A 55,331-nucleotide genomic window follows, 5' to 3' on the forward strand; every position below is an offset into this window, starting at 1 on the left:
TGATGCCGGCGCCGGTGCCGAAGCGCAGTACGCCTTCGGCCCGGTCGATCCAGAAGGTACGGATACCGACGGCCAGCTCCCCGACCCGCCGGTCGGCGTCCACCCAGCCGATCCCGCCGCAGTACGGCCCTCTGGGCGCCGTCTCCAGCGCGTCGATGATCCGCAGGGCGCTCGACTTGGGCGCACCGGTGACCGAACCGGGCGGAAAGGCGGCGCCGAGCAGTTCGGCCCAGCCGGCCCCCTCCCCCAGCTCTCCGCGGACCGTCGAGACGAGATGGACCAGCCCGGGATGCTTCTCGACGGCACACAGATCGGGCACCGTCACACTGCCCGTGGCGCAGACCCGCCCGATGTCGTTGCGGACGAGGTCCACGATCATCACGTTCTCGGCGTAGTCCTTCTCCAGCAGGTCCGCCTCGGTGCGGCCGGTGCCCTTGATGGGTCCGGACTCGACGACCCGCCCGTCGCGCCGCAGGAACAATTCGGGTGACGCGGTGGCGATCTCCACACCGTGACCGGGCAAGCGGATCGTTCCTGCATACGGCGCCGGGTTGCCGCGGGCCAGCAGCGCGGTGAGGGCGTCCACGTCCGCGCCGGGCGCGACCGGCGCCGACAGCACCCGGCACAGATTCGCCTGGTAGACCTCGCCGGCCGCGATGTGCTCGCGGATCCGCCGTACGGCTGCCGTGTACGCGGCGTGGTCGAGCGAGGACGTCCAGCCATCCGCCGCCGGCGCACACCACGCGCCGGGCACCGGGGCGGGCACGGGCCGCTCCCGTACGTCCCTGAAGCGGGCGCAGGTCAGACGGCCCTCGAAGTCGGCGCAGACGGCCCAGAAACCGCTGGATTCCAGGGCTTCGGGATCGTCGGTGACGTCGAGGAGCCCGGTGGCGACGCGGTCGCCGAAGCGGGCCAGAGGAGGGAGCTCGGACACGCAGTCGAGTCTATGGCGGTGTCCCGGGGGTGACCGGGGGATGTCCCTTCCGGAGGCTCCGCGACATCCCTGAGCAGGGGAAGCGCAGCACGCTGCACAAACGCGTTTTTGTGCTGGCCCCGGAATCCGCTAGAGTTCAACACGTCGCCGGGCCGCGAGAGCGAGCCGGAAACGACAAGCGGACGTAGCTCAGTTGGTAGAGCGCAACCTTGCCAAGGTTGAGGTCGCCAGTTCGAACCTGGTCGTCCGCTCGCAGGAACAGGGGACTTCCCGGCCCCCTGCACTCCTGGTGGAGTGGCCGAGAGGCGAGGCAACGGCCTGCAAAGCCGTCTACACGGGTTCAAATCCCGTCTCCACCTCCAAGGACGATTAGCTCAGCGGGAGAGCGCTTCCCTGACACGGAAGAGGTCACTGGTTCAATCCCAGTATCGTCCACTGGATCTGCTCGAAGATCCGAACCCGCGCGATTAGCTCAGCGGGAGAGCGCTTCCCTGACACGGAAGAGGTCACTGGTTCAATCCCAGTATCGCGCACGCAGTGCCCATGATCCGCTGCACCGAGTGGTCATGGTCCCGAGGACGATTAGCTCAGCGGGAGAGCGCTTCCCTGACACGGAAGAGGTCACTGGTTCAATCCCAGTATCGTCCACACCACACCGGAGCCCCCGGCCGTTCGCGGCCGGGGGCTCTTGTCGTGTCGCGACCCGTGTCACGACTCGCGTCACGACGAGAACAGCATGTGTCCGAAGCCCTTGTTGCGGTGGTGACCGTGATGGCCGTGGCCGCCGTGGTGACCGTGGCCGCCGTGCGGGGCGCCCCAGGCGGGGGCCGGAGGGGCGGGGTAGGCCTGCGGGGCGGGCGGGGGCGGCGGCGCGCCCTGGGACCACTGGGACTCCAGTCGGGTCAGCGACTCCAGTTCGCCGTAGTCGAGAAAGATCCCGCGGCAGCCGCTGCACTGCTCGATCTGGACACCGTTGCGGTTGTACGTGTGCATGGGCGCGTGGCACTTCGGACACTGCATGGTGGTTCAACTCCTCGCCGGTCGGTCCTGCTTCGTGTCTCGCCAGGACAGACTCTGTCCCGCTGTGGTCGGTTGCACCCTACTTCGCGTGCTCCTGCGCCAACTGCGGCGGGAGGGTAGCCATTCGGTCACAGGCGTCCACGACGGACTGCTCGACCTCGTCCAGGTCGCGGCCGGCCGCGGCCGCCTTGGCGACGGCCCGGGCCGCGGTCTGCGCGGTGAGGGCGCGAGCGGGGACGTCGAGAGCGGGCCAGGGGTCACCGTCGGCGGGTACGGCCGGGCCGCCGGCCTCCCGGTAGGCGGCGAGGAACCTGGCCCATTCCTCGGGCAGGAGCAGTCCGCAGGCGTACCAGGCGGCGGGGCGGGCGAGATCCCAGGCCGGGACGCCGACACCGAGGTCGTCGACGTCTATCAGCAGCCAGGGGCCTTCCGGGGCGGGGTGGCGTATGAGCTGGCCGAGGTGGAGGTCGCCATGGCAGAGGGTGCGGGTGCGCGGCATCGGGGCCTCGGCTCGGGCCCAGGCGGGGAGGGTGTCCCAGGCCCGCAGGACGGAGGCGGCGGCGGGATGCGGGCCGGCGTTCCGGAGCTTGGCGATGGCCCGGGCCGCCTTGGCGGGGCCTCGCATGGTGGGGAGGGTGTCGGGGGCGGGGGTGCGGTGGAGCCGGGCGAGGAGTGCGGCGGCGGCTTCCCAGGGCGCGGCGTCCGGGTCGTCCGGGTCCACGGGCGTTCCGTACGGCCAGAACGTCACGAGTCGGCCGTGCAGGTCGGCCGGGGTCGGGGCGAGAGGGGGCAGGAGGATCTCGGGGTTGCGGGTGGCGACCGTGAGCCGGCTGGTCAGTTCGGTGGGGTCGGATTCCGGGGGGTGGGCCTTCGCGACGATGTCCGCGTGCCGGACGACGATCCCGTCGGGGCGGTCCGCGAGAGTGGCGGCTCCGCAGGGGCAGGACGACGAGCGGGCGTGGGCGGCTGCTCGGGCCTTGGCGGTCAGGTCGGCCAGGAGCGGGGCGAGGGTCACGGGGCGAGGGTACGGGCAGGTGGGGGCCGGGCCGCAGGGGGCTGTCGGCCAAGGGTGCTCGGCCTTGGTGCTGGGGCCGGGCGGGTCCGCAGCCCGGCGGTGCGGGGTGCCGCTGCGCCCACCCGTGCCGCCCTTGGCGGCACGATTGCCCATAGGAGCATGTGAGGCGGCGGGCAAAAGCAATGCCGGCGCAGCTCCCCAGCTGCGCCGGCATTTTTTGCCGTCCGCCGCACCCCCGTCCCCACGGGGTTTCATGGGTGGATGTCCCCGCCCGGACCGCTCTTCCGGGCCTGGGGTCGCCGCTCAGCGCCCCAGCATCTCTCCCACGGACGACGCCTGTGTGGCCACTGTCTCCCACCCGTCGAAGACGAGGAGGAGCAGGACCGCCAGGGGAAGGGCCATCAGCGTCGCCACCAGGGGGTGGCGGCGGCCCGTGCGGCGGGGCCGGAGCGCGATGCGCTCCCGCGTGCGGACCAGCGTCCGCGGTGCCGTGTGGGCCATGGTCCCTCTCCTGACCGTTCAGTTGTCGTTTGGCAGCGGCGGGCGTCTGACCTCGGGGGACGAGTGCTACACCCGCCGCTTGACCTCAAATCTAGGCGTCCGGCCCTCCCCGGGCGTCATGCCCTCGTACCGATTGCCGGGCCTCCCGGAGGATGAGCCGCTACCTGCGATGTACTCCCCTGGGTGGAGACGGAGAGCCAGGTCTCAGGGTCTTCCCCGAAGGGATGCCCGGCTCAGCCCACTTTGTCCGAGTTTTCCTCCCGCGGAACGGGCTGTTCCACCAGTGCCAGCACCCGGTTCGCCATGAAGCGGGCTGTACGGACGACTGCCCCACTACGGGTGACTTCGCTCACTTCTACGACACCTCGGCGTACCGCCGTCTCCACCCTGCGGCCCGCCCTGCTCGCCACCACCTCATACGTGCGTGTCGTGTCACCGGCGTCCACGACTATCTCCACACGGTCACCCTTCACGGGTCCAATCCCCCTTCCGTGGCAGGCGGTTGGGGTCGCCCCCCGCGTGAACACGGCCTGTCCGCACGCCCCCTGACCACACTTCAAGTCTCCCACCCACCACTGACAATCCATCGGCCCGAGAGGGCGCGGCCTCTGCGCGTGGGCGGCCGTGGAAACGTAAGCTGTGGCTCGTCACAGGACCGGGCAGCGGGGATGAACATGGCGATGATGCGCCTGAGGCGCGAGGACCCGCGCGTCGTCGGCTCGTTCAGGCTTCACAGACGGCTCGGCGCGGGCGGGATGGGCGTGGTCTACCTGGGCTCCGACAAGAAGGGGCAACGGGTCGCGCTCAAGGTCATCCGCCCCGACCTGGCGGAGGATCAGGAGTTCCGCTCACGCTTCGCGCGTGAGGTCTCGGCGGCGCGGCGGATCCGCGGCGGCTGCACGGCCCGGCTCGTGGCAGCGGACCTCGAGGCGGACCGGCCCTGGTTCGCCACCCAGTACGTACCCGGACCCTCCCTGCACGACAAGATCGCCGCCGAGGGACCGCTCGGCGCCGCCGATGTCGCGGCCGTCGGGGCCGCCCTCTCGGAGGGCCTGGTCGCCGTGCACGAGGCCGGGGTCGTGCACCGGGACCTGAAGCCGTCCAACATCCTGCTGTCCCCGAAGGGGCCGCGGATCATCGACTTCGGTATCGCCTGGGCCACCGGTGCCTCGACTCTCACCCACGTCGGCACCGCGGTCGGCTCGCCGGGCTTCCTCGCACCGGAGCAGGTGCGCGGGGCGGCCGTCACACCGGCCACGGACGTGTTCTCGCTGGGAGCCACGCTCGCGTACTCCTCGATGGGCGACTCACCGTTCGGGCACGGCAGTTCCGAGGTGATGCTGTACCGCGTCGTGCACGAGGAGGCGCAGCTGCACGGCGTGCCCGACGCGCTGGCCCCACTCGTCCGGGCGTGCCTGGCGAAGGACCCCGAGGAGCGGCCCAGCACGCTCCAACTGTCGCTGCGGCTCAAGGAGATCGCGGCCCGGGAGGCGCAGGACCTCGCCGGGGTACGGCCGCCCGCGCCGCGCGGAGCCGAGACCGAGCGGCCCGTCGACACCTACCCCGAGCGGGCCCGGCGGCCGCAGGGACAGCAGGGCTCGGGGGCGGCCGGCGCGCAGCGGGGCCGGGGCACTCCCCCACCGCGGGGCTCCTCCCCGTCCCGGGACGGGGTTCCGTCCGCGGACGGTACGGCTTCCCAGGGCGGAGCGGGTGCCCGGGGCGGAGCCCGGCCTGCGGGAAGCGGGAACCGGTCGGCGGGTGGCGCGAACCGCGGCAGGACTCCGGCGCGCGGCCGTGGCGCACCGGCGCGTTCCGGGGCGCGGCCGACACCCACCGGGCGCAACGGGACCCGGTCGGGCAGCGGCAGCCGCCCCGCCCCGCACAGCGGTACCGGACGTCCGTCCAGAACGGGGACCGGGCTGCGGCCCGCCAATCCGCGGTTGCTGCGGCAGCGGCTGTTCGTGTTCGTCGTGGTCACGCTGCTGGTGGCGATCGGCATCGCCCTGGTGCAGGGCTGTCAGGGCCCGGCGCGGGGACTCGGCGGCGACGGAGGCGGCGTGCGGGAGCAGCAGGTCCACCGGTCGCAGCCGCTGGACGACGTACGCACGCGGCCGGACGGTACGACGCGCGGCTGACGGGCCGGGACGGGGGTGCGGTCGAGGGCCTTGCCGCTGTCCCTAGACCTGAGGTCGGCCGGTGGCCACGGCGTAGAAGGCCACGGCCGCCGCCGCGCCCACGTTGAGGGAGTCGACGCCGTGGGACATGGGGATGCGGACCCATTCGTCGGCGGCGACCAGGGCCTGGGTGGACAGGCCGTCACCCTCGGCGCCGAGCATCAGGGCCACGCGGTCCATGGTGTGCGGGGCGGCCTCGTCGAGGGGGCGGGCCTTCTCGTCCGGGGTGAGGGCGAGCAGGGTGAAGCCCGCCTCGCGGACCGACTCCAGGCCCTTGGGCCAGGTGTCCAGACGGGCGTACGGGACGGAGAAGACCGCGCCCATGGAGACCTTCACGCTGCGGCGGTAGAGGGGGTCGGCGCAGTCCGGGGAGAGCAGGACCGCGTCCATGCCGAGGGCGGCGGCCGAGCGGAAGATCGCGCCGATGTTGGTGTGGTCGTTGACCGACTCCATGATCACGACGCGGCGGGCGGTCCTCAGGAGGTCGGCCGCCGTGGGCAGGGGCTTGCGCTGCATGGAGGCGAGCGCTCCGCGGTGCACGTGGTAGCCGGTGACCTGCTCGGCCAGCTCAGGGCTGACCGCGTAGACCGGGGCCGGGAGCTCGTCGATGACGTCGCGCATGACGTCGACCCACTTGGCGGAGAGCAGCATGGACCGCATCTCGTAGCCCGCTTCCTTGGCCCTTCTGATGACCTTCTCGCCCTCGGCGATGAACAGGCCCTCGGCGGGTTCGCGCTTGCGGCGCAGTTCCACGTCGGTCAGGCCGGTGTAGTCGGAGAGGCGCGGGTCGTCGGGATCCTCGACGGTGATGAGATCGGCCACAGGGTGATACTGCCTTGTCCTGGGTACGGTGCCAACGGCTCGGTACGGTTTGTGTTACCCGGGGTTACTCGCGGGGTGCTCAGGCCGTGGGGCCGACCTTCACGACCTCGCCGATGACGATGACCGCCGGGGGCTTCACGTCCTCGGCCCGTACCCTCTCCGCGACTGTCGCGAGGGTGGCGTCGACCCGGCGCTGAGCGGCCGTCGTGCCTTCCTGGACGAGGGCGACGGGGGTGTCGGCCGGCTTTCCGTGCGCGACGAGCGTCTCGGCGATCTTTCCGATCTTGTCGACGCCCATGAGGATCACCAGCGTGCCGGTCAGCCTGGCCAGGGACGGCCAGTCGACCAGGGAACGCTCGTCGTCGGGCGCGACATGGCCGCTGACCACGGTGAACTCATGGGCGACGCCGCGGTGGGTGACCGGGATACCGGCCGCGCTCGGGACCGAGATGGAGCTGGAGATCCCTGGGACGACCGTGCACGGGATACCGACCTCGGCGAGGGCCTGGAGCTCCTCCATGCCGCGGCCGAAGACGTAGGGGTCGCCGCCCTTCAGGCGGACGACCGACTTGCCTTGCTTCGCGTGCTCGATCAGCGCGCTGTTGATGGCCTCCTGGGCCATGAAGCGACCGTAGGGGATCTTCGCCGCGTCGATCACCTCGACGTGGGGCGGGAGTTCGGCGAGGAGGTCGCGCGGGCCGAGGCGGTCCGCGATGACGACGTCCGCCTCGGCGAGCAGGCGGCGGCCGCGGACCGTGATCAGGTCCGGGTCACCGGGGCCGCCGCCGACCAGGGCGACTCCGGGTGTACGGGTGCGGTGGTGCGGGGCGACGAGTGTGCCGTCGCGCAGGCCCTCCACGACCGCGTCGCGGACGGCGGCGGTGTGGCGGGGGTCGCGGCCCTTGGCGTCCGTGGTCAGGACGGCGACCGTTACGCCCTCGCTGTGGCCGGTGGCCGGAGTCCAGGCCGTCGCCTCGTCGGCGTCGTCGGAACGGACGCACCAGACGCGGCGGCGCTCCGCTTCGGCGGAGGCCCGGGTGTTCGCCTCCGTGTCACCGGTGGCGATGAGGGCGTACCAGGCGTTCTCGAGGTCGCCTTCCTCGTAGCGGCGCCGCTGCCAGGTGATCTCGCCGGCGTCCGCCATGGCTTCGACGGAGGGGGTGGCCGAGGGGGACACGAGGAAGATGTCCGCACCTGCTGCGATCAGCGCCGGGAGGCGGCGCTGCGCGACCTGGCCGCCGCCGAGAACGACCACGCGGCGGCCGGTGAGGCGGAGGCCTACGGGGTAGGCGGGGTGTTCGGCCATGGGGGTGCGGCTCCTGTTAGACGGCGGTGCGGTAGCCCTGACGTGCGGATTTTAATGGGCAGGAGTCAGGACGGCTCCGGTGGTCCAGTGGCTGAGCACCGGAGCCGGCCCTCGGCACCTACTTCTCGGTGACTCCCGCCGAATCGAACGTCGCCACCTCGTGCATCGCCCGGGCCGTGCTCTGCACCAGCGGCAGGGCCAGGAGGGCGCCCGTGCCCTCGCCCAGGCGCAGGTCGAGGTCGACCAGGGGGCGCAGGCCCAGCTTGTTGAGGGCCGCGACATGGCCCGGCTCGGCGCTGCGGTGACCGGCGATGCAGGCGGCCAGGACCTCGGGGGCGATGGCGCGGGCCACCAGGGCGGCGGCGCCGGCGCTGACGCCGTCCAGGATCACCGGCGTACGCAGGGAGGCGCCGCCGAGGAGGAGGCCGACGATGGCGGCGTGTTCGAAGCCGCCGATCGCGGCGAGCACGCCGATCGGGTCGGCCGGGTCCGGCTGGTGGAGCTCCAGCGCGCGGCGGACGACCTCCGTCTTGCGGGCGAGGGTCTCGTCGTTGATGCCGGTGCCCCGGCCCGTGACCTCGGCCGGGTCCGCACCCGTGAAGACGGAGATCAGGGCGGCGGACGCGGTCGTGTTCGCGATGCCCATCTCGCCGGTGAGCAGGGCCTTGTTGCCGGCGGCGACCAGGTCGCGGGCGGTCTCGATGCCGACCTCGATGGCCTGCTTGGCCTCCTCGCGGGTCATCGCGGGCCCGGTGGTCAGGTCGGACGTACCGGCCCGGACCTTGCGGGGCAGCAGTCCCGGGGTGGCCGGGAGGTCGGCGGCGACGCCCACGTCGACGATGCAGACCTCGGCGCCCACCTGGGTGGCGAAGGCGTTGCAGACGGCGCCGCCGCCGAGGAAGTTGGCCACCATCTGGGCCGTGACCTCCTGCGGCCAGGGGGTCACCCCCTGCGCGTGCACGCCGTGGTCGCCGGCGAAGATCGCGACGGCCGCGGGCTCCGGGATGGGCGGCGGGCACTGGCGGGACAGGCCGGACAACTGTGCGGAGATGATCTCCAGCATGCCCAGCGCACCGGCCGGCTTGGTCATGCGCTTCTGGCGCTCCCACGCCTCGCCGAGCGCCTTGGCGTCCAGCGGGCGGATCTGCGCGACGGTCTCGGCGAGCAGGTCGTGCGGTTCCTCTCCGGGCAGTGCGCGGCGGCCGTACGTCTCCTCGTGCACGACCCAGGACAGCGGGCGGCGCTTGGACCAGCCCGCCTGCAACAGCTCGGGCTCGTCCGGGAACTCGTCGACGTAACCGACGCACAGGTAGGCGATGACTTCGAGGTGCTCGGGCAGGCCGAGGGCGCGGACCATCTCGCGCTCGTCGAAGAAGCTGACCCAGCCCACGCCGAGACCTTCGGCGCGGGCGGCGAGCCAGAGGTTCTCCACGGCCAGGGCCGCCGAGTACGGCGCCATCTGGGGCTGGGTGTGACGGCCGAGGGTGTGGCGGCCGCCGCGGGTCGGGTCGGCGGTGACGACGATGTTCACCGGGGTGTCGAGGATGGCCTCGATCTTCAGTTCCTTGAACTGCTTCGCCCGGCCCTTGGGGAGGGACTTCGCGTAGGCGTCGCGCTGGCGCATGGCCAGTTCGTGCATCGCGCGCCGGGTGTCGGCGGAGCGGATGACGACGAAGTCCCAGGGCTGCGAGTGGCCGACGGAGGGCGCGTGGTGGGCGGCCTCCAGGACGCGGAGCAGCACCTCGTGCGGGATCGGGTCGCTGCGAAAGCCGTTGCGGATGTCGCGGCGTTCGCGCATGACCTTCAGTACGGCCTCGCGCTCGGCGGCGTCGTACGCGGGGGCGGCTGGGCCGGTGGACTGTCGTGCCTCTGCCACTGCGGCCGTGCTCTCTTCGTCGTGACGTGCCTGGTCGGCCAAGTCTTCCTGGTCGGCGGCCCGGGTGTCCAGGTCGTCGGCGTTCTGCACGAGTCCGGCGTCGCCGTCGCGGGGTGCGGGGACGGTGGCGACGGGGGCCGGCGGCTCCGGCTCCTCCTCGGGCTGGGCCGGCTGGGGGACTGCGGGCTGTGACTGCTGCGGGCCCTGGACCGGTTGCATGCTCTGCTCGTCCGCCTTCTCTTCCGCCTTCTCGTCCGCGATCGGCTCGGGGAGTACGACGGTGACGTCCTCGGCGGGTGCCGGGGGGACGTCCATGGTCTCGGGCGCGGGGGTCACCGGCTCGGAGGCGGGGCCGGGAGCGACTTCCTCGGCTACGGGGGCGGGCTCGAGTGCCTCGGCCATGGGTGCGGGCTCGGGTGCCTCGACCACGGGGGCAGGCTCGGGAGCGACCTGCTCGGCCACGGGGGCGGGCTCGACTGCCTCGGGTTCCTGGGGCGGTGCGGGAGCCTCGGCGGGCACCTCGGGCACGGGTGTCTCGGTGACCTGGGCAGGGGCCGGTGCCGCGGAGGGCTGAGCCGGTGCGGCTGCTGTCTCCGGTGCGTCGGCGGCCGGGGCAGGGGGCACCGGAGCCGGCGCTTCAGGGGTGGGCGTGGCGGCCTGCGGAACCGTCACCTCGGGGGCAGGGGCGGCTGCCTCGGCGTCGGTTGTCTGAGGAGCGGGGGCGGCCTGCGGGGCGATCGGCTCGGCAACCGGCGCGGGGACCTCGCCGCCGAGGGCGTCCGGCTCCTGCGCGACGGCCTCGGGGGCGGTCGCGTCCAGGCCGGGTGCGGCAGGCTCGGGGCCGACAGCCTCGGCCGGCACCTGTGCAACGGCCTCGGGAGCGACTGCCTCGGGCGCCTCTGCGGGCGCCTCGGGAACACCGACCGCCTCCACGGCACCGGCTTCGGGCGCGGGGGCAGCCTCCGGGAACGGGACCGCTTCGGGGGCCGGCACGGCCTCAGCGACAGGGGCGGAGACCACGTCCTGCTCCGCAGGAGCCGCCGGAACCTGATCCCCGGCATCGGCGAAGTCGCCGACGGCACCCGGTTCGGAAACCTCGGGAGAACCACCGGCAAGCCCCGGCTCACCGTCCTGACCAAAGCCGACCTGACCGGAACCGTCCACGACCGGCACCTCCCCCGGAACCGGCCTGGGCGCGGAAACGGCCCCCGCCTCGGCCTCGGCCACCTGCACGGGGACGTCCTGCACCGGGACGGCCTGCGCGGGCTGCTCGGCAGGGACGCCCTGCTCCGCCTCCGTCGCCACACTGGTCGCCACGGCCGTGGCCACCGGCTGCGGTTCCGGAACAACCGTTTCCGCAGGGGCCGCCCCGGCGCTCACCGGGGCCTGGTGGGTGACCTGCGCGTCCCAGGGCGCCGCCGGGGACGAGGGCATCTCCGGAGCGCGCGGGGCGTCGAGGTACTCGGGTCCTGCCGCCGACGGCGCGGGCTGTCGCAGCGGCGCGTCCGCCGGGCCGCGGTCGGCGAGGGAGCGGACCGGGCTGGCGGAGCTGTCGGGCAGCGGCGGGCCGAGGTGCAGCGGGCGGCGCGGAGTGATGGGCGGGATCGGCGGAGGGTCGGGCAGCCGGACGCCGCCGAGGTCGACCGAGCCGCTGTCGCGGCCGGAGATCTCGTGCGGGCCCGGCTCGTGCACGGTCTCGGCGACCGGCTCCGGCATGGGCGGGGCGACCTCGTTGCCCCAGGCGCCCTGGGCGCCCGGCAACAGCAGCAGGTCGTCGTCCTCGGCGGTGGTCTCGGGTTCGGAGAGGTAGGTGTACGAACCGTGCGCGGGGGCGCCCGGCTGCTCCACCATGCCTGCGTTCTCCGGCAGTCCCTCGCCCGGGACCTGGCCGGTGTCGGTCATGCGTACCCCTCGCCCATCGGTTAGTGCTCCTACGACCAGCTCGCCCGGGACGGCGCACCGACCGCCCCGCTGTGAAGAACGAGCGTGCGTCCCCAGCGGCACGAGCGGCCCGCCCCAAAAAGGCGACAAAGCCATTCACTGGCATTGTCGCGGCCGTGCCACCCTCGCGGCAGCTTGATCCGCGACGGTTCCGCTGTGGACTGCGCCACGTTGCGCGTCCTCCGGTTCTGCCGTACCACACACACCCCAAAACGGGCGGGTTTTCCGGACATTGGCCGACGAAGTGCCGGGCGTCCGCGTGCGGTGCAACGATCGGCCAGCCTACCGCGCGCAGTACGACAACCCGATCACGGGGACGTCGGCGGGATCAGGCGCTGCGCCGCGGCAGCACGCCGCTGAGCAGGAACGCGACGCTCCGTTCCTTCTCCGTCCAGGCCCGGGTGTCGAGTTCGACGGACTGCAGCAGGGCGCACTCGACGCCGTAGCCGTGCTCCGTCAGGTCGCGGCCGATGAGTTCGGCGGCGTCGCGGGTGCCGGCGTGCGTGACGATGCGCTGCGGGCGGCGGTCGGCGACCGCCGAGACGACGGCCGCTCCCCCGGCGCCGACGCGGACGACGTCGGGTTCGGGGAGGTTCTCCAGGATGTGCGGGGCGGTGCCGTGCACGATCTGGAGCTGGACGCCGAGGCGGCGGGCGGTGGCGTCGGTGCGGGCGCAGGCAGCCCGGTCGCTGTCGACGGCGATGACGGCGGCGCCGGCGCGTGCGGCCTCGATGGCGAAGGCGCCGCTGCCGCAGCCGATGTCCCATACGAGGTCGCCGACGCGGGGTCCGAGGCGGGCGAGTTGGGAGGCGCGCAGCGGCTGGGTCTCGCCCTCGCCGAGGGGGGCGCCGTACGCCTCGGCGGGCAGGGACCAGCCGCGGGGCCCGGCGGACGGGTCGCGGCCGGCGATCCAGCCGCCGGCCTCCCCCGCCGTGCCGGGTCCGGCCGGGCCGCCGAGGACGATGACGACGTTGGGGTCGCGCCAGGCGTGGTCGGCGGCCCTTTCGGAGGTGACGATCGTGACACGCTCGCGTTCGGTGCCGAGTTCCTCGCAGATGACGAAGGAGCGGTGGACTCCTTCGAGGAGCAGGCCGAGTTCGGCCGGGCCGGCGCCGGGTGAGGTGAGGACGGCCACCTTGGTGTGGGCGCGGCATACGTTCACCGCGCGGCGCAGGGTGCGGCGGTGTGCGACGACCACCTGTGCGTCGTCCCAGGGCATGCCGGCGCGGGCGAAGGCGGCGGCGACGGAGGAGACGGCGGGGACGACCTCGACCTCGAGGCCGAACTCGGGGGCGCGCAGGGTCCGCACGACGCCGAAGTAGCCGGGGTCGCCGTCGGCCAGCACGACGGCCGTGCCGCGGTGGCCGGCGATGCGGCGGGCGGCGAGGGCGACACTGCCGAGGCGGATGCGCTCGGCGCCGGCGGGTACCTCGGGGAGCGCCAGGTGGTGGGCGGCACCCGCCACGAGCGTGGCGGCACCCAGGGCGGCGCGTGCCGCGTCGGTCAGCGGCGAACCGTCCCAGCCGATCACCGTGACCCGGTCGGCCATGGTCGTCAGTCTCCAGAGGATGTCGCAGGTCGTCTGCGTGTCGTGTCGCGGGCGGCCCGTGGTCGGGCTTGGTGAGAGTACCCGGTGGAGCCGGTGGAGGGGACGGCGGTGCCGTCGCGCGCGGTGGCCGTTCCGGTCAGTTCCAGTCGCCGAAGGACGTGAAGCCGCCGGGCAGCCGGCCGCCGACGCCCTCCAGATCCTCGGGGAGCAGGCTCCAGACGATGAAGTCGGTGCGTACGTCCGTCCACGTGCCGTCCTCGGCACGGCTGCGGGCTATACAGGCGTTGCGCAGCACGCCCTCGCTGATACAGCCGATCTTCTGGGCGACCTGCTGGGAGGCGGTGTTGCCGGCCGCCGTGCGCAGTTCGATGCGTTCGAACTTCTGGTCCGAGAAGAGCCACCGGGCGGTGACGAGGGCGGCCTCGGAGGCGTAGCCCTCGCCTCGGGCCCAGGGGGCGATGATGTACGACAGTTCGGTGGAGCGTACGCGCCAGTTGGTCTTGCCGAGCTGGATGACGCCGACCAGGCGCTGGGTGAGGAACTCGGTGACCGCGAAGTCGAGGCCGCGGCCCTCGGTGCGCTCGGCGGGGGCGTACTCGGTGATCCAGGTGCGGGCGCCGTCCTCCGTGAAGGGCTGGGGGACGGAGGTCCAGGCCGCCACCTGCTCGTCGTTCATCATCGCGGCCAGGGCGGCGACGTCGTCTTCGTCAAGGGGACGCAGCACCAACCGCTCCGTGCTGATGGAGACGTTGGGAAAGGTGCTCGTCATGCGCCGCTCCGTAACCTTCGGTGAACCTTCAGGGCCTGCTGAACTGCCCAGCATGCAGCATGAATGCACTGCTCCGCACCACGGGGTCCTCCCCACCGGGTGAGGGAGGACCCCGTGCCGAGCGGGTGCCCGGCGTGGTCTCAGAAGGAGGCGAGCACGGCGCCGTCGTACTTGTCCTTAATGAACTTCTTCACCTCGGGCGAGGTGAGGAGCTTGGCGAGCTTCTTCACGCGCGGGTCCTTCTCCTCGCCCTTCTTCACGGCGAGGAAGTTGCCGTACGGGTTGTCCTTCGGGGACTCCAGGACGAGGGCGTCCTTCGCCGGCTTGAGGTCGGACTCGAGGGCGTAGTTGCCGTTGACGACGGCGGCGTCCACGTCGTCGAGGGAGCGCGGGGTCTGGGCCGCCTCCAGCTCCTTGAACTTGAGGTTCTTCGGGTTCTTGGTGATGTCCGAAGGGGTCGCCTCGTTGCCGATGCCCGCCTTGAGGGTGATGAGCCCGTTCGCGGCGAGGAGCTTGAGGGCGCGGGCCTCGTTGACGGTGTCGTTGGGGATGGCGACCGTCGCACCGCTCTTCAGGGCGTCGGCCTTCTTGACCTTGTGGGAGTAGAGGCCGAGCGGCTCCAGGTGGACCGTGACGACGGGCACGATGTCGGTGCCGTTCTTCTTGTTGAAGTCGTCGAGGTACGGCTGGTTCTGGAAGTAGTTGGCGCCCACGGAGCCGTCCTGCGTCGCCGTGTTCGGCGTGACGTAGTCGGTGAACTCCTTGACCTGCAGGTCGAGGCCCTCCTTCTTCGCCAGGTTGTCCTTGACGTAGGTGAGGATCTCGGCGTGCGGGGTGGGGCTGGCGGCGACGATCAGCGGTCCGTCGGAGCCGGAGTCGCCGGCGCCGCAGGCGCTGAGCCCGAGGGTGAGGGCTCCCGCGGCGAGGACGGCGGTGGTGATCTTGGCGGTGTTACGCACGAAAAGTGCCTTTCCTTATGGCCTTGAAGGTGGTGCGACCCCGTCGTGGGTGGACGGGGGGTTCAGGAAGCGGCCTTCAGCAGCCGCAGTTTCGGGGCGGGGCCGGAGTGGGCGCCGCGGCGGTGCAGGGAGCGGGCCGCGTAGTCGCCGGCGAACTGGATGACCGAGATGACGACGGCGAGGATCGCGACGGTGATCCACATCAGCTGGGTCTCGAAGCGCTGGTAGCCGTAGCGGATGGCGATGTCGCCGAGGCCGCCCGCGCCGACCGTGCCCGCCATGGCCGAGTAGCCGATGAGGGCGACGATCGTGGTGGTGGTGCTGGAGATCAGCGACGGCAGGGACTCCGGTACCAGGACCTTGCGGACGATGGTCCAGGTGTTGCCGCCCATGGACTGCACGGCCTCGACGAGCCCGTGGTCCACCTCGCGGACGGCCGTCTCGACCAGGCGCGCGAAGAAGGGGATGGCGCCGACGGCGAGCGGCACGATGGCGGCCTCGACGCCGATGGTCGTCCCGGTGATCGAGCGGGTGAAGCCCATCAGCGCGACCATCAGGATGATGAACGGCAGCGAGCGGGCGATGTTCACGACCTGCCCGATGACCTTGTTGGCGGCGAGGTTCTGGAGCAGGCCGCCGCGGTCGGTCAGGACCAGCAGGATCCCGAGCGGCAGTCCGCCGGCCACGGCGATGAGCGTGGACCAGCCGACCATGTAGAGCGTGTCCCAACACGCCTGTTCCAGCAGTGGCTGCATTTCGGACCAGGTCACTTGACACCCTCCTTCACCAGTTCGGACTCGTGGCCCAGGACGTCGATCTGCAGGCCCTGCTCCCGCAGGAACCCGATCGGCACGACGTTGTCCTCGTAGCGGCCGGGCAGTTCGATGCGCATCCGGCCGACCTGGAGGCCGCCGACGGTGTCGATGGCGGCGCCGAGGATCGATATGTCGATGTTGTAGGTGCGTGCCAGCTGCGAGATGACGGGCTGGGTCGCGCTCTCGCCCTGGAAGGTGACGTCGACGACGGTGCGGTCGTCGCCGGAGGCCTCGCCGCCGAGCGGGAACAGCGCGGAGGCCAGTTCGGAGCCGGGGGTCGCGAGCAGTTCGCTGACCGTGCCCGACTCGACGACGCGGCCGTTCTCCATGAGCGCGGCTGAGTCGCAGACCGACTTCACGACGTCCATCTCGTGCGTGATGAGCAGGACGGTCAGGCCGAGCTGCCGGTTCAGGTCGCGCAGCAGCGCCAGGATGGAGCGGGTGGTCTCCGGGTCGAGGGCGCTGGTGGCCTCGTCGGACAGCAGCACCTTGGGGTCGCCGGCGAGGGCGCGGGCGATGCCGACGCGCTGCTTCTGGCCGCCGGAGAGCTGCGCGGGGTAGGCGCCTGCCTTGTCGGCGAGGCCGACCAGGTCGAGCAGCTCCAGCGCCTTGCGGGAGCGTTCCTTGCCGGACTTGCCGAGGATCTCCAGCGGCAGTTCGACGTTGTCCTGGACGGTCCGGGAGGACAGCAGGTTGAAGTGCTGGAAGACCATGCCGATCCGGCTGCGTGCCTCCCGCAGTTCCTTTCCGGCGCGCGGGCCGCGGCCGGCCAGGGCGGTGAGGTCCTGTCCGGCGACGGTCACGGTGCCGGAGGTGGGGCGTTCCAGCAGGTTGACGCAGCGGATGAGCGAGGACTTGCCGGCGCCGGACTGGCCGATGACGCCGTACACCTCGCCTTCGCGGACGTGCAGGTCGACGCCGTCCAGGGCGGTGACCTCGCGGCCGCGTGAACGGTAGACCTTGGTCAGGTCCGTTGTGGTGATCACGTGGGTTTCCGTCACTGTCGAGTGCGCGGGCGTGGGTGTGCCCGGGCACAGATGCATTCGTTCAGGGACGCGACAGGGTTCTCGCTGAGGCGGGGAACCGGGGAGAACATGCGCGCGGGGCGGCGTGGCGTCTCGCACCGCTCAGGGCGTGCGGACCTGCCGCTGTCTCGCTTCGGGGCGCGAGCTCAGGGGGTGGTGCGGGGGCCCTCTAGAAGGCGCACATTCGACACATACAACGAGCACCGGGCGTCATGGTCGCCTCGGTCGCGGGGATGCGGTCGCTCGTCGTGGTCATGTCGCCAGTAAAACACGCGTACGGTCCTGACAGTCACGCCGCTGTCCGAATGCTGGACAGCGGTGAACAGGGGCCGGGACGCGTCAGCCGCGGGGGGAGATTTCCAGCCCCTGCTCGGTGACCAGTGCGGACAGGGCCGCCAGGTTCTCGACGACCAGGTCGGCGTCGAGCTCGTGGGCCTGGTGGGTTGTGGTCAACGCCACGGTGGTCATGCCGGCGGCGCGGCCGGCCGTCAGGCCCGCGGGGGCGTCCTCGAAGACGACGCAGTGGGCCGGGTCGACGCCGAGGGTGCGGGCGGCGAGCAGGTAGGGCTCGGGGTCGGGCTTGCCGCGCGTGATGTCGTCGGCGGCGACGAGCGTCTTGGGAAGGATGCCGACGGCGTCGAGCCGCGCCTCGGCCAGCCGCCGGGTGGCGGAGGTGACGACGGCCCAGCGCTCGGCGGGCAGGGAGTCGAGGAACGCGCGCGTCCCGGGCAGGAGGTGCACACCGCCGTTGGGTACGTCCTCCACCTCCAGGTCCTCGATCCGCGCGACGGCCTGCGGCACGACCTCGGCGGGCAGCAGGTCGGCGGCTATCTCGGCGGCCGGCCGGCCGTGCAGTTCGACCCGCGCGAACTCCTCGGCCGTGATCCCGTACTCCGCGGCCCACCGCGTCCAGCAGCGGTCCACCGAGGCGAGGGAGGAGACCAGGGTTCCGTCGTTGTCGAACAGCAGGGCCTGCGCGTGGATCTTCATGCCCCCGACCCTACGGTGGCGGGCCAGGGCCGGAGGCATCGGGCCTTTTCGGCCGTAATAAGGTCGCAGCATGCTTGCTGCTCTGACGCTGGTGACCGGCGTCGCCGCGCTGCTGCTCGCCGCCTGGTGCGGCTGGGCGGCCTACCGTGACCAGCCGACGAAGGACTGGCACTTCATCGGGATGGCCGTGGTCACCCTGCTGTCGCTGGTCCAGCTTGCGGTGGGGATCGTGCTGCTGACGCAGGGCGAGAAGCCGGAGCAGGGCACGACGATCTTCGTGGCGTACCTGCTGGGGGCGTTCGCGTGCGTCCCGGCGGCGGGGTTCATGTCGCTGGCCGAGCGCACACGGTGGGGCTCGGTGACGGTCGCCGCCGGCGGTGTGGTGCTGGCGGTGCTGGAGGTGCGGCTCTATGACATCTGGGGAGGCTGAGGTGAGCCGGCGACGGCTGATCAGCGGGCCGGGCACGCTGCTGGTGTGGCTGTACGGCGTGATGGTCGTCGGGGCGGTGTCGCGGTCGGCGTATCAGATCGCGACGGAGTTCGACCGGGCGCCGCTCGCGTACTCGCTGTCGGCGGTGGCGGGGCTGGTGTACGGGTTCATCACGTACTCGTTGGTGCGGGGCGGGGAGACGGCCCGGCGGGCGGCGCTGGTGTGTTGTGTCGCGGAGTTGGTGGGTGTGCTGACGGTGGGGACCTGGACGTTGGTCGAGCCGTCGGCGTTTCCTGACGCGACCGTGTGGTCGGACTTCGGGATGGGGTATCTGTTCATCCCGGTTTTGTTGCCGCTGTCTGCCATTTACTGGCTGCGGCGGTCACGTACGCAGTAGAGGGATGGCGGCTTGGGGGCGTCGGCGAGTGCGGGTTGTGTGTGGTTGCTCGCGCAGTTCCCCGCGCCCCTAAAGGCAAGCCCTCAAGCCGTCGCTGCGTATGTTCCCGCCGGCTTCTCCAGGACGATCATGGGGATGCCGTCCGCGCCCTGGGACGTGCCCACCGTTTCGTAGCCCACCTTGCGGTAGAGGCGGAGGTTGCCCTCGTTGCGGTGGCCGGTGTGGAGGCGGAAGCGCTTGGCGCCGTGCTGGCCGGCGAGGGCCGATTCGGCCGCTCGGAGGAGGCGGGCTCCGATGCCGTGGCCCTGGAGGCGCGGGTGGACGCAGAGCTTGCCGATCGCGGCGGCGCCGTCCTCGGTGGCCGAGCCGCGGACCGAGCCGACGACCTCGTCGCCGAGCCGGGCCACGAAGACGCAGTCCCGGGTGACCTCCTCGCGGACCGAGTCGAGGGTTTGGACGAGCGGGTCGATGCGGTAGTTCCCGTACAGCGCCGCCTCCCGCTGGAAGCACAGGTACTGCAGCCTGAAGATCTGCTCCGCGTCCTGCTCGGTCGCCGCAGAGATGGTCACGCTCATGCCCATGTGCGCACGCCTCCCGCTCATCTGATCACCTGTCGTTCCTCACTCCTATCCCCGTCCTCAGCGGGCCGCAACCTCCGGCGCGAGCAATCTGCGCAGACATCCCAGGCATCTGGAACGTTCCGGGCCAAGGCTCCCCTGTGAGATACCCAACTCCCCTGCGATTTCCCGGTATGTCAGGTCCTGCGGGGAGAGCAGGGCCTCCAGCAGTCGGGGGCAGCGGCCCGGGAGGCGGCGTACGGCCTCGCGCAGGGCACGGCCGCGGGCCGCGGCGAGGGCGAGCTGTTCGGGGTCGCGGCCGCCGTCATCGGCCGGTTCGCCGGCGTACGGCCGTTCGAGGCGGCTCGTACGGCGGGTGCGGCGGGCCTCCGAGCGCACGGCGCGGCGGAGCCAGCCCTGGGGGTCGAGCGGCGGATCGTCGGCGTCGAGGCGCTCCAGCAGTCGGAGCCAGACCGCCTGCTCCAGGTCACTCGGCTCGGTTCCCGCGGCATATGCCTCAGCGGAGGCCTCGGCGGTGAGCAGCGGGCCCAGGGCGGTGACCAGGTCGGGTGTCATATGCGGAGCGACGCGGCCGCCCGGGCGGCGGGTTGCCCGGGCGGCCGAAGCCCACTCGACCGGGTGGTGTGAGCTCAGCCGTTGACGAAGTCCTCGCGAGCCAGCAGACCCGTGTCGGGCTGGTCGGTGAAGACGCCGTCGATGCCGGTCGCGAAGTACGCCTTGTACGCGCCGAAGACGTCGCCGTAGGCATCCGCGTCCGTGCCCTTGCGGAAGTTCGCGGGCAGGAAGGGGTTCTCGTTGCGCATCGTCCACGGGTGCAGGATCAGGCCCACCTTGTGCGCGTCCGGGACGAGCGTCGTCGGCTGCGTGAGGTTGCCCTTGGCGTCGCGCGGGATGACCAGGTCGAGGGTCGGGCCGATGCCCTGCGCGTAGGAGGCGATCTCCCGGAGGCCGGCCGGCTTGACCAGGTCGGCGACGGTGCGCGGGTCGCCGGTCTCGACGAAGTCCCAGGGGCGGGTGTCCGCCGACGACAGCAGGACGACCAGGGGGTTGTCGACGAGCTTGTTGAGGCGCTCGATGCTGGTCGGCTCGAAGGACTGGATGATGACCGGGGAGGTGCGCCGGTCCTTGCGGTACTTGCGCAGCACCTTGGCGACCCGCTCTTCCAGCGGCAGACCCTGCTTGCGGAAGTAGGTGGGGTGCTTGAGCTCGGGGTAGATCCAGACCTGCTTGCCGCGCTTGCGGGTCTGCTCGTCCTGCCACTTCAGGACCTCTTCGAAGGTGGGGATCTCCCAGCGGCCGTTGTAGAGGGTGTTGTGCGGGCGGTTGGCCGGGATGCGCTCGATCGCGCGGAGCGTCTTCAGCTCGGCGAGCGTGAAGTCCTCGGTGAACCAGCCGGTGGTGGAGACGCCGTCGAGGAGCTTGGTCTTCTTGCGGTCGGCGAACTCCGGGTGGTCGGCGACGTCGGTGGTGCCGCCGATCTCCGGCTCGTGCCGGCAGACCAGGTGCCCGTCCTTCGTCGGCACCAGGTCGCCCGCCTCGACGATGTCGGCGCCCAGGTCGAGGGCCAGCTGGTACGAGCCCAGGGTGTGCTCCGGGCGGTAGCCGCTGGCCCCGCGGTGGCCGACGATCGTCGGCTTGGGCAGGCTCTTGAGTCCGCCGTGTCCGCCGCCGTGCCGGGAGCCGTCCGCTCGCGCCGTGCCGGTCATGCCGAGGACCGCTCCGCCGGCGGTGAGCACCGCCGCGCCGAGCAGGGCCCGCCGTCCGGTCCCGCTCGTTTCTTCGTTCGACTCCTGCGTTCCCATGTGAGCGCCCTCCCTGCCGTCGACTCGTCAGTGCGGGCTGATCGTAGGGGCGCGTACATGACGGGTGGGAGACCCCGGGCGGAACACGCGGGTGACGCCGGATGTCGTAGTGGCTGGTGGGGACGGTGAACTGACGATTCGTCGTACCCCGTTCGATTCGGTGCCGCGGTTCTGGGAACGCGTCCGGTGCGTCCGAGGCGATGTCCGTCACATCATGGCGGCCGGGTTACACACCGTCGACGACACGCCACCGCAGGTAAACACGCGTCAACAGTGCGTAAGGCCTCGGTTAAGTCGCCGTGCCCGATGTGCGCGATCCCCGGGGCCACGAGTATCGTCCTCACCTGCACATACTCATACAGATTCCCTTGACACCGGAGGGTCCGTTGTCCCGCTTCGCGCTCATCAAGGCAGTGCTCGGTCCGGTCATGCGCCTGATGTTCCGCCCACAGGTGGAAGGTGCGGAGCACATTCCCGGCGACGGTCCGGTCATCCTGGCCGGCAACCACCTGACGTTCATCGACTCGATGATCCTGCCGCTGGTCTGCGACCGGCAGGTCTTCTTCATCGGCAAGGACGAGTACGTGACCGGGAAGGGCTTCAAGGGCCGGCTGATGGCCTGGTTCTTCACCGGCGTCGGCATGATCCCGGTCGACCGCGACGGCGGCCGGGGCGGCGTCGCCGCACTGATGACCGGGCGCCGGGTGCTGGAGGAGGGCCAGGTCTTCGGGATCTACCCGGAGGGCACGCGCTCGCCTGACGGCAGGCTGTACCGGGGGCGTACCGGGATCGCCCGGCTCACGCTGATGACGGGCGCGCCGGTGGTGCCGTTCGCGATGATCGGCACGGACCGGCTTCAGCCGGGCGGGGCGGGTCTCCCCCGGCCGGGGAAGGTCACCGTGCGGTTCGGTGAGGCGATGGAGTTCTCCCGGTACGAGGGGATGGACCGGGACCGCTATGTGCTGCGGGCCGTGACGGACTCGGTGATGAGCGAGGTCATGCGGCTGTCCGGGCAGGAGTACGTGGACATGTACGCCAGCAAGGCCAAGGAAGCGGCGTAGTTCTGCGGGCCGCGGGGGCGTGAGGGCTTGTCGCCCTCACGCCCCCGCGGCCTTTTCAGTGCTCCGCCCCACTCTCCAGCCGCTGCCCCCGCAGCAGGAACCAGGCCGCCACCGCCGCGGCCAGCAGGACCGCCGCGCCGACGCCCGCCGCGAGTGCCAGGCCGTCGACGAAGGACGTGCGGGCCGCGTCCAGCATCACCGCTGAGCTGTGTGCGGGCATGCTCGCGGCCGCCTCGACGGCGCCGCCGAGCGACTCGTGGGCCGCGGCGGGTGTGCCCGCCGGACCGGTGAAGTCGCGGTAGACGCCGGTCACGATGGAGCCGAGCACGGCGATGCCGAGGGCCGCGCCGAGTTCGTACGCCGTCTCGGACACGGCGGAGGCGGAGCCCGCCTGCTCCTTGGGCACGCTGGAGAGGATCACGTCGGCGGTCACGGTGAAGGAGAAACCCGCGCCGACACCGACGACCAGCAGCGCGGTCCCGAGCAGGGGGTAGCCGGTGGACTGGCCGATCACCGTGAGCGCGGCCAGCGCGAGGCCGATCGCCGCGAGGCCCCCGGCGACGACGGCCCGCACCGAGAAGCGGCGGGCCGCGCGCCCCGCGGCCAGACCGGCCACCACGGCGCCGATCGCGGCGGGCAGCTCGGCCAGGCCCGCCTCGAACGGGCGCCTGCCCTGGACGAGCTGCAGGTACTGGGAGAGGAAGAACACCAGCCCGGACAGGCCGAGGATGGTCAGCAGGTCCGCCAGCACGGCCCCGCTGAAGCCGCGGTGGCGGAACAGCCGCATGTCCAGCAGCGGGGCGGGCAGCGTGAGCTGACGGCGTACGAATCCGTACAGGGCGGCCGCGCCCAGCAGGCCGGCGGCCAGGGTGGCCCAGGCGAAGCCGTGGGTGGCGGCCTCCTTGATCGCGTACACGACACCGACCATGCCGACCAGCGACAGCACGACGCTGACCAGGTCCCAGGGTCCGGCGTTCGTGGTCCGCGACTCGGGGAGCAGCTTGATCCCGACGAGGACCAGGACCGCCATCACGGGCAGGTTGATCAGGAAGACCGAGCCCCACCAGAAGTGCTCCAGCAGGAATCCGCCGACGATCGGGCCGACGGCCGTACCGGCGGAGGCGGTGGCGCCCCATATGCCGACGGCGAGACTGCGTTCGCGCGGATCATGGAAGAGGTTGCGGATCAGCGCGAGCGTGGCGGGCATCAGGGTGGCGCCGGCGACGCCCAGCAGGGCCCGCGCGACGATCAGCATCTCAGGGGTGGTGGCATAGGCGTTGAACACGGATATCGCGCCGAACGCCGTGGCACCGATCAGCAGGATCCGCTTGCGGCCGATGCGGTCGCCGAGGCTGCCCATGGAGACGAGCAGACCGGCGATGACGAACGAGTAGACGTCACCGATCCACAGCAGCTGTGTGCCGGAGGGCTTCAGGTCCTCGCTGATGTAGGGGGTCGCGAGACCGAGCACGGTCGCGTCGACAGCCACCAGCAGCACGGCGAGCACGAGGACGCCGAGTGCGAGCCAACGGCCCGGGCGCTTCACCGCCTCGGTCGCTTCCGCCGCCTGCAAGGTGCTGGTCATGATTCCTCTCTCCGTAGTGCGCCGCCGAGCAGCAGCTCGACGATCATGTGCTGGAAGTCCTTGGGGGCACCCTTGCCGCTGTGCACCATCCAGGCGCCGGAGGCCAGCAGGCCGTAGAGCGCCTCGGTGAGCCAGGCCGGTGTGAGGTCGATACGGAACTCGCCGCCGAGCTGACCGCGCCGGAACAGGGCGGAGATCCGGTCGTCTATCAGGGTCCAGCCCGCGTTCAGCTCCTCGCCCTCGAACAACTGGTTCTCGGAGTAGAGGAACGCGAGCAGTCCGGCGACGGGCTCGATCGCCCCGACCAGCCGGCGTACGGCGTCGCTCGCCGTGCCTTCGTCGAGCCGGGCCGCGTCCAGCGCGGCCTCGCACTCCGCGATGCCCAGCGACTCCAGCGCGCGGACGAGGACGTCACGTCCGGCGAAGTGGCGGTGCAGGGTGGCGCGGCTGATCCCGGCGGCCTTGGCGACCTCGTCCATGGTCGCGGTGGATTTACGGGTCAGCAGGGCCGCGGCAGCGCGCAGCACGTGGTCAGGATCGACAGCCATGAGACAAGCATAGCCCAGATGAGACACTGATGTCTCACTCTGGGCATGCGTGACTCACAGCTGGCGGTTTACGGAGAGGTGATCCTCAGTGCTCGCTCAGTGCCAGGGCAGCTGCCCGCGCCGCTCCCAGTACGTGTGCGGTTCCTCGACCAGCGTGGCGAGGCGGGTCAGCTGGTCGTCGTCGAGGTCGACGACCGCGGCGTGCAGGTTCGAGGCGAGCTGGTTGGTGGTGGCCGCGCCGGAGAGCACCACCCCGGCCCAGGGCTGCCGCAGGATGACGGCCAGGGCGACGGCGTCGCAGCCCAGTCCGGCCTCCTCGGCGACCTCCCTCATGGCGTCCGGGGCGTGCGGCCCGGCGAGCCGGCCGTTGGCCATGCCCTCCTTGACGATCACGGTGAGCCCGGCGTCGTGCGCCTCGGCGAGGGCGGGCGCGGCGGAGGTCTCCAGTGCGTTGTACGTGGACTGGACGGTACGGAAGAGGGGTTCGCCGTCGACCGTCACGGCGAGGGCGGCGCGGATCGCGTCCGTCTGGGCCGGACCGCTGGTGGAGAAGCCGATGGTGAGGCCCTGGGCCGCGGCCTCCGCGAGCTTCGCGTGCAGTTCCTTGTCGGTGAGGGCCGGGCTGTCCGGGGTCACCGAGTGGATCTGGTAGAGGTCGAGCCGGTCGCCGAGCAGGGCGTCGCTCTCCGCGCGCTGCCGTTCGTAGGTGGGCAGGGCGTGGTCCTTGACCTCGTGGCGGTCGGCGTCGGTGGACCAGTCGGCGGTGTAGGTGTAGCCCCATTTGCTGCCGACGACGATGTCGTCGAAGGCGGGCCTCGCCTTGAGCCAGTCGGCGAGGAACTCCTCCGAGCGGCCGTAGGAGCGGGCCGCGTCGAAGTAGCGGACGCCTTGGGCGTAGGCGGCGTCGAGGAGTTCATGGGTGCGGTTGCGCAGGGCGTCGACGGTGCGCTCGGCAGGCAGGTCCTGGTCGCGACCCAGATTGATGTAACCGGGGCGTCCGACTGCGGCGAGACCCAGACCGATGTGGCATGTGGGGGTGGTTGCTGTGGCCAGGCGGGCGAAGGGCATCGCGGGCTCCGTTCGGTCGGCTCCGGTTCGGCTTCGACCCAACGTAACCCGCGATGACCTTCGCCTCAGAGCTCGGATCTTGCGGCGTTTTGGCGGGTGCGGGTTGTGCGTGGCTTGTCGCGCAGTTCCCCGCGCCCCTGGGAGGCCTACTGCCGTGCTGTTGCCCATTCGTGCTGGGCCGACACGTCCGCCTTCACCTCTGCCAGCTGGACCGCGACCGCGCTCGGTGCCGTGCCGCCCCTGCCGTTGCGGGACGCCAGGGCGCCGGGGACGTTGAGGACCGTGCGGACCTCGGGGGTCAGGTGGGAGGAGATCTTGGCGAACTGGTCGTCCGTCAGGTCGTCCAGTTCCTTGCCCTCCGCCTCGGCGACCTTCACGCACTCGCCGGCGACCTCGTGGGCGACGCGGAACGGGACGCCCTGCTTGACCAGCCACTCGGCGATGTCCGTGGCGAGGGAGAACCCGGCCGGGGCCAGTTCCGCCATGCGCTCGCGGTGGACCGTGAGCGTGGCCATCATGCCGGTGAAGGCCGGCAGCAGGACCTCCAGCTGGTCGATGGAGTCGAAGACCGGCTCCTTGTCCTCCTGGAGGTCGCGGTTGTACGCGAGGGGAAGGGCCTTGAGCGTGGCCAGCAGGCCCGTCAGGTTGCCGATCAGGCGGCCCGACTTCCCGCGGGCCAGCTCCGCGATGTCCGGGTTCTTCTTCTGCGGCATGATCGACGAGCCCGTCGAGAACGCGTCGTGCAGGGTCACGAAGGAGAACTCCTTCGTGTTCCAGATGATGACCTCCTCGGCGATCCGGGAGAGGTTGACCCCGATCATCGCCGTGATGAAGGCGAACTCGGCGACGAAGTCGCGGGAGGCCGTGCCGTCGATGGAGTTGCCGGCGGAGCCGTGCTCGAATCCGAGGTCCTTCGCCACCGCCTCCGGGTCGAGACCCAGGGAGGAGCCCGCCAGGGCGCCCGAGCCGTAGGGCGACACCGCCGTGCGCGCGTCCCACTGGCGCAGCCGCTCCGCGTCCCGGGAGAGGGACTGGACGTGGGCCAGGACGTGGTGCGCGAACAGGACCGGCTGGGCGTGCTGGAGGTGCGTACGGCCGGGCATCGCCACGTCGGGGTGCGCCTCGGCGAGGCCGATCAGGGCGTCCTGGAGCTCCGCGATCAGGCCGCCGACGACCCGGGCGTGGTCGCGCAGGTACATCCGGAAGAGGGTCGCGACCTGGTCGTTGCGGGAGCGGCCCGCGCGCAGCTTGCCTCCGAGGTCGGGGCCGAGCCGCTCCAGCAGGCCGCGCTCCAGCGCGGTGTGCACGTCCTCGTCGGCGATGGTGCCGACGAAGGAGCCGTCGGCGACGTCCGCTTCGAGCCGGTCCAGGCCTTCGAGCATCCTCGTCAGCTCGTCGTCCGTGAGCAGCCCTGCCTTGTGCAGCACGCGCGCGTGCGCACGCGAACCGGCGATGTCGTACGGCGCGAGCCGCCAGTCGAAGTGGACGGACGCGGACAGCTTCGCCAGGGCCTCGGCGGGACCGTCGGCGAAACGGCCGCCCCAGAGCCGGACGTCACCGCTGTTGCTGCTCACTTGCGTTGCTCCTAGAGGGGTGTGGATGTGACGCAGACCTTTATACGCCCAGGCCAGGTCCCGTGAACGCCTACGCCTGGTCGCGCTTCGCCGCGATCTTCGACGACAGGCTGTAGATGTCGATGAAGCCCTTGGCAGCGGACTGGTCGAAGGTGTCGCCGGTGTCGTAGGTCGCGAGGTTGAAGTCGTACAGCGACTGCTGCGAACGCCGGCCGGTGACGACCGCGCGGCCGCCGTGCAGGGTCATCCGGACGTCCCCGGTGACGTGCTGGTTCGCCTCGTCGACGAAGCCGTCCAGGGCGCGCTTGAGCGGGGAGAACCACTGGCCGTCGTAGACCAGCTCGCTCCAGCGCTGCTCGACGCCGCGCTTGTAGCGGGCGAGTTCACGCTCGACGGTGACGCTCTCCAGCTCCTGGTGTGCGGTGATCAGGGCGATTGCGCCCGGAGCCTCGTACACCTCGCGCGACTTGATGCCGACGAGCCGGTCCTCGACCATGTCGATCCGGCCGATGCCCTGGGCGCCGGCGCGCTCGTTGAGCTGCTGGATCGCCTGGAGGACCGTGACGGGCCTGCCGTCGAGGGCGACCGGGACGCCCGCCTCGAAGGAGATGACCACCTCGTCCGGCTCACGGGCGAGGGCCGGGTTCTGCGTGTACTCGTAGATGTCCTCGATCGGCGCGTTCCAGATGTCCTCGAGGAAGCCGGTCTCGATGGCGCGGCCGAAGACGTTCTGGTCGATGGAGTACGGCGACTTCTTGGAGGTCGCGATCGGCAGGCCCTTGGCCTCGCAGAAGGCGATGGCCTTGTCGCGGGTCATGGCGTAGTCGCGGACCGGGGCGATGCACTTCAGGTCGGGGGCGAGGGCGACGATGCCGGCCTCGAAGCGGACCTGGTCGTTGCCCTTGCCGGTGCAGCCGTGGGCGACGGTGGTGGCGCCGTGCTTCCGGGCGGCGGCCACCAGGTGCTTGACGATCGTCGGCCGGGACAGGGCGGAGACCAGCGGGTAGCGGTCCATGTAGAGGGCGTTGGCCTTGATCGCCGGGAGGCAGTACTCCTCGGCGAACTCGTCCCTGGCGTCCGCCACCTCGGCCTCGACGGCACCGCAGGCGAGCGCACGCTTGCGGATGACGTCCAGGTCCTCGCCGCCCTGGCCGACGTCGACCGCGACCGCGATGACCTCGGCGCCCGTCTCCTCGGCGATCCAGCCGATGGCGACGGAGGTGTCAAGACCGCCGGAGTAGGCGAGTACGACGCGCTCGGTCACGGGTTCTCCTCCTCATACTGCGGTCACTGACATGCATGAGTATGCAGAGCACTGCATGATTCGTCAATCCGCCGTGCGTCCGGGATCACCGCGAGAAGCGGTTTTTGGTCAGGCCGAGAAGAATTTGAAGATCCTTTGAACGCGGGAAACCGCTTACTCGTACCTCTCGCCGAACGCAGGCGCCGCGTTTCGCACACCGAGGACACCCCCCGTCCCCCGACCCCTAGTGAGGCATCCGCATGTCCAGGGCTCTTCCGAAGTACAACAAGCGTCGCGTCGCGTTCATCGGCGGCGCCGCCGCGGTGGCACTGTCCGGCACGGTGATCGCCGGCTTCGCCCTCGCCGGGGAGACGCCCGCGAGCGGTGGGACGAACGCCCGGACGCTGGCGGGTCCCGGCACCATCTCGTGCCCGGACGTCACCGGGCAGCTGCCCGCGGTCCCCGCCTCGGCGCAGGCGGAGGTCGACAGCAACCTCGCCCAGCTGAACACCCAGATCCAGGAGGCCAACAAGCGCCTCGTCGACACCGTCGGCCAGGGCGGACCCAACTTCGTCCAGAACGCCATCCTCGGCCCCCTCGAGGACAAGCGCGTCGCCGCCCTCAACCGCATCGAGACCGCCATCGGCCGCGCCGCCGAGAAGCCCGAGGGCCTCGAGGCCTTCGCCGCCTGCCAGCTCAACGCCGACGGCGGAGCCGGGGCGGGCGAGGCGGCGGAAGGCGAGGCGGGCGCCGGTGCGGAGGCCGGTGCGGGTGCCGAGGCCGGTGCGGAAGCGGGCGCCGAGGCCGGTGCGGAAGCGGGTGCCGAGGCCGGTGCGGAAGCGGGTGCGGGCGCCGAGGCCGGTGCGGGTGCCGGCGAGGACGCGGGCGCGGGTGCGGGCGAGGCGGGGAACGCCGGGGCCGGCGCGATCAGCTGCCCGGACGTCACCGGGGAGCTTCCCGCGATCCCGGCCTCGGCGCAGGCCGAGGTCGACCGCAACCTGGCGCAGCTGGACACCCAGATCCAGGAGGCCAACAAGCGCCTCGTCGACACCGTCGGCCAGGGCGGACCCAACTTCGTCCAGAACGCCATCCTCGGCCCGCTCGAGGACAAGCGCGTCGCCGCCCTCAACCGCATCGAGACCGCCATCGGCCGCGCCGCCGAGAAGCCCGAGGGCCTCGAGGCCTTCGCCGCCTGCCAGCTCAACCAGTGAGGTGACAGGCGCTGTGGCCGCCCCGAGTGAGCGCCGGCCGGGGCGGCCACGGACAGGCGTCTGAGCGCGGGGTCCGGCAGAGGTGACCGGATCCCGCAATTCCTTAGACAGTCGAAATACCTGCGCCCATCATCCCGATCATGGGAAAGACGCATGAGCGCATAGAAGGCCGGCTCCGCTCGTTCATCGAGGCGCAGCCGGTCTTCTTCACCGCCACCGCTCCACTGTCCGCCGACGGCACGGTCAACCTCTCCCCCAAAGGCCTCAAGGGCTCCTCGGTGGTGCTCGACGAGCACACCGTGGCCTACCTCGACTTCGCCGGCTCCAACGCCGAGACCATCGCCCATCTGCGGGAGAACGGGCGGATCACGCGGGGCGAGCCTGTCTTCCGCGACGACCCGCGCTTCCCGGAACTCCTCGCCCGCTTCCCGGACATCGACCCGACGCGGCACGGCCTGCGCGCGATCATCGTCGTGACGGCCGAACTCGTCCGCGACACCTGCGGCTACGCGGTGCCCTTCATGGCGTACGAGACGGACCGCGATCTGCACGGCAAGCGTTTCGCGCGTGAGGACGACGCCTCGCTCGATGCCTACTTCACCAAGAAGGAACACATCGCGACCAGCCTGGACGGACTACCCGGGCTGCCGTTGCCGCTGCCTCCCTCTACGGTCTGAGACATGCGCCCCGGTGCCGTCGCCCTCGCCGTCTCCTCCCTCCTCGCGCTCGGCGCCGGGCCGTCCGCCCCTTCGCCGCCACTGCCGGCCCGGATGGCGGACACGGGCGGCGGTACCCAGCTGATCACCGCGGTGGCCCCGAAACGGGCCTCCACCACGGGCACGGTCACCTGGTGGGACCTCAGGGGCGGACGGTGGGTCAGGACCGGCTCCGCGCCCGCGCGCTTCGGAGCGAACGGACTCGTCGAGGGCGCCGCCCGCGCGCAGGGCACGGACACGACACCCACGGGCCTGTACGGACTGCCGTACGCCTTCGGCATCGAGGCGGCACCGCGCGGGACGGCGTACACCTACCGCCGGGTGCACCGGGACTCCTGGTGGTGCCAGGACAACGACTCCCGCTCCTACAACCGCTGGACCGAGCCCCGCGCGGCCGACTGCCGGGCCGCCGAGTCCGAGCAGCTGATCACCTACCGGGCGCAGTACGCGCACGCGCTCGTCATCGACTTCAACTACGAGCGTCCCGTTCGGGGACGTGGCGCGGGCATCTTCCTGCATGTCAACGGGCGGGGAGCGACGGCCGGCTGCGTCTCCGTGCCGAAGGACGCCATGCGGCGGATCCTCACCTGGGCCGACCCGGCGAAGCGGCCCCACATCGCCGTCGGGACGACGAGCGGGACCACCGCCGTCACGCGCTACTGAAGCGGGGACGCCGCGCGGGCACGCGGCGTGTGTTACCGCCGGTCACTCCCGTCCGCACATGACTCGGTACCCGGCTGAACACTCCCGTGTCCCGGCACGTATCTGTGGGCCAAGGGTCAAGTCCCCACGGAGGAACCGTGACCACCACGCTCGCAGGCGGCCGTGCCGCCCGTCGCCAGACGATGCGCCGCATCCGCCCGCGCCGCTCCCCGGCCGTCCCGCTGCTGATCGCCCTGTGGGCGGGAGCGGCGGCCGTGCTGTGGCTGTGGTGGGACAACACACCGTCCCTCGCGGACACGACGAGCAAGATCCTGGCCGCCGGCCGGATCACCGGCCTGCTCGCCGGCTACCTCATGGCGCTGGTGGTGCTCCAGATGGCCCGGGTGCCCGCGCTGGAGCGACGGGTGGGCACCGACCGGGTCGCACGCTGGCACGCCATGACCGGCCGCTACACGCTCTGCCTGGTCCTCGCCCATGTCTTCCTCACCATGTGGGGCTACGCCCTGCAGGCGGGCAAGACGCTCGGCGACATCGTCCAGCAGACGACCGACTCCATCAACCAGCTGCCGGACATGGGCAAGGCCGCCATCGGCACGGGCCTGCTGTTCCTCATCGGGATCCTCTCGATCGGCGGGGTTCGCCGCCTGATCGGGTACGACACCTGGTACCACGTGCACCTGCTCACCTACGCGTCGGTGTACCTGACGTTCTGGCACCAGATCACGACCGGCAACGAGTTCGCCGTCGAGCCGACCGCGAAGACCTTCTGGTACGGGCTCTACGGCGTGGTGACCGCACTGGTGCTCTGGTACCGGATCATCACCCCGATCCGCCTGAACCTGCGGCACCGTATGCGGGTCGAGGCGGTCATCGAGGAGACCCCGGGGATCGTGTCCGTGCTGATCGGCGGGCGCAAGCTGCACCGGATGGGCGCGGAGGCCGGGCAGTTCTTCCGCTGGCGGTTCAAGGCGCCCGGCATGCGCTTCAGCTCGCACCCGTACTCCCTGTCGGCGGCGCCCCGCCCGGACATGCTGCGGATCACGGTCAAGGCGATCGGCGACCACACCTCCCGGCTGCGCGAGCTCACGCCCGGCACCAAGGTGTGGGCCGAGGGCCCGTACGGCGCGATGACCGCGCAGCGCCGCAGCCGCGGCAAGGTGCTCCTGGTGGCGGGCGGTGTCGGCATCACCCCGATGCGGGCCCTGTTCGAAACGCTGCCGGGCTCGTCCGGCGACATCACGCTCCTCTACCGGGCCAACAGCACCCAGGACCTGGCCCTGTGGGGCGAGCTGGCCAAGATCGCCGACGAGCGGGGCGCGCGGCTGATGTACGCGGTCAACAGCCCCGACGGGGAACGCCCCGACATCTCCGCGGAGTCCCTCCAGCGGAAGATCCCCGACGTCGGCAACCACGACGTCTTCATGTGCGGGCCGCCCGGCTTCGCGCAGTCGGTCTACGAGGCACTGCGCGGCGCGGGAGTCCCCGCCCGCCGTATCCATCACGAGTCGTTCGAGATGTGAGCGACGGGACATCAACGGCCCTTCAGGAGCTTGAGAAACGATGAGGAAGAGTCACCCCGTCCGGCGTGCCGTGCTCGCCGGCGCAGCCACCGTCTCCGGGATCGTGCTGCTGCTGTCCATGAAGCCGGCCTCCGACCCGGGCGGTGCCCAGGCGGCCGGCGGCCAGGTCCCGCCCGCGGCGGCCGGGCAGGCGCCGCAGGGCGGCGTGAACGGCGCCGTCACCGGTGACGCGCAGCAGACGCAGTACGGCCCGGTGCAGGTCCGCCTGACCATGAGCGGCGGAAAGATCACCCAGGCCGAGGCGGTCCAGGCCCCCAAGGGCGGCCGCAGCGACCAGATCACCGCCAGCTCGGTGCCCCGCCTCAACCAGGCGGCGGTCGCCGCGCAGAACGCGGAGATCGACGCCGTCTCCGGGGCGACGTACACCAGCGCCGGCTACAAGAAGTCCCTCCAGTCGGCCCTGGACAAGGCCAAGGCAGCGGGCGGCGCCGCGCAGGGCTCGGGCAACGCCCAGACCCTCACCGGCGATGTCGCGCAGACGCAGTACGGCCCGGTCCAGGTCCGGGTCACCGTCGCCGGCGGGAAGATCACCAAGGCCGAGGCGGTCCAGGCCCCCAAGGGCGGCCGCAGCGACCAGATCACCTCCTCCTCCGTCCCCCGCCTCAACCAGGCGGCGGTCGCGGCGGGGAACGCGCAGATCGACGCCGTCTCGGGCGCCACCTACACGAGCGCGGGCTACAAGAAGTCGCTGCAGTCCGCGCTGGACAAGGCTCCGGCAGGAGGAGGCGGCGCCGCGCAGGGCTCCGGGGCGGGCAGCGCCCAGGCGAAGACGGTCACGGGCACGGCCTCGCAGACCCAGTACGGCCCCGTCCAGGTCCGTATCACCGTCGCGGGCGGGAAGATCACCAAGGCCGAGGCGGTCCAGGCCCCCAAGGGCGGCCGCAGCGACCAGATCACCTCCTCCTCCGTCCCCCGCCTCAACCAGGCCGCCGTGGCGGCCGGGAACGCGCAGATCGACGCGGTCTCCGGAGCCACCTACACCAGCGCGGGCTACAAGAAGTCCCTCCAGTCGGCGCTGGACCAGGCCGGTGGCTGACACGGTGGCCGACCCCGCACAGGCTCCCGCCGCGGTACGTCATGTGGAAGAGACGATGGGGACCGTCTTCTCCCTCGACGTCCGCGGCGGGGAACCGGCCGCCGTGCGCGCGGCCCTGGACGAGGCCGTCGCCGGACTGCACCGCGTCGACGAGGTGTTCAGCACCTACCGCGAGGACAGCCAGATCGCCCGGCTGCAACGCGGGGAACTGACCGTCGCGGAGTGCGATCCCGAGGTCGCCGAGGTCCTGGAGCTGGCGGCCGAGGCGGAGCGGCTGAGCGACGGCTGGTTCAGCACGTCGTACCAGGGCCGTCTCGACCCGACCGGCATCGTCAAGGGCTGGGCGGTCGAGCGGGCGGCCCGGGGGTTGTCGGCGGTGCCGGGGGTGTGCGGGGTGAGCGTCAACGGCGGCGGCGATGTGCAGTTGCTCGGGGCGCCGGGGGCGCAGCGGCCGTGGCGGGTGGGAGTGTCGGACCCGTTGCGGCCGGGGGGTCTCGCGGCTGTCGTCTCGGCGGCCGGGGTGGACGAGTTGTCCGTGGCCACGTCCGGTACGGCGGAGCGGGGCGCGCACATTCTCGACCCGCGTACGGGGCATTCCGCCGTGACCGACCTGGTCGCCGTGACCGTGGTCGGGCCTCGACTGACCTGGGCGGACTGCTGGGCCACGGCGGCCTTCGCGATGGGGTCGCGGGAGGGCTTGGCCTGGCTGGAGTCCCTGCCGGATGTCGAGGCGCTGCTGATCACGGCCGGGGATGAGGTGCGCTGCACTGGGGGTTTGGCGGGGCGGCTGGGGTGAGTGGGGCTGCGCCCACCCGTGGCCGCCCTTAGCGGCACGTATGCCCGCAGCTGGGCCAACCCAGGGGCGCGGGGAACTGCGCGATCAGCCACAGCTCACCCGCACCCGAAGGGCAACCCTCAGTGCCCGTTCTGCGCCAGCCTCAGCAAGTGCTCCGCCAGCGCCTGACCCCCATCAGGCTCCCGGCTGATCAGCAGCAACGTGTCATCACCGGCGATCGTCCCCAGGATGTCGTGCAGCTCGGCCTGGTCGATCGCCGAGGCCAGGAACTGCGCGGCCCCCGGCGGCGTACGCAACACCACGAGATTCGCCGAAGCCTCCGCTGAGATGAGCAGTTCCTGCGACAGCCGCCGCATCCGCTCTTCCTTCGCCGACCCGCCCAGCGGCGCCCGGGGCGTACGGAAGCCGCCCTCACTCGGCACCGCGTAGATCAGGTCACCGTCGGTGTTGCGGATCTTCACCGCGTTCAGCTCGTCCAGGTCCCGGCTGAGCGTCGCCTGCGTGACGCTCAGCCCGTCGTCGGCGAGCAGCTTCGCCAGCTGGCTCTGCGACCGCACCGGCTGCCGGTTGAGGATGTCCACGATCCGGCGGTGGCGTGCGGTGCGGGTCTGCGGCACGGCGGACCCGTTCGCCCCCTGCTCGTGCTCCTGCGCCTGGCTCATCGTCGTCTCATTCTCCGGATCGTCCGTCCCCGCTCACTGCCTGGAGGATGCCGGGCAGCGCCCCGAGGAAGGCGTCCACCTCGTCGTCGCCGAGGTTCAGCGGCGGCATCAGCCTGACGACGTCCGGGGCGGGCACGTTCACCAGGAAACCGGCCTCCTGAGCCGCCTGGCGCACCTGGGGCGCGAGAGGCTCGGTGAGCACGATACCCAGGAGTAGGCCCGCGCCCCGGACAAAATCGATCAACTCGTGGCCGAGGCCTTCGATCCCGTCCCGCAACGTCGCGCTCTGCCGCTTGACGTTCTCCAGCAACCCCTCGTTCTCGATGGTGTCGAGGACGGCGAGCCCGGCCGCGCAGGCGACGGGGTTCCCGCCGAACGTCGTGCCGTGGTGCCCGGGCTGGAGCAGCTCCGCGGCCCGCCCGAAAGCGACGGTCGCGCCGAGCGGCAGCCCGCCGCCGAGCTGCTTGGCGAGGGTGACGATGTCGGGCAGGACACCCTCGTGGGCCTGGTACTCGAACCAGTGCCCGGTACGGCCGATGCCGGTCTGCACCTCGTCGAGGACGAGCAGCGCCCCGGTCGAGGCGGTGATGGCACGGGCGGCCTTGAGGTAGCCGGCGGGCGGGACGACGACGCCGAGCTCGCCCTGGATCGGCTCGATGATGACGAGCGCGGTCTCCTCGGTCACCGCGGCGGCCAGCGCCTGCGCGTCGCCGAAGGGGACGTGGGTGACGTCGCCGGGCAGCGGCAGGAACGGCTCCCGCTTGCCGGGCTGGCCGGTCATCGCCAGGGCGCCCATGGTCCGCCCGTGGAAGGCGCCCTCGGTGGCCACCACATGAGTCCGCCCGGTCAGCCGGCCGATCTTGAAGGCGGCCTCGTTGGCCTCGGCGCCGGAGTTGCAGAAGAAGACCTTGCCGTCCCGGCCGAAGAGGCGGAGCAGCCGCTCGGCGAGGGCGATGGTCGGCTCGGCCATGAAGAAGTTGGAGATGTGGCCGAGGGAGCCGATCTGGCGGCTCACGGCCTCGACGATCGCCGGGTGGGCGTGGCCGAGGGCGTTGGTGGCGATGCCGCCGACGAAGTCGAGGTAGGAGGTGCCGTCGGCGTCCCAGACGCGGGTGCCCTCGCCGCGTGCCAGGGGCAGCAGCGGGGTGCCGTAGTTGTTCATGAGCGCGCCTTGCCACCGCTCGGCGTACTCCTGATGGGCGGTCATGCGGCATCCCCCTCTTGCTCGTCGGGCACGACCATCGTGCCGATGCCCTCGTCGGTGAAGATCTCCAGCAGGATCGAGTGCTGGACCCGGCCGTCGATGACGCGGGCGGTGGTGACGCCGCCCCGTACGGCGTGCAGACAGCCCTCCATCTTCGGCACCATGCCGGAGGACAGGTCCGGCAGGAGCCGCTCCAGCTCGGAGGCGGTGAGGCGGCTGATCACCTCGTCGCTGTTGGGCCAGTCCTCGTAGAGTCCCTCGACGTCCGTGAGGACCATGAGGGTTTCGGCGCCCAGCGCGGCAGCGAGTGCCGCAGCAGCCGTATCAGCATTGACGTTGTAGACATGTCCGTCGTCCTGGGAGCGGGCGATCGAGGAGACGACCGGGATCCGGCCGTCGGCGAGCAGGGCCTCGATGGCGCCCGTGTCGATCGCGGTGATCTCGCCGACCCGGCCGATGTCGACGAGTTCGCCGTCGATCTCGGGCAGGTGCTTGGTGGCGGTGATGGTGTGCGCGTCCTCGCCGGTGAGGCCGACGGCCAGCGGGCCGTGCTCGTTGAGCAGCCCGACCAGCTCCCGCTGGACCTGACCGGCCAGCACCATGCGGACGACGTCCATGGCGTCCTCGGTGGTCACCCTCAGGCCCGCCTTGAACTCGCTGACGATGCCGTGCTGGTCGAGGGCCGCGCTGATCTGCGGGCCGCCGCCGTGCACGACGACGGGCTTGAGGCCGGCGTGGTGCAGGAACACCACGTCCTGGGCGAAGGCGGCCTTCAGGTCCTCGTCGATCATGGCGTTGCCGCCGAACTTGATGACGACCGTCTTGCCGTTGTGCCGGACCAGCCACGGCAGCGCCTCGATGAGGATCTGCGCCTTGGGCAGGGCGGTGTGCTTACGCGTGATGCTCATGACGAGTAGGCGCTGTTCTCGTGGACGTAGTCGGCGGTGAGATCGTTGGTCCAGATGGTGGCCGTCTCGGACCCGGCGGCCAGGTCGGCGACGATGTGCACCTCGCGGTAGCGCATGTCGACCTTGTCGCGGTCCTCGCCGACGCCGCCGTTCTTGCAGACCCAGACACCGTTGATGGCGACGTTGAGCCGGTCGGGCCCGAACGCGGCCTTGGTGGTGCCGATCGCGGAGAGCACGCGGCCCCAGTTGGGGTCCTCACCGTGGATGGCGCACTTGAGGAGGTTGTTGCGGGCGATGGAGCGGCCCACCTCGACGGCGTCGTCCTCGGTCGCGGCGTTGATCACCTCGACCTTGATGTCCTTGCTGGCGCCCTCGGCGTCCCGGATGAGCTGCTGGCCGAGGTCGTCGCAGACCTGCCGTACGGCCTCGGCGAACTCCTCGTATTCGGGGGTGACGCCGGCGGCGCCGGAGGCGAGCAGCAGCACGGTGTCGTTGGTGGACATGCAGCCGTCGGAGTCGACCCGGTCGAAGGTCGTCCGGGTGGCCGCCCGCAGGGCCTTGTCCAGGACCTCGTTGTCCAGGTCCGCGTCGGTGGTGAGGACGACGAGCATGGTGGCGAGGCCGGGGGCGAGCATGCCCGCGCCCTTGGCCATGCCGCCGACAGTCCAGCCTCCCCCAGACTCCGTCCGGGGGGACCCCCAGGTCACAACGGACGTCTTGTGGACGGTGTCGGTGGTCTTGATGGCGATCGCAGCCTTCTCGCCGCCGTGCTCGGAGAGCTGGGCGGCGGCCGTCTCGACGCCCGGGAGCAGCTTGTCCATCGGCAGGAGGAGCCCGATGAGGCCGGTCGAGCAGACGGCGACCTCGATGGCCCCCCGGCCGAGCACCTCGGCCGCCTTCTCGGCCGTGGCGTGCGCGTCCTGGAAGCCCTTGGGACCCGTACAGGCGTTGGCACCACCGGAGTTGAGGACGACGGCGGACACCTGACCGCTCTTCAGCACCTGCTCGGACCACAGGACCGGCGCGGCCTTCACGCGGTTGGCGGTGAAGACGCCGGCGGCGGCGCGGCGGGGGCCGGTGTTGACCACGAGGGCCAGGTCGGGGTTGCCGTTCTCCTTGATCCCGGCGGCGATCCCGGCCGCCGTGAATCCCTGTGCTGCCGTCACACTCACGGCGCAACTCCGATCGTCGTCAGTCCCGTGGTCTCGTCGAGACCGAGGGCGATGTTCATGCTCTGGACGGCACCGCCCGCGGTGCCCTTGGTGAGATTGTCGATGGCGCTGATCACGATGATCCGTCCGGCGGCCGCGTCGTACGCGACCTGCACCTGAACGGCGTTCGAACCGTAGACGGACGCCGTGGCGGGCCACTGCCCCTCGGGGAGCAGGTGCACGAAGGGCTCGTCGGCGTAGGCCTTCTCGTAGGCGGCGCGCACGGACTCGGCCGTGACGCCCTCCTTCGCGGCAGCGCTGCACGTGGCGAGGATGCCGCGCGGCATCGGCGCCAGGGTGGGCGTGAAGGACACGGAGACCGGCTCGCCGGCGGCCGCGCTGAGGTTCTGGGTGATCTCGGGCGTGTGCCGGTGCCCGCCGCCGACGCCGTACGGGGTCATCGACCCCATGACCTCGCTGCCCAGCAGGTGGGGCTTGGGTGCCTTGCCCGCGCCGGACGTGCCGGAGGCGGCGACGATCACGGCCTCGTTCCCGGCGAGTCCGGCGGCGTACGCCGGGAAGAGGGCCAGGGAGACGGCGGTCGGGTAGCAGCCGGGCACCGCGATGCGCTTGGACCCCTCCAGCGCGGCGCGGGCACCCGGCAGTTCGGGAAGGCCGTAGGGCCAGGTTCCGGCGTGCGGCGAGCCGTAGAACTTCTCCCAGGCGGCGGCGTCCGTCAGCCGGAAGTCCGCGCCCATGTCGACCACCAGCACGTCCGGGCCGAGCTGCTCGGCGACGGCGGCGGACTGCCCGTGCGGCAGTGCGAGGAAGACGACGTCGTGACCGGCGAGGACCTCGGGGGTGGTCTCCTGGAGCACTCGCCCGGCCAGGGGCAGCAGGTGCGGCTGGAGCGCACCGAGCTTCTGCCCCGCGTTGGAGTTGCCGGTGAGGGCGCCGATCTCTACTTCGGGGTGGGCCAGCAGCAGACGCAGCAGTTCCCCGCCCGCGTATCCACTCGCTCCGGCCACTGCCGCACGTACCGCCATGGAACCTCCTCCTTAGAGAGCATGACTATACGTTTCGCTGCACGTTTATGCAATCCCGGCTTTGTCCCGTGCATGACTGCGGCTTCGGGGAGATCATGGCAGGCGAGAAGAGGTGCGGGCAGGGCTCGGTGGCTGGAACGCGGCGTATGGGGCCGTACCCGGCGTGGGTATGTTGTGAAGGCCCCCGCGACACGCGTGACGGATGCCGACCATGGGTGGCGAGGCGCCGGGGGGCAACCACGGGGGATGCCCGCGGTGTCCACGGGGATGGCTCGCATGGCCCTGCGCATTCACTTCACCGACGACGACCTCACCCGCATCAGGTTCGCCCAGGCACCCGACCCGATGTGGGAAGCCCTGCAGAGCATGCACATGCTCCAGACCCGGGACGGCTGGGCGGTCTTCGGCCGCTGGCGGGCCCGGGTCCGCCCGGCCCTCGGCGCACCGGAACGCCAGCTGCTGCGCCTGGCGCCGCCGGTCGGCTACTCGCCGGACTTCCTCACGCCCGCCGCCGGCGAGGGAGGTCTGGAGCCGGGGATCGACGCCCTGCTGTCCACGCCCCGCGCGCGATTACGCCACGACCTGCTCGAACTCTCCGCCGACGGGCGCAGGCTCCCGCCGTGGGGCCGAGCCCTGGCGGACGGCGACGGGGCGGCGGTCCACCATCTGGGGCGCACCCTGCGGACCTACGTCAGGGCCGGTCTCGCGCCCTACTGGGATCATGTCCGCGCCCGCTTCGAGGCCGAACGCGCCCTGCGCACCCGGACGCCGGGCGCCGGTGCCGGGAGCCTGCTCGGCGCGCTGCACCCGGAACTCCACTGGCGGCCCCCGGTGCTGACGGTGGGCGGGCTGCGCGTGGAGCGGGACGTGCATCTGCGCGGGCGCGGACTGCTGGTGCTGCCGTCCTACTTCTGCTGGCGCTATCCGACCGTGCTGAAGGATGCCGCACTGCCCCCGGTCGTCGTCTATCCCATGACGCACCAGGGCGCCCTGAACCCGGCCGACCGGTCGGCGGGAGACACCCGGGCACCGTCGCGGTCCCTGGTCGCGCTCCTGGGGCGGACCCGGGCGGAGATCCTCCGCCACGCCTCGGAGAACGGCGCCACGACCACGGAGCTGGCCCACGGCACCGGCGTCTCGGCCGCCACCGCCAGCTACCACGCCTCCGTACTGCGGGACGCGGGCCTGCTCAGCACCCACCGGCTGGGCAACGCCGTCCTGCACACCACCACCCCGCTCGGGGCCGCCCTGCTGGACGGGCGCCACGGCTCGGCCGTTTGACGCCCGCCCCCACGAGGGTGTTTCGAAGGCGCTCTAAAGGCGGTGCGCCGGATCCGCCCCGCTGCCCAGACTCTGCCTCAGCGATGTCGACCGCCGGGCGGACAAAGGGGATGCTGCCATGGAGAAACCGGAACCGCGCTGGGTGCTCGCCTTCGACGGGTCGTGCGCGACCTGCCGCAAGGTCTCCAGCGCCGTCTCCCACGCCTGCGACGGCAAGCTCGAGGTGCTGCCGCTGGACGACACCCGGGTACGGGACTGGCGCGAGCGGGCCTACGGTACGGACGCCCCCTGGGCGCCGACCCTGCTGCGCGCGGGCACCGGCCGGGTGCGGGCCTGGACCGGAGCGGCGATGACGCCGCCGCTCCTGCGGCGGCTCGGCCCGCGCTCCACGCTGCGGGTCCTGCGCGCCCTCGGCGACCTGCGCCGGGCGGACGCCCACCACGCCGCCGACCGTCCGGTGACCGGGCGGACCCTCCGGCGGGCGCAGTTCCTGCGCGCCGGGGCCGGTCTGGTGGTGGCGGCCGGTGTGATCATGCGCGGCAGCACTCCCGCCTTCGCCGAGAACGAGCACGAGGCGGCCCGCCGCTGGGTGCTCGCCCACCGCGGCGCGCTGCCCACCACCTACGACGACGTGGTGGCGCACCCGCTGAGCCACCGGCGGGCGATCCACGAGGCGCTGCCGCCGAAGGCCCGCAGCGGCCTGTGGGCCGAGCATCTGCGGCGCTTCGACGCCGACCACCCGCAGCTGAGCGCGGCGCAGCGGCGGGTCCTGGACCGGGCCCTGGCCGTCGCCTCCGACCCGGCGACCTTCGAGGGCGAGCCGCCCGCCGAGGTCGCGGAGCTCGGCCGGTCGGCCCGCGAGGCCTTCGGCCCGGACGGGGCGCGGGCGATGCTGGCGGTGCTGGGCCCGGCGTCCGAGGCGGCGCCGCCCCCGCCCAACTGCGAGTGCAACCGGATCGACGTGTACTGCGGCTGGGACGGCGACTGCATCGACAACGGCTGCCGCCACACGAGCGCGGGCTGCGGAAGTCTCTACATCTATCCGTGCAACGGACTCTGCTTCAACTGACCACGGCGACCGCGTCGCCGTGCGGCGACGCGGAGGACGGGAGTGTTCTCCATGCGTGATTCCGGGGTGCGCTGGATGCTGGCCTTCGACAGTTCGTGCGGTGCCTGTCGCACCATCTCGTCGATCGTGTACGAGGCGTGCGACGGCAAGCTGGAAGTGGTGCCGCTCGGGCGGCAGGACGTACGCGACCGGCGCGAGCGTGCGCTGGGCCCGGACGCGCCCTGGGTGCCCACGCTGCTGGCCGTGCGCGGTGGCGAGGGTGCCGGACCGGACACGAGGGTGCGGGCCTGGACGGGCGCCGCGCTCGCCGTGCCGCTGGCCCGGCGGCTGGGACCGAGGTCCTCGGTGAAGGTGCTGCGTGCCCTGGGACAGGCGCGTGCCGAGGGCACGACGGGCCGGGGCAGGCTGGGGCGCGCCGAGTTCCTGCGCCTGGGCGGAGGCCTCGCGGTCGCCGCGGCCGTGCTGGTGAAGGGCACGACCCCGGCCTTCGCGCAGGACAAGGGCGCGGCGGCGGCCCAGGAGTGGGTCAGCCGGCACGCCGACCGGCTGCCGACCCGCTACGACGACGTGGCCGCCCTGCCGGTCACCCACCGGCGGGCGGTGTTCCAGGCGCTGCCCGCCGAGGCGCGCAGCGCGCTGTGGGTCGAGCACATCGACCGGTGGCGGTCCGCCCACCCCGACCTGACGCCCGCTCAGGCCAGGGTGGTGGACCGGGCCCGGGCCGCGGCGTCGGAGGTGTCGACGTTCCAGTTCGAGCGGGGCCGCCGGGGCACCGAGGAGATGCGCCGTATCGACGCCGACGCCCGTGCCGCCTTCGAGCCGGCCGCGTCGAACGCGCTGCTGGCCACCCTGGGACCGGTCGAGGCCGCCGCGCTGCCGGACTGCGAGTGCAACACCTACAGCGACAAGTGCTGGGGCAGCTCCTGCATCTGGGTGGAGAACTCGTGCGTGCGCTCCGACAGCGGATGCGGAACGCTGTGGACGTGGTCCTGCAACGGGCTCTGCTACGGATGACGGCCGGGCGTGGGCCGCTGCCCGGGGGACAGCGGCCCACGCCGGCGGGTCCTACCTCTGCTTGATCCTCAGAAACGTGACGGAGTCCGCCGGGAAGGTGTACGTGAACTTCCCTGAGACGCCCCGGAAGGTGGACGTCACGGGCGTGACCGGCGTGTCCGTCTCGGTGTTGACCGCGTCCGGCTCGGCGGCCAGCGTGGTCACCCGGGCGGTGGAGGCGACCTTCGCGCCACCCAGGTCGACGGCCGTACGGGCCTCGGCGGACTGGGCGTTGACGACCTTGACGATCAGGTCACCGGTCTTCGCGTCCTTGGTGACGACCTGGCGGAACGGCTCGGCCGGCTTGTCGTCCTTGAAGCTGCCCCACTCCTTGCCGTCCAGGAACAGGGTGACCTGGCGGCCGCGCACCTTGATGTCGATGTCGTAGGCACGGCCGGTCTCGATCGAGCCCGCCTTCGTCATCAGCGTGCCCTTGCCGCCGTCCACGGCCTGCTCGATGGCGCCCTGGGTGTTGTTCCAGCCGCCCAGGTTCCACCAGTAGTAGTTGCCGGTGTCCTTGACGCCGAAGGCGACCAGGAAGCCCTCCTTGCCGGACTTCTTGGTGGCCTTCACATGCAGGTCGTAGTCCTTCCAGGCCGGGTCGCCCGCCGTGACCATGGTGTTCTCGGTCGCGGCGTCCGTCTGGACGTAACTGCCGTCCTGGATGCTCCAGCTGCCGCGGCCGCTGCCCGTCCACTTCGAGGCGTCACCCGAGAAGTCGTCGCTCAGCAGGGTCGAGCCGTCCGCCGAGGTGACCTTCACGTCGTCGTACGCGGCGCTGGTGGCCCACGTGGACAGGCCGACGGCGCCGGTGATGGGGCCGCTGACGTCCGGGGTGGTGGTGGCCTTCGACGGGACCACGCGGTCACCGACGTTGGTCATGAACAGCTTCTGGACCTCGTAGTTGGCCGAGTTCCAGGAGGCCCGGTTGTTGAACCAGATCATGTCCGGCCGCCACTGGACGTAGTCCTCGTTGGCGAGCAGCGGGGCGTACGAGGCGAGCTTGACGATGTCCGCGTTGCGCTCCAGGCCGGTCATGTACGCGGCTTCGGAGAGGCCGTTCTTCCAGGCGTTGCCCTGCGAGGCGTACTCGCCCAGGAAGACCTTGGGGCCCTTGCGGTCGTAGGAGTCGTAGCGGTCGTTGTTCTGCAGGAACCAGTTCGGGCTGTTGTAGTAGTGCTCGTCGACCATGTCGACCTTGCCCTCGCGGTTGAGCTGCCAGGCGGTGTCGAAGGTCGTGCCGGCGTCGTCCGGGCCCGAGTTGGAGATGACGGTGATGTCCGGGTACTTCGCCTCGATGGCGGCCCGGAACTGCTGGAAGCGGGCGAAGAACTCCTTGGGGAGGTTCTCCTCGTTGCCGACCCCGATGTGGGTGAGGTGGAACGGCTTGGGGTGGCCCATCTTCGCGCGCACCTTGCCCCATGTGGAGGTCGCCGGTCCGTTGGCGAACTCGATGAGGTCGAGGGTGTCCTGGATGTGCCGCTTGAGCAGGGCGTCGTCGTCGGTCGCCTTGTTCTGGCCGCAGCCCGTGACCAGCGCGGGGACGACGGGCAGCGGCATGGCGCCGATGTCCTCGGAGAGGCGGAAGTACTCGTAGTAGCCGAGGCCGTAGCTCTGGTTGTAGCCCCAGAAGTTGGCGTTGGTGGCGCGCTCCTCGACCGGGCCGATGGTGTCCTTCCACTGGTAGCTGCGCTTGCGCTGCCAGTCGGACGCCTCGCTGTAGTCCTCCATGGAGCCGGTGTTGACCAGGCAGCCACCGGGGAAGCGCACGAAGCCCGGCTTGAGGGCGGCGATCTTCTCGGCGAGGTCCTTGCGCAGGCCGTTCGGCTGGTTCTTGTACGTGTCGCGCGGGAACAGCGACACCTCGTCGAGCGCGGCGGCGTTCGTCGAGGCCACGGCGAGGCGGCCGCGGTTGCTGGTGCGGGTCGCGGTGAACGTGGCCTTGTACTTGGCCCAGCCGCCCTTCACGGCGACCTGGCGTGCGGTGGCCAGCGCGCCCGCGGTGTCCTTCAGCGAGACGGTGAGGGTGCCGCCGCTCTCGGCACGGGCCCACACGGAGAAGTCGTACCGCTTGCCCTTGTCGACCCGGATGCCGGTGTTGTAGCCGGCGTTCGTGACGGACGCGCCTGCGCCCAGGGAGAGGTAGTTGCGGTTGCGCGTGTTGAGGCGGCCCGCGTCGTTCACGACCTCGGCGGTGCCGCCGACCGCCCAGGAGGTCAGGGGCGTGTAGGAGCCGTTGTCGGCGGTGGAGTACTCGAAGGATCGGTTCTGCACGAGCTCGGCGTACAGACCGCCGTCGGCGGCCCGGTTGATGTCCTCGAAGAAGACGCCGTACATCGTGTCGTCGATCGCCGCGCCCTGGGCGGACGGGTCGACGGTGATCGCGTAGTCGGTGACGTCCTCGGCGTGCGCGGGGGCCGGTACGAGGGCTGCTGCCGTCAGGAGGGCGGTGGTCGTGAGACCGAGTCTCCATCGGGTGCGGGCGGTGCGTGGCATGGATACTCCGCGGCTCTCTGGTAGAGGAGTGTTCGAAATATCAGACATTGATCAGCACTTCGAACGGCAAGATAGGGAGGGGGCTGTGGCGCGTCAATGGGTCGCGCAGCAACGGCTGGGACGGAGAGCGGGACGGAATGGGCGAGTTCTGGCCAGTGCCGGACGCACTGGCGTATCTGGCCGGGCGCTGGAGCGTGGCACGGTCGGTGCGGGATCTCGCGAGCGGCGCGGAAGGGGAGTTCACCGGAACCACCGAGTTCCGCGCGGAGGAGGACGGCGGCCTGCTGCACCACGAGTCCGGCACCTTCGTCTGGCAGGGCGTCGCCCGGCCCGCCGAGCGGACGCTGCGGTTCCTGCCGGGCCCGGACGGCACCGTGGACGTGCGCTTCGCGGACGGCCGGCCGTTCCACGGCCTGGACCTGACGTCCGGGCGGCATGTCGCCGACCACCCCTGCGCGGCGGACCTCTACCGCGGCGAGTTCACGGTCCGGGACGCGGACCACTGGCGGACGGTGTGGCGGGTGCGCGGTCCGGCCAAGGACCTGGTGCTGCGCACCGGCTACGCGCGCGAGGGCTGAACGGACACCCCGTCGAAGCGCAGGTTCCAGCGTCCGCCCCGGCCTGTCACGGAGGTCGTCGACAGCGGGCGCACGTCGATGTTCCAGTACGTCGAGGGCGGCGCCTTCAGGGCGTAGACCAGGGCGGCGCGGATCACGGACGGCTCGGCCACCGCCACGACCCGGCAGCCGTCGTCGACGGGCCGGGTATCGAGCCAGCCGCCGACGCGGGTGATGAAGTCCATCAGCGACTCACCGCCGTGCGGTGTGGCACGCGGGTCGGCGAGCCAGGCGTCCACGGCCTCCGGCTCCCGGGCCATCGCCTCGCCCAGGGTCAGCCCGCGCCAGCGGCCCATGTCGCAGTCCCGCAGGGCGAGCTGTACGAGCGGCGCGTATCCGAGCCCCTCCCCCGTCGCACGGCTGCGCGGGGTCGGCGAGCAGTAGCGCAGTTCGGCCGCGGCGAGCGGCAGCAGCTCCTGGGCGGCGTGCTCCACCTCACTCCAGCCGGCCTGGTCCAGCGGACGGTCGTCCTCGAATCTCTCGGCGAGCAGCGGGGAGCTGCGCGCTGCGGCGACGAACGTGACCCGAAGTGGCATGCGGCGATCGTGAGTGCCGCAAGTGCGCAGGTCAAGAGGTGTTACCTGGGAGTTACCCAGGGTGCGCCGGCCCTCACTGGCCGAAGACGAGCGCCATCCAGTGCTCGGGGTGCTCCAACTCCGCGAACCCGAGCTTCTCGTAGACGCCGTGCGCGTCGTGCGTGGCGAGCAGGACCCGGCGCAGCCCGTACTGCCGCAGCTCGTCCCGTACGGCCGCCAGGAACGCGGTGCCGACGCCCTTGCCGCGCACCGAGGGGTCGACGTACACATCGCACAGCCACGCGAAGGTCGCCCGGTCCGTGATGACCCGGGCGTACGCCATCTGGTCCCCCGAGACCGTCTCGTACACGCCGAAGTTGAGCGAGCCCTCGATCGCCCGGTCCTGCTTCTCCCGGGGGCGGCCCAGCGCCCAGTACGCGTCGGTGGACAGCCAGCGGTGGACGCGTTCGCGGTCGATACGGCCGGGGTCGGCGGAGATCTCGTAGCCCTCGGGCAGGCTCGGCGTGTCGGTCATGGCGCGATGCTCGCAGGGCGGCGACGGGCGCGTCGAGCCGTTATCCCAGCACCTCCTCGCAGGCCGTACGCAGCCGCCGTACGCCCTCCGCGATCTCCCCGGTCCCCGCGACCGCCGCGAAACTCAGCCGGACGTGCGCGGCCGGCGGCTCGGCACTGAAGTAGGGGCGGCCGGGAGTGATCGCGACACCCGCGCGCAGGGCGGCGGCGGTCAGCGCGGACTCCTCCGCGCCGTCGGGCAGCCGCGGCCACAGGTGGTAGCCGCCGGACGGGACGTGCGGCAGCGCGAAGTCCGGCAGGTGCAGCCCGAGCGCGGTGGTCATCGCGTCCCGGCGCGCCTTCAACTCGGCGGAGACGGACCGCAGATGCCGCGGCCATGCGGGCGAGCCGACGAGTTCGAGCGCGGCCTCCTGAAGGGGCCTGGGCACGAAGAAGGTGTCGACGACCTGGATGGCGCGCAGCCGCTCCAGGACCGGCCCGCGCGCGGCCAGGGCGCTCACCCGGAAGCTCGGCGAGGTCGCCTTGGTCAGCGAGCAGACATGGACGACGACGCCGTCGGGGTCGTCGGCGGCCAGCGGACGCGGCAGCGGCCCGGCGTCCTCGTGCACGAGCCGCCGTACGAAGTCGTCCTCCACGACGAACGCGCCCGCCTGCCGGGCGATGCGCAGCACCTCGCCGCGCCGCTCGGGCGCGAGCACGGCACCGGTGGGGTTCTGGAAGAGCGGCTGGCAGACGAAGGCCGGGGCGCCGCTGGCCCGGAAGGCATCGGCGAGCAGCGCCGGTTTCACTCCGTCGGCGTCCACCGGGACGGGTACCGGGCGCAGGCCCGCGGCACGGGCGATGGCGAGCATGCCCGGGTAGGTCGGCGACTCGACCAGCACGGGGGCGCCGGGCGGGGCGAGGGCGCGCAGGGCGGTGGTGAGCGCGGACTGCCCGCCCGCGGTGATCAGCACCTCGGCGGCGGTGAAGGACCCGCCGATGCCGCGCGCGAACCACTCGCGCAACTCCGGCAGCCCCTCCATGGGCGGGCGCCCCCAGGCACCGGGACGGCGTCCGGCGCGCGACAGGGCGGCGGCCATCGCCCGCTCCGGCTGCAGCGACGGGTGCAGATAGCCGCCGTTGAACTCGATCACGCCGGGCGGCGGGGCGGCCAGCGAGACCAGCACCCCGGAGGCGTCCACCGAGCGCGGTACGAGGTCGGCGGCGCCGTCCGCGCTGAGCGCGACCTCCTGCCAGGAGGTGTCCCCGGCCGGTGCCGGCGCGGTCCTGGTCCGTGCGCGGAACGCGCCCGCGCCCGGCCGGGTGACCACCAGCCCCTCGGCGGCGAGCTGCGCCAGGGCCCGGGACACGGTCACGGGGCTCACCCGGAACCGCTCGACAAGGGCCCGACTCGACGGCAGCTTTCCACCTGGCGAGTAGCGGTCGAGCTCCCTCCGGAGCTGTTCCGCCAGTTCAGCGACACTGCTACGCTCGTGCATGAGAGTACAGAGTAGCGCTACTACCGCACCCCGGATAGCAGTCGCCACGGATCGGGACCGCCCGGGCCTCGGCACCCTCCAGGCCGCCCTCGGCGTCATCGCCTTCTCCCTCACGTTCCCCGCCACCGCCTGGGGGCTCGAGGGCTTCGGGCCCTGGTCGCTGGTCGCCGTCCGGAGCGTCCTGGCCGCGGTGATCGCGGGTGGCTGTCTGCTCGCGCTTCGTGTACCGCTGCCCGCCCGCCGGCACTGGCCGGGCCTCGCGGTCGTCGGGGCCGGGGTGGTGCTCGGCTTCCCGCTGCTGACGACACTGGCGCTGCAGACCTCTACCACCGCGCACGCCGCCGTCGTGGTCGGTCTGCTCCCCCTCACCACCGCGCTCTGCTCCGCCCTGCGCGTCGGCACCCGACCCTCGCGCACCTTCTGGACGGCGTCCCTCGCGGGCGCGGCGGCGGTGCTGGCCTTCACCGTGCAGCAGAGCGGCGGCGCGCTGAGCACAGCCGACCTGTATCTCTTCGCGGCCCTGCTGGTGTGCGCGGCCGGCTACACCGAGGGCGGCCGGCTGGCCCGGGTCATGCCGGGCTGGCACGTCATCGGCTGGGCGCTGGTGCTGTGCCTGCCGCTGACCGTGCCCATGGCCGCGCTCGCCCTGGCGCAGGAACCCGTGCGGCTGACGGCGCACAGCGTGACCGGTCTGCTCTGGGTCGCGGCGGGCTCGCAGTTCGTCGGCCTTGTCGTCTGGTACCGGGGCATGGCCGCCATCGGCATCCCGAAGGCCAGCCAGTTGCAGCTCGCCCAGCCCCTGCTCACACTGGTGTGGTCGGTGCTGCTGCTGGGCGAGCACCTGCCGGTGGCCGCCCCGCTGACGGCAGCGGCGGTGCTGGTCTGCATCGCCGTCACACAGCGGGCGCGCGGCTGAGCGGGGCCGCGCCCGGCCCCCTGCCAAGTCACGCCCCCCACCGTAGACTCGAGGCCACGGACCGCTGCTCCGCACCTCGTGAGGAGGCACCAGATGCGCGCAACCGTGGGCGACCAGCTTGTCCAGCACGGCAGGGTGGTCGGTCAGCACGACAAGGTCGGCGAGATCGTCGAAGTGCTCGGCCAGGAGGGCAACCCCCCGTACCGCGTCCGGTTCGAGGACGGGCACGAGGGAGTGTGCTCACCGGGACCCGACACCGAGATCCGGCACCGGGAGACCACCACCGGGCCGTGATGCGGCGCAGGGCGACGCCGGCTACTCGTAGTGGTCGGCGACCACCCTCGCCATCGCCCCGATCCGATCGGTCGCCACGTCCTTGGCGGCGAAGAAGACGTGCCCGCGCACCTGTGCGTAGTCCTCGGCCAGCGCCAGGTGCCGGGACAGCTCGGCCGGGTTCTGCCAGGCCGCGGGCTGCGCCGGGTCACCGGCCTTGTACAGCGCCTCCCCCACGTAGAGCTGCGTCGAGGTGCCGCGTGCGACCTCCGCCCACCAGGGCACCAGTTTGGCGTAGTCGGCGGCGGCGAAGCCGATGTTCCAGTACAGCTGCGGGACGATGTAGTCGATCCAGCTCTCGCGCACCCATTTACGGGTGTCCGCGTGCAGGTCGTCGTACGTCTGCACGCCTGCCCGGGTGTCCGAGCCGCGCTTGTCCGTGGCGGCGTTGCGCCACACGCCGAAGGGGCTGATGCCGAAGCGGGCGCTCGGCCTGACCTTCTTGATCCGGCCCGCCGTCTCCCGCACCAGCTTGTTGATGTTGTCCCGCCGCCACGCGGCCCGGCTCGGGAAGCCGCCGCCGTGCGCGTCGTAGGCCGCGTCGTCGTCGAAGCTCTGGCCGGCCACCGGATACGGGTAGAAGTAGTCGTCGAAGTGGACGCCGTCCACGGGGTACTTCCGCACCGCGTCGAGCATCGCGTCCTGCACGAAGGCACGGACCTCGGGGAGCCCCGGGTTGTAGTAGAGCTTCCCGCCGTACGTCACCACCCAGTCCGGGTTCCGGCGCGCGGGGTGGGAGGCGGCGAGCCGGGACGGGTCGGCGTGCGTCGCGACCCGGTACGGGTTGAACCAGGCGTGCAGCTGCAGACCGCGGGCGTGGGCCTCCTTGACGGCCGTGCCCAGCGGGTCCCAGCCCGGGTCCTTGCCCTGGGTGCCGGTGAGGTACTGCGACCACGGCTCGTACGGTGACGGCCACAGGGCGTCCGCCGTGGGCCGGACCTGGAAGAACACGGTGTTGAGCCGCCGGCTGACCGCCGTGTCGAGGTGCTTGCGCAGCTCGGCGCGCTGCTTCGACGCGCTCAGCCCCGGCTTGGACGGCCAGTCGCGGTTGGCCACGGTCGCCAGCCATACGCCCCGCATCGCGGAGGCCGCCCTGTCGCCTCCCTTGCCGTCCCTCTCGATGTCCTCCTTGGGTGCCGCCGACGCCGGAGGCACCATCGTGAAAGCCGACAGCGCCGCCACCGCGAACGCCCTGCGTGACACTCGTCCCATCCGCATGCCCCAAAATGCCGCGGATCCGCCCGGTCGCGGATCGCTCCGGGCCCAGAATGCCCGACTCTGGGCCGACCCCCGCGATCGATCATCGATACTTGGGAGTAACGTGCTCGAACGGAGCAGGCACCGGACCACGGAGCACCTGCCCGGACGTGGATCAGCAGCGAAAGGGACGATGTGACGGACATCCCAGCGGGAGACATTGCACGCGTCGGAGTCGTGGGCTGCGGTCAGATGGGCGCGGGAATCGCCGAGGTGTGCGCCCGGGTCGGTCTGGAGGTCATGGTCGCCGAGACCACCGGCGAGGCCCTGGAGATCGGCCGGACCCGGCTGTTCAACTCCCTGGCCAAGGCAGCGGAGCGCGGCAAGATCACCGAGGAGGAGCACGAGGCGGCTCAGGCCCGCCTGAGCTTCACCACGGACCTCGGCGAGTTCGCCGACCGTGATCTGGTGATCGAGGCCGTCGTCGAGAACGAGCACGTCAAGACCGAGATCTTCCAGGTGCTCGACCAGGTCGTGACCCGGCCCGACGCCATCCTGGCCTCCAACACCTCCTCCATCCCGCTGGTGAAGCTGGCGGTCGCGACCTCGCGGCCCGACCGGGTCATCGGCATCCACTTCTTCAACCCGGCCCCGGTGCAGAACCTCGTCGAGCTGATCCCGGCGCTCACCACGTCCGAGGACACCATCGGCCGGGCCGAGCAGTTCACCGAGAAGCTGCTGGGCAAGCACGCGATCCGCGCCCAGGACCGCTCCGGTTTCGTGGTCAACGCGCTGCTGATCCCGTACCTGCTCTCCGCGATCCGCATGTTCGAGACGGGCATCGCGAGCCGCGAGGACATCGACAACGGCATGGAGATGGGCTGCGCCCACCCGATGGGCCCGCTGAAGCTCTCCGACCTCATCGGCCTGGACACGGTCGCGTCGGTGGCCCAGTCGATGTACGAGGAGTACAAGGAGCCCCTGTACGCCGCTCCCCCGCTGCTCCAGCGCATGGTCGACGCGGGCCGCCTGGGCCGCAAGACGGGCTCGGGCTTCTACACGTACGACTGACGGTCCGGCCGACGCCGCCACCTCAACGCCGCCGCTCCTCCGGCCACGGCCGGACCCGGCGGCGTCCCCATTCCGCCGCCTGCTCAGTGAGGCGACGGCGCAGCCAGCCCATCCAGAGGGCGAGCGGAGTGACCACGAGACCGAGCAGCAGCGCCGTGCCCCACCCCTGTCCGCCGGCGGAGAACCGGATCACCACGGCCGACAGCGCGTAGATCGCCAGCGCGTACGCCGCGTTCTTCTGCCACTTCGTCATACGCCACCGAATACCCCCCGAGGCCGATTACGGACGGTCAGATTTCGGCCAAACCGCGGGCCCGGCACCGGAATTGGTGCCGGGCCCACGGTATTCACACACCGTGTGCGCGCCGGGCTCGCATATGCCCCTCGCACACTCTCCCCAGGCGCCCACCAGGCGAGTTGACTCCACATGCGCATGCAAGGGATGTGAAACGACTACGGAAAGGAGCGGACTCGTGGCCGCCGATCCCGAGCATCCCGTCGTTCATGGAGAACTCGCAGAGTTACGACGCCGCCTCGACGTGGCCTACGCCCGCGTCGAAGGCGGGCTGGCTCTGCTCAGCCACCGCACCGAGGAGACCGCCAAGGAAATCGACGAGCTCAACACCCGGATCCACACGCTCGAACACACGCGCTGGCCGCTGCCCGCGGTCGCCGCCCTCACCGCCGTGGGTGCCCTCGTCCTGGCGATCTGGCAGGCGCTGGGACGCTAGGCCCTGGACGACCTAGGGCAACGCGTCCTGTCCGAGCCTGAGATGGTGCAGCAGAAGTAACGCGGCCGCCATGTTGGCGGCCGGGACCTCGCCGCGGGCGACCATGTCGGGGACGAGCTTGAGGGGGACCCATTCCCGGCGGTCCGACTCGAAGTCGTCCACGGGGTGCCCGACGTACTCACCCTCGTCGGCCCAGTACACGTGGTGCCGGGCGTCGGTGAGCCCGTTGGACGGCTCCACGCTCATGAGGTGGTGCAGGGGTCCCGGCCGCCAGCCGGTCTCCTCCTCCAGTTCCCTGGCGGCCGCGCGGGCGATGTCCTCGCCGTCCTCGACGACGCCCGCCGCGAGTTCCCACCCCCAGCTGTCCGTGATGAAACGGTGCCGCCAGAGCAGCAGCACCTCGTTGGCCTCGTTCACCACCGTGGCCACCGCGACAGGCCGCAGCCGTATGAGGAAGTGGTCGAGGTGCCGGCCGTCCGGCAGTTCGACATCCGCGAGATTGACGCTGAACCAGCGGTTTGAGTACACAGTTTGTTCGTTGTGTTTCGTCCACTGCACGGTTCTGCCACCTTCCGTCGAGTAAGTGGCAATATCGCAGCAGGGACGTACTGACAGCAGGCGCACAGGACGTCGCTCGGGATGACGCGGACGCCGCTGCCCTGGATCTACAACGGTACGCGCAGTGCCCCGTCGATGAGTTCGGCGGCCTCGGCCGTGCCCGCGCTACCGCTGCGCACCAGATGCTCGCGCACCGCGCGCAGCCGATCCCGCAGCCGCTGGGACTCCATGCCGCGGGCCTGCTCTGCCATCTGCACGGCGATGGCCACCGCCTTGTCGGCATTGCCCTGCCGCAGTTCGATGGTGCTCAGCATGGCCAGCCGGTGCACCCGGCCGCGGTCGTGCGCCGGGTTGTCGACGGCGGCAGCGGCATGCTCCCCCGCGGCCGCGATCTCCCCGAGACTGAGCAGCGCCTCCGCCACCTGGACGTTGACGAGCCCGGGCTGGACATAGCCGGTCTCGTCGGGCTCGTACCCACGCCGGATGCGCTCGGCGGACTGCTCGGCCCGCCGGATGCAGGACAGGGCACTGGTGCCGTCGCCCAGATGGGCGTACGCCTTGGCCTGCATCGCGTACAGGTCGGAGGAGAGCGCCGGGGTGATCTGCTTGCCGGCGGCCCGCAGCGCGGCCTCCGCGAAGGCGACGGACTGCCGGTACTCCCGCATGAACAGCGACTGGTTGACGAGCAGCGCGATCACATACGCCCCGAGCCCCCGGTCCCCGCTGGCCTTCGCGAGCCGCAGCGCCTGGTGGAAGTAGCGCTGCGCGAGGCCGTGGGCGTCGGAGTCGTAGGCACAGATACCGGCGACGGCCACCAACCCGCCCGTCGCACGGTGCAGTTGCCGCCCCGTCTCGTCGGTGTAGCTGCCGCGCAGCAGCGGGGCGGCCTCGGCGTTGAGGAAGCCGACGATGCGGGCTCTGGTCGCGATGCCCCCGGCCTTGCGGTACATCTGCTCGTAGTGGGTCCGGGCCGATCGCAGCATCTCCAGATCGCCTGCGGTGACCCGGTGTCTGCCGCCGCGGGAGACGTCCACGTCCTCGGGCGGGTTCTCCCACTCCCACACCGGCATGACGGCGGGCGTACCGGTGAGCGCGGGCGCGCCCAGGATGTGCGGGCGCTGCTGCTGGTCGGAGCGCCACAGGGCGGTGGCCCGCTCGACGAACCCGGACAGGGAGCCGGTGTGCGGGGCGGCCGGCTCGCCGGGCACGCCCAGGCCGATGTCGTCGAGGGTGACGTGCCGTTGGAGCCGGGCGGCGAGCACCTCACAGATCAGGTCGGGCACCTGGCCCCTGGGGCGCTGCCCCTTCAACCACCGGGCGACGGCGGTGTGTTCGTACCTCAGGGACAGGCCCCGTGCCCGTCCCGCCTGGTTGACGTGTGCGGCCAGCCCCGCGTGCGAGATCCCGGCTTCGTCCAGGATCGCGTCGAGCAGAGTGTTGGGCTGCATGTGGGCCCCCCGGTGGCTCGGTGCGGCCAGATTAGTGGTTCCGCCTTCACACGGGGTGTGAACGGAGTGCTCGAATCCGCACGGTGTGCGCACTGTCGCGCAGAGTCGCCGGCCGGTTGACTGAAATGCCTCGCAAGAGGCCGGCCGGGCCGCCGGCTCCCCCTCGTACAGTGCGGCGGCCCGCTTCCGCCGTCCGCCCAGCTGCCTGCCCGACACTCCGTGGCGGGGCGGACGGCATCGCCGGCCATGGGTCCCGTCACGGTGGTGTCAGAGGTGGGTTGTCGGCTGCGGGTGCGTCGTGGCTGGTCGCGCCCACGCGGCGGAGCCGCACATCGGCACAGCCCCGCGCCCCTGAAGGCATGCATGCGCCGTTCCTCAGGACCAGCAGGGCGATGTCGTCGGCCGGGGTGCCGTCGGAATGATCGGCCAGCGCGCTCTGGACACCGCGGAGAATCGCCTGCGGTGCGAGCGGCTCCTCCCGTGCGACGCTCGCCAGCACGAACGGCAGGGGGAAGAACCGGCCACGGGCATCCCTCGCGTCCTGAGCACCGTCCGTGTAGAGGAACAATGCGTCGCCGGGCGGGAGATGCCCCAGACCTACGGTCGACACCACGTCCGGCAAGGGAAAGACGCCCAGGGGCGGGTACGGGTCGGCGGGGGCGAGCTGTTCGACTCGGGTGCCGCTCAGCCGGTACGGCCACGGGTGCCCGCAGTTCAGGGCGGCCATCTCGCCGTCGGCGCGGATCTCCACCAGCAGCAGGGTCACGAACTCCTCGGCGACGCTCGCCGGATGTTCTCGGCGCAGATGCCGGTCCAGGGCGCGTTCCAGTCGGCGCAGCACCCCGCCGAGGTCCGCCTCGTCGTACGCGGCCTCGCGGAAACAACCGAGCACGGCGGCGACGGTCCCGAACGCGCCGATCCCGTGCCCGCGTACATCACCCATCACGGCCCGTACGCCATGCTCGGTGGCGACGACCTCGTACAGGTCGCCACCGATAGCGGCCCCCGGCTCCGCCGACAACTGAACGGCGCCGACGTCCAGCCCGCCGATACACGAGGGCAGCGGCCGCAGCACCGCG

The 55,331-nt window shown here is 71.7% G+C and carries 54 protein-coding genes and 5 tRNA genes (2 of these 59 cut by a window edge); 23 read left to right on the plus strand and 36 right to left on the minus strand.

All coding sequences use genetic code 11. The annotated features are described in order from the left end of the window. A protein-coding gene (locus tag OHU35_RS08005) for a chorismate-binding protein (RefSeq protein ID WP_405505081.1) crosses the window boundary here: on the minus strand, positions 1–934 show its 5' portion. The gene continues 110 nt to the left of window position 1, outside the view; the window shows 934 of its 1,044 coding nt (coding positions 1–934); the start codon lies at positions 932–934; its stop codon lies off the left edge, out of view. Positions 935–1,112: 178 nt separating this feature from the next. On the opposite strand from OHU35_RS08005, the gene OHU35_RS08010 reads away from it, so the two are divergent. The 5 genes from OHU35_RS08010 to OHU35_RS08030 all read left to right on the plus strand — a co-directional run bounded on the left by OHU35_RS08010 (position 1,113) and on the right by OHU35_RS08030 (position 1,582). Then, a tRNA-Gly gene (locus OHU35_RS08010) sits at positions 1,113–1,185 on the plus strand. A 37-nt stretch (positions 1,186–1,222) separates the two neighbouring features. After that, a tRNA-Cys gene (locus OHU35_RS08015) sits at positions 1,223–1,296 on the plus strand. Between the two features lies 1 nt (position 1,297). Next, positions 1,298–1,369: transfer RNA gene (locus OHU35_RS08020), tRNA-Val, on the plus strand. Between the two features lie 26 nt (positions 1,370–1,395). Beyond that, positions 1,396–1,467, plus strand: a tRNA-Val gene (locus OHU35_RS08025). Positions 1,468–1,510: 43 nt separating this feature from the next. Then, a tRNA-Val gene (locus OHU35_RS08030) sits at positions 1,511–1,582 on the plus strand. 72 nt (positions 1,583–1,654) lie between these two features. Here OHU35_RS08030 and OHU35_RS08035 read toward each other — a convergent pair. The 4 genes from OHU35_RS08035 to OHU35_RS08050 all read right to left on the minus strand — a co-directional run bounded on the left by OHU35_RS08035 (position 1,655) and on the right by OHU35_RS08050 (position 3,943). Next, positions 1,655–1,954, minus strand: a complete 300-nt coding sequence (locus OHU35_RS08035) for a zf-TFIIB domain-containing protein (protein WP_189726488.1) — start codon at positions 1,952–1,954, stop codon at positions 1,655–1,657. 79 nt (positions 1,955–2,033) lie between these two features. Further along, entirely contained in the window at positions 2,034–2,969 is a 936-nt protein-coding gene (locus OHU35_RS08040) for an aminoglycoside phosphotransferase family protein (protein WP_359896747.1), read from the minus strand. A 303-nt stretch (positions 2,970–3,272) separates the two neighbouring features. Beyond that, complete coding sequence (locus OHU35_RS08045; protein ID WP_189726490.1) at positions 3,273–3,470, minus strand: hypothetical protein; 198 nt, start codon at positions 3,468–3,470, stop codon at positions 3,273–3,275. Positions 3,471–3,703: 233 nt separating this feature from the next. After that, positions 3,704–3,943 carry a hypothetical protein gene (locus OHU35_RS08050; RefSeq protein ID WP_405505082.1) on the minus strand — a complete coding sequence of 80 codons (240 nt, stop codon included), beginning with the start codon at positions 3,941–3,943 and terminating at the stop codon, positions 3,704–3,706. 195 nt (positions 3,944–4,138) lie between these two features. Between OHU35_RS08050 and OHU35_RS08055 the strand changes: the two genes are divergently transcribed. Beyond that, positions 4,139–5,605, plus strand: a complete 1,467-nt coding sequence (locus OHU35_RS08055; RefSeq protein ID WP_189726491.1) for a serine/threonine-protein kinase — start codon at positions 4,139–4,141, stop codon at positions 5,603–5,605. A gap of 42 nt (positions 5,606–5,647) precedes the next feature. Here OHU35_RS08055 and OHU35_RS08060 read toward each other — a convergent pair whose 3' ends face one another. The 9 genes from OHU35_RS08060 to OHU35_RS08100 form a co-directional block, all read right to left on the minus strand. Next, positions 5,648–6,466, minus strand: coding sequence for an RNA methyltransferase (locus OHU35_RS08060; protein ID WP_189726492.1), 819 nt, complete (start codon positions 6,464–6,466; stop codon positions 5,648–5,650). Between the two features lie 79 nt (positions 6,467–6,545). Beyond that, positions 6,546–7,772, minus strand: coding sequence for a uroporphyrinogen-III C-methyltransferase (gene cobA / locus OHU35_RS08065; RefSeq protein WP_405505083.1), 1,227 nt, complete (start codon positions 7,770–7,772; stop codon positions 6,546–6,548). 118 nt (positions 7,773–7,890) lie between these two features. Next, on the minus strand, positions 7,891–11,550 hold the full coding sequence (gene cobT, locus OHU35_RS08070) for a nicotinate-nucleotide--dimethylbenzimidazole phosphoribosyltransferase (RefSeq protein WP_405505084.1): 3,660 nt from the start codon (positions 11,548–11,550) through the stop codon (positions 7,891–7,893). A 367-nt stretch (positions 11,551–11,917) separates the two neighbouring features. Next, positions 11,918–13,138 carry a precorrin-6y C5,15-methyltransferase (decarboxylating) subunit CbiE gene (gene cbiE, locus OHU35_RS08075; RefSeq protein WP_405505085.1) on the minus strand — a complete coding sequence of 407 codons (1,221 nt, stop codon included), beginning with the start codon at positions 13,136–13,138 and terminating at the stop codon, positions 11,918–11,920. A 136-nt stretch (positions 13,139–13,274) separates the two neighbouring features. Beyond that, a complete protein-coding gene (locus OHU35_RS08080) occupies positions 13,275–13,907 on the minus strand; it encodes a GNAT family N-acetyltransferase (protein WP_405505086.1) in 633 nt (210 codons plus the stop codon). Positions 13,908–14,047: 140 nt separating this feature from the next. Then, positions 14,048–14,866, minus strand: coding sequence for a MetQ/NlpA family ABC transporter substrate-binding protein (locus OHU35_RS08085; protein ID WP_189726497.1), 819 nt, complete (start codon positions 14,864–14,866; stop codon positions 14,048–14,050). Between the two features lie 62 nt (positions 14,867–14,928). Next, a complete protein-coding gene (locus OHU35_RS08090) occupies positions 14,929–15,636 on the minus strand; it encodes a methionine ABC transporter permease (protein ID WP_189726498.1) in 708 nt (235 codons plus the stop codon). Further along, entirely contained in the window at positions 15,633–16,667 is a 1,035-nt protein-coding gene (locus tag OHU35_RS08095; protein WP_399021052.1) for a methionine ABC transporter ATP-binding protein, read from the minus strand. Before OHU35_RS08095 ends, OHU35_RS08090 begins: the two co-directional genes overlap by 4 nt. Before the next feature lie 378 nt (positions 16,668–17,045). Then, positions 17,046–17,696 (minus strand): HAD family hydrolase, encoded by a 651-nt coding sequence (locus tag OHU35_RS08100; RefSeq protein ID WP_189726500.1) that lies wholly within the window; start codon positions 17,694–17,696, stop codon positions 17,046–17,048. A gap of 70 nt (positions 17,697–17,766) precedes the next feature. On the opposite strand from OHU35_RS08100, the gene OHU35_RS08105 reads away from it, so the two are divergent. Continuing rightward, entirely contained in the window at positions 17,767–18,126 is a 360-nt protein-coding gene (locus OHU35_RS08105; protein ID WP_405505087.1) for a hypothetical protein, read from the plus strand. Further along, positions 18,107–18,523, plus strand: a complete 417-nt coding sequence (locus OHU35_RS08110) for a hypothetical protein (RefSeq protein WP_229873125.1) — start codon at positions 18,107–18,109, stop codon at positions 18,521–18,523. Before OHU35_RS08105 ends, OHU35_RS08110 begins: the two co-directional genes overlap by 20 nt. A gap of 83 nt (positions 18,524–18,606) precedes the next feature. Here OHU35_RS08110 and OHU35_RS08115 read toward each other — a convergent pair whose 3' ends face one another. The 3 genes from OHU35_RS08115 to OHU35_RS08125 all read right to left on the minus strand — a co-directional run bounded on the left by OHU35_RS08115 (position 18,607) and on the right by OHU35_RS08125 (position 20,903). Further along, positions 18,607–19,104, minus strand: a complete 498-nt coding sequence (locus tag OHU35_RS08115) for a GNAT family N-acetyltransferase (protein ID WP_184597714.1) — start codon at positions 19,102–19,104, stop codon at positions 18,607–18,609. A 57-nt stretch (positions 19,105–19,161) separates the two neighbouring features. Further along, complete coding sequence (locus tag OHU35_RS08120; protein ID WP_189726503.1) at positions 19,162–19,656, minus strand: RNA polymerase sigma factor; 495 nt, start codon at positions 19,654–19,656, stop codon at positions 19,162–19,164. A gap of 74 nt (positions 19,657–19,730) precedes the next feature. Beyond that, positions 19,731–20,903, minus strand: coding sequence for a glycerophosphodiester phosphodiesterase (locus tag OHU35_RS08125; protein WP_189726504.1), 1,173 nt, complete (start codon positions 20,901–20,903; stop codon positions 19,731–19,733). A 386-nt stretch (positions 20,904–21,289) separates the two neighbouring features. Here OHU35_RS08125 and OHU35_RS08130 point away from each other — a divergent pair, with 386 nt between their 5' ends. Further along, positions 21,290–21,964: a 1-acyl-sn-glycerol-3-phosphate acyltransferase gene (locus tag OHU35_RS08130; protein ID WP_189726505.1), complete on the plus strand. Its 675-nt coding sequence runs from the start codon at positions 21,290–21,292 to the stop codon at positions 21,962–21,964. 55 nt (positions 21,965–22,019) lie between these two features. Here the strand turns inward: OHU35_RS08130 and OHU35_RS08135 are convergent, their stop codons facing one another. The 5 genes from OHU35_RS08135 to OHU35_RS08155 all read right to left on the minus strand — a co-directional run bounded on the left by OHU35_RS08135 (position 22,020) and on the right by OHU35_RS08155 (position 28,003). Then, the gene (locus OHU35_RS08135) at positions 22,020–23,549 is read right to left on the minus strand and encodes an MFS transporter (protein ID WP_359896727.1); all 1,530 of its coding nucleotides are present in this window, start codon (positions 23,547–23,549) and stop codon (positions 22,020–22,022) included. Continuing rightward, on the minus strand, positions 23,546–24,097 hold the full coding sequence (locus OHU35_RS08140) for a TetR/AcrR family transcriptional regulator (RefSeq protein WP_189726507.1): 552 nt from the start codon (positions 24,095–24,097) through the stop codon (positions 23,546–23,548). The genes OHU35_RS08135 and OHU35_RS08140 overlap by 4 nt, the downstream gene beginning before the upstream one ends. A 96-nt stretch (positions 24,098–24,193) precedes the next feature. Next, the gene (locus OHU35_RS08145) at positions 24,194–25,165 is read right to left on the minus strand and encodes an aldo/keto reductase (RefSeq protein WP_405505088.1); all 972 of its coding nucleotides are present in this window, start codon (positions 25,163–25,165) and stop codon (positions 24,194–24,196) included. A gap of 146 nt (positions 25,166–25,311) precedes the next feature. Beyond that, positions 25,312–26,739, minus strand: coding sequence for an argininosuccinate lyase (argH, locus tag OHU35_RS08150; RefSeq protein ID WP_405505089.1), 1,428 nt, complete (start codon positions 26,737–26,739; stop codon positions 25,312–25,314). Between the two features lie 70 nt (positions 26,740–26,809). Next, positions 26,810–28,003 (minus strand): argininosuccinate synthase, encoded by a 1,194-nt coding sequence (locus tag OHU35_RS08155; RefSeq protein ID WP_189726510.1) that lies wholly within the window; start codon positions 28,001–28,003, stop codon positions 26,810–26,812. Positions 28,004–28,242: 239 nt separating this feature from the next. Between OHU35_RS08155 and OHU35_RS08160 the strand changes: the two genes are divergently transcribed. The 6 genes from OHU35_RS08160 to OHU35_RS08185 all read left to right on the plus strand — a co-directional run bounded on the left by OHU35_RS08160 (position 28,243) and on the right by OHU35_RS08185 (position 33,984). Then, positions 28,243–29,193, plus strand: coding sequence for a hypothetical protein (locus OHU35_RS08160; RefSeq protein ID WP_405505090.1), 951 nt, complete (start codon positions 28,243–28,245; stop codon positions 29,191–29,193). A 140-nt stretch (positions 29,194–29,333) separates the two neighbouring features. Continuing rightward, the gene (locus OHU35_RS08165; protein WP_359896718.1) at positions 29,334–29,870 is read left to right on the plus strand and encodes a pyridoxamine 5'-phosphate oxidase family protein; all 537 of its coding nucleotides are present in this window, start codon (positions 29,334–29,336) and stop codon (positions 29,868–29,870) included. A gap of 3 nt (positions 29,871–29,873) precedes the next feature. Next, positions 29,874–30,572, plus strand: coding sequence for a L,D-transpeptidase (locus OHU35_RS08170; RefSeq protein ID WP_189726512.1), 699 nt, complete (start codon positions 29,874–29,876; stop codon positions 30,570–30,572). A gap of 137 nt (positions 30,573–30,709) precedes the next feature. Continuing rightward, the gene (locus OHU35_RS08175; protein WP_189726513.1) at positions 30,710–32,092 is read left to right on the plus strand and encodes a ferric reductase-like transmembrane domain-containing protein; all 1,383 of its coding nucleotides are present in this window, start codon (positions 30,710–30,712) and stop codon (positions 32,090–32,092) included. A 40-nt stretch (positions 32,093–32,132) separates the two neighbouring features. Continuing rightward, positions 32,133–33,188, plus strand: a complete 1,056-nt coding sequence (locus OHU35_RS08180; protein ID WP_189726514.1) for an FMN-binding protein — start codon at positions 32,133–32,135, stop codon at positions 33,186–33,188. Between the two features lie 55 nt (positions 33,189–33,243). Further along, entirely contained in the window at positions 33,244–33,984 is a 741-nt protein-coding gene (locus tag OHU35_RS08185; RefSeq protein WP_189726688.1) for an FAD:protein FMN transferase, read from the plus strand. Between the two features lie 119 nt (positions 33,985–34,103). On the opposite strand, the gene OHU35_RS08190 is transcribed toward OHU35_RS08185, so the two are convergent. From OHU35_RS08190 to argC, 5 genes are read right to left on the minus strand one after another with little or no spacing between them, the layout of a single operon-like run. Next, positions 34,104–34,646 (minus strand): arginine repressor, encoded by a 543-nt coding sequence (locus OHU35_RS08190; protein WP_189726515.1) that lies wholly within the window; start codon positions 34,644–34,646, stop codon positions 34,104–34,106. A gap of 7 nt (positions 34,647–34,653) precedes the next feature. Next, on the minus strand, positions 34,654–35,853 hold the full coding sequence (locus tag OHU35_RS08195) for an acetylornithine transaminase (RefSeq protein WP_405505091.1): 1,200 nt from the start codon (positions 35,851–35,853) through the stop codon (positions 34,654–34,656). Beyond that, positions 35,850–36,758, minus strand: coding sequence for an acetylglutamate kinase (gene argB / locus OHU35_RS08200; RefSeq protein WP_189726517.1), 909 nt, complete (start codon positions 36,756–36,758; stop codon positions 35,850–35,852). The genes OHU35_RS08195 and argB overlap by 4 nt, the downstream gene beginning before the upstream one ends. Then, positions 36,755–37,930 carry a bifunctional glutamate N-acetyltransferase/amino-acid acetyltransferase ArgJ gene (gene argJ / locus OHU35_RS08205; protein ID WP_189726518.1) on the minus strand — a complete coding sequence of 392 codons (1,176 nt, stop codon included), beginning with the start codon at positions 37,928–37,930 and terminating at the stop codon, positions 36,755–36,757. Before argJ ends, argB begins: the two co-directional genes overlap by 4 nt. Further along, entirely contained in the window at positions 37,927–38,955 is a 1,029-nt protein-coding gene (gene argC / locus OHU35_RS08210; RefSeq protein ID WP_405505092.1) for an N-acetyl-gamma-glutamyl-phosphate reductase, read from the minus strand. Before argC ends, argJ begins: the two co-directional genes overlap by 4 nt. Positions 38,956–39,231: 276 nt before the next feature. Between argC and OHU35_RS08215 the strand changes: the two genes are divergently transcribed. The 3 genes from OHU35_RS08215 (at position 39,232) to OHU35_RS08225 (ending at position 42,319) form a co-directional block, all read left to right on the plus strand. Next, positions 39,232–40,236 (plus strand): helix-turn-helix domain-containing protein, encoded by a 1,005-nt coding sequence (locus OHU35_RS08215; protein WP_405505093.1) that lies wholly within the window; start codon positions 39,232–39,234, stop codon positions 40,234–40,236. A gap of 118 nt (positions 40,237–40,354) precedes the next feature. Further along, the gene (locus OHU35_RS08220) at positions 40,355–41,305 is read left to right on the plus strand and encodes a bacteriocin fulvocin C-related protein (protein ID WP_405505094.1); all 951 of its coding nucleotides are present in this window, start codon (positions 40,355–40,357) and stop codon (positions 41,303–41,305) included. A gap of 51 nt (positions 41,306–41,356) precedes the next feature. After that, entirely contained in the window at positions 41,357–42,319 is a 963-nt protein-coding gene (locus tag OHU35_RS08225; protein ID WP_189726522.1) for a bacteriocin fulvocin C-related protein, read from the plus strand. Positions 42,320–42,370: 51 nt separating this feature from the next. Here the strand turns inward: OHU35_RS08225 and OHU35_RS08230 are convergent, their stop codons facing one another. Further along, entirely contained in the window at positions 42,371–44,854 is a 2,484-nt protein-coding gene (locus OHU35_RS08230; protein ID WP_405505095.1) for an alpha-L-arabinofuranosidase C-terminal domain-containing protein, read from the minus strand. A 137-nt stretch (positions 44,855–44,991) separates the two neighbouring features. On the opposite strand from OHU35_RS08230, the gene OHU35_RS08235 reads away from it, so the two are divergent. Further along, positions 44,992–45,432 (plus strand): DUF6314 family protein, encoded by a 441-nt coding sequence (locus OHU35_RS08235; RefSeq protein WP_405509190.1) that lies wholly within the window; start codon positions 44,992–44,994, stop codon positions 45,430–45,432. Here OHU35_RS08235 and OHU35_RS08240 read toward each other — a convergent pair. The 3 genes from OHU35_RS08240 to OHU35_RS08250 all read right to left on the minus strand — a co-directional run bounded on the left by OHU35_RS08240 (position 45,414) and on the right by OHU35_RS08250 (position 47,998). Further along, a complete protein-coding gene (locus tag OHU35_RS08240; protein WP_189726525.1) occupies positions 45,414–46,007 on the minus strand; it encodes a histidine phosphatase family protein in 594 nt (197 codons plus the stop codon). The genes OHU35_RS08235 and OHU35_RS08240 overlap by 19 nt on opposite strands. A gap of 73 nt (positions 46,008–46,080) precedes the next feature. After that, positions 46,081–46,521 carry a GNAT family N-acetyltransferase gene (locus tag OHU35_RS08245; protein ID WP_189726526.1) on the minus strand — a complete coding sequence of 147 codons (441 nt, stop codon included), beginning with the start codon at positions 46,519–46,521 and terminating at the stop codon, positions 46,081–46,083. A 40-nt stretch (positions 46,522–46,561) separates the two neighbouring features. Further along, complete coding sequence (locus OHU35_RS08250) at positions 46,562–47,998, minus strand: PLP-dependent aminotransferase family protein (RefSeq protein ID WP_405505096.1); 1,437 nt, start codon at positions 47,996–47,998, stop codon at positions 46,562–46,564. Here OHU35_RS08250 and OHU35_RS08255 point away from each other — a divergent pair. After that, complete coding sequence (locus OHU35_RS08255) at positions 47,997–48,914, plus strand: DMT family transporter (protein WP_189726528.1); 918 nt, start codon at positions 47,997–47,999, stop codon at positions 48,912–48,914. The genes OHU35_RS08250 and OHU35_RS08255 overlap by 2 nt on opposite strands. Before the next feature lie 93 nt (positions 48,915–49,007). Beyond that, on the plus strand, positions 49,008–49,208 hold the full coding sequence (locus tag OHU35_RS08260; RefSeq protein ID WP_010045242.1) for a DUF1918 domain-containing protein: 201 nt from the start codon (positions 49,008–49,010) through the stop codon (positions 49,206–49,208). Positions 49,209–49,229: 21 nt separating this feature from the next. Here the strand turns inward: OHU35_RS08260 and OHU35_RS08265 are convergent, their stop codons facing one another. Next, positions 49,230–50,459 (minus strand): glycoside hydrolase family 10 protein, encoded by a 1,230-nt coding sequence (locus OHU35_RS08265; protein WP_189726529.1) that lies wholly within the window; start codon positions 50,457–50,459, stop codon positions 49,230–49,232. 180 nt (positions 50,460–50,639) lie between these two features. On the opposite strand from OHU35_RS08265, the gene OHU35_RS08270 reads away from it, so the two are divergent. Then, entirely contained in the window at positions 50,640–51,515 is an 876-nt protein-coding gene (locus OHU35_RS08270) for a 3-hydroxybutyryl-CoA dehydrogenase (protein ID WP_189726530.1), read from the plus strand. Positions 51,516–51,537: 22 nt separating this feature from the next. Here the strand turns inward: OHU35_RS08270 and OHU35_RS08275 are convergent, their stop codons facing one another. After that, complete coding sequence (locus tag OHU35_RS08275) at positions 51,538–51,768, minus strand: hypothetical protein (protein ID WP_405505097.1); 231 nt, start codon at positions 51,766–51,768, stop codon at positions 51,538–51,540. Positions 51,769–51,988: 220 nt separating this feature from the next. Between OHU35_RS08275 and OHU35_RS08280 the strand changes: the two genes are divergently transcribed. Then, positions 51,989–52,246: a hypothetical protein gene (locus OHU35_RS08280; protein WP_184597347.1), complete on the plus strand. Its 258-nt coding sequence runs from the start codon at positions 51,989–51,991 to the stop codon at positions 52,244–52,246. Positions 52,247–52,258: 12 nt separating this feature from the next. On the opposite strand, the gene OHU35_RS08285 is transcribed toward OHU35_RS08280, so the two are convergent. The 3 genes from OHU35_RS08285 to OHU35_RS08295 form a co-directional block, all read right to left on the minus strand. After that, the gene (locus OHU35_RS08285) at positions 52,259–52,804 is read right to left on the minus strand and encodes an NUDIX hydrolase (protein ID WP_189726532.1); all 546 of its coding nucleotides are present in this window, start codon (positions 52,802–52,804) and stop codon (positions 52,259–52,261) included. Between the two features lie 107 nt (positions 52,805–52,911). Further along, entirely contained in the window at positions 52,912–54,252 is a 1,341-nt protein-coding gene (locus tag OHU35_RS08290; protein ID WP_189726536.1) for a transcriptional regulator, read from the minus strand. Between the two features lie 256 nt (positions 54,253–54,508). Further along, a protein-coding gene (locus tag OHU35_RS08295; protein WP_405505098.1) for a PP2C family protein-serine/threonine phosphatase crosses the window boundary here: on the minus strand, positions 54,509–55,331 show its 3' portion. It continues 146 nt past the right edge of the window; only the last 823 of its 969 coding nucleotides appear in the window; its start codon lies beyond the right edge, outside the window; it ends in the stop codon at positions 54,509–54,511.

Origin of the sequence: Streptomyces purpurascens, assembly GCF_045040895.1 — a bacterium.
GTDB classification, from domain to species: domain Bacteria; phylum Actinomycetota; class Actinomycetes; order Streptomycetales; family Streptomycetaceae; genus Streptomyces; species Streptomyces purpurascens.

Bases quoted from the DNA above. Each gene is read 5' to 3' on its own strand.
- OHU35_RS08035 (WP_189726488.1), bottom strand. From the start codon at position 1,954: ATGCAGTGTCCGAAGTGCCACGCGCCCATGCACACGTACAACCGCAAC.
- OHU35_RS08045 (WP_189726490.1), bottom strand. From the start codon at position 3,470: ATGGCCCACACGGCACCGCGGACGCTGGTCCGCACGCGGGAGCGCATC.
- OHU35_RS08055 (WP_189726491.1), top strand. From the start codon at position 4,139: ATGAACATGGCGATGATGCGCCTGAGGCGCGAGGACCCGCGCGTCGTC.
- cobA (WP_405505083.1), bottom strand. From the start codon at position 7,772: ATGGCCGAACACCCCGCCTACCCCGTAGGCCTCCGCCTCACCGGCCGC.
- cobT (WP_405505084.1), bottom strand. From the start codon at position 11,550: ATGACCGACACCGGCCAGGTCCCGGGCGAGGGACTGCCGGAGAACGCA.
- cbiE (WP_405505085.1), bottom strand. From the start codon at position 13,138: ATGGCCGACCGGGTCACGGTGATCGGCTGGGACGGTTCGCCGCTGACC.
- OHU35_RS08080 (WP_405505086.1), bottom strand. From the start codon at position 13,907: ATGACGAGCACCTTTCCCAACGTCTCCATCAGCACGGAGCGGTTGGTG.
- OHU35_RS08100 (WP_189726500.1), bottom strand. From the start codon at position 17,696: ATGAAGATCCACGCGCAGGCCCTGCTGTTCGACAACGACGGAACCCTG.
- OHU35_RS08105 (WP_405505087.1), top strand. From the start codon at position 17,767: ATGCTTGCTGCTCTGACGCTGGTGACCGGCGTCGCCGCGCTGCTGCTC.
- OHU35_RS08110 (WP_229873125.1), top strand. From the start codon at position 18,107: ATGACATCTGGGGAGGCTGAGGTGAGCCGGCGACGGCTGATCAGCGGG.
- OHU35_RS08115 (WP_184597714.1), bottom strand. From the start codon at position 19,104: ATGGGCATGAGCGTGACCATCTCTGCGGCGACCGAGCAGGACGCGGAG.
- OHU35_RS08120 (WP_189726503.1), bottom strand. From the start codon at position 19,656: ATGACACCCGACCTGGTCACCGCCCTGGGCCCGCTGCTCACCGCCGAG.
- OHU35_RS08125 (WP_189726504.1), bottom strand. From the start codon at position 20,903: ATGGGAACGCAGGAGTCGAACGAAGAAACGAGCGGGACCGGACGGCGG.
- OHU35_RS08135 (WP_359896727.1), bottom strand. From the start codon at position 23,549: ATGACCAGCACCTTGCAGGCGGCGGAAGCGACCGAGGCGGTGAAGCGC.
- OHU35_RS08140 (WP_189726507.1), bottom strand. From the start codon at position 24,097: ATGGCTGTCGATCCTGACCACGTGCTGCGCGCTGCCGCGGCCCTGCTG.
- OHU35_RS08145 (WP_405505088.1), bottom strand. From the start codon at position 25,165: ATGCCCTTCGCCCGCCTGGCCACAGCAACCACCCCCACATGCCACATC.
- OHU35_RS08160 (WP_405505090.1), top strand. From the start codon at position 28,243: ATGTCCAGGGCTCTTCCGAAGTACAACAAGCGTCGCGTCGCGTTCATC.
- OHU35_RS08165 (WP_359896718.1), top strand. From the start codon at position 29,334: ATGGGAAAGACGCATGAGCGCATAGAAGGCCGGCTCCGCTCGTTCATC.
- OHU35_RS08170 (WP_189726512.1), top strand. From the start codon at position 29,874: ATGCGCCCCGGTGCCGTCGCCCTCGCCGTCTCCTCCCTCCTCGCGCTC.
- OHU35_RS08180 (WP_189726514.1), top strand. From the start codon at position 32,133: ATGAGGAAGAGTCACCCCGTCCGGCGTGCCGTGCTCGCCGGCGCAGCC.
- OHU35_RS08185 (WP_189726688.1), top strand. From the start codon at position 33,244: ATGGGGACCGTCTTCTCCCTCGACGTCCGCGGCGGGGAACCGGCCGCC.
- OHU35_RS08190 (WP_189726515.1), bottom strand. From the start codon at position 34,646: ATGAGCCAGGCGCAGGAGCACGAGCAGGGGGCGAACGGGTCCGCCGTG.
- OHU35_RS08195 (WP_405505091.1), bottom strand. From the start codon at position 35,853: ATGACCGCCCATCAGGAGTACGCCGAGCGGTGGCAAGGCGCGCTCATG.
- argB (WP_189726517.1), bottom strand. From the start codon at position 36,758: ATGAGCATCACGCGTAAGCACACCGCCCTGCCCAAGGCGCAGATCCTC.
- argC (WP_405505092.1), bottom strand. From the start codon at position 38,955: ATGGCGGTACGTGCGGCAGTGGCCGGAGCGAGTGGATACGCGGGCGGG.
- OHU35_RS08215 (WP_405505093.1), top strand. From the start codon at position 39,232: ATGGCCCTGCGCATTCACTTCACCGACGACGACCTCACCCGCATCAGG.
- OHU35_RS08220 (WP_405505094.1), top strand. From the start codon at position 40,355: ATGGAGAAACCGGAACCGCGCTGGGTGCTCGCCTTCGACGGGTCGTGC.
- OHU35_RS08225 (WP_189726522.1), top strand. From the start codon at position 41,357: ATGCGTGATTCCGGGGTGCGCTGGATGCTGGCCTTCGACAGTTCGTGC.
- OHU35_RS08230 (WP_405505095.1), bottom strand. From the start codon at position 44,854: ATGCCACGCACCGCCCGCACCCGATGGAGACTCGGTCTCACGACCACC.
- OHU35_RS08235 (WP_405509190.1), top strand. From the start codon at position 44,992: ATGGGCGAGTTCTGGCCAGTGCCGGACGCACTGGCGTATCTGGCCGGG.
- OHU35_RS08240 (WP_189726525.1), bottom strand. From the start codon at position 46,007: ATGCCACTTCGGGTCACGTTCGTCGCCGCAGCGCGCAGCTCCCCGCTG.
- OHU35_RS08245 (WP_189726526.1), bottom strand. From the start codon at position 46,521: ATGACCGACACGCCGAGCCTGCCCGAGGGCTACGAGATCTCCGCCGAC.
- OHU35_RS08255 (WP_189726528.1), top strand. From the start codon at position 47,997: ATGAGAGTACAGAGTAGCGCTACTACCGCACCCCGGATAGCAGTCGCC.
- OHU35_RS08250 (WP_405505096.1), bottom strand. From the start codon at position 47,998: ATGCACGAGCGTAGCAGTGTCGCTGAACTGGCGGAACAGCTCCGGAGG.
- OHU35_RS08260 (WP_010045242.1), top strand. From the start codon at position 49,008: ATGCGCGCAACCGTGGGCGACCAGCTTGTCCAGCACGGCAGGGTGGTC.
- OHU35_RS08265 (WP_189726529.1), bottom strand. From the start codon at position 50,459: ATGGGACGAGTGTCACGCAGGGCGTTCGCGGTGGCGGCGCTGTCGGCT.
- OHU35_RS08275 (WP_405505097.1), bottom strand. From the start codon at position 51,768: ATGACGAAGTGGCAGAAGAACGCGGCGTACGCGCTGGCGATCTACGCG.
- OHU35_RS08290 (WP_189726536.1), bottom strand. From the start codon at position 54,252: ATGCAGCCCAACACTCTGCTCGACGCGATCCTGGACGAAGCCGGGATC.